The organism is Tunturiibacter gelidiferens (assembly GCF_014201335.1).
GTDB classification, from domain to species: Bacteria; Acidobacteriota; Terriglobia; order Terriglobales; family Acidobacteriaceae; genus Edaphobacter; species Edaphobacter lichenicola_E.
On the sequence record NZ_JACHEB010000007.1, the window covers coordinates 237,028 to 294,698 of the forward strand.

Consider the following 57,671-nt stretch of genomic DNA (forward strand, 5'->3'; position numbering starts at 1 on the left):
ACGGTGCTCACTCATGCGGCTTCATCGTATGAGTGAGCACCGTGTAGCAGCACGCGTCCGCTCCACCCCACAGCCAACCTGCGTGCTAAACTCCTCCCGTGCACCGGTAACAATCCACTCCAGGAGCATCCAAATGAACCCTCGGAGACCCTCCCGCCACCTCACCCTTTGCACGGCATCCCTCTTCCTCATCGGTGTCTCAGCTTTGCCCGGCCAGCTCGCCGACATCCCCATCAAACCGGGACTGTGGAATACGCAGATCGTCGCAAAGATGGGCCTCAATGATAATGACAACGAGCCCATCGTGAGCCAGGCCTGCTTCACCGCCGGAACCACCATCAGCGGTTATCTCGCCGCCATGACCAAATCCGCGCCTGAAGTCCAGTGCACCATGTCCAACAAGGTCCAGACCGCCAACCACATCGCGTTCGACACCACCTGCACCAGCGCCCACGCCACCTCAAAGACTCACTCCGACTTCCAGCTCGCCGACGCTGAACACTTCACCGGCTCCAGCCACTCCACCATTGTCGGCAGCTCCCACGACCATCCCATCAACATGGAGATGAGCAAAACCTTCACCGCAAAGTTTCTCTCCTCAAACTGCGGCGACGTCAAACCCCTCACCGACCAGTCCCCCCAAAAATAAATCCAACAGCGCGGTCGCGGACTCTCAATATCGAAGGCGCGCTTTCACGTCTTTGTGAAAGACCAGAGGTAAACTACTGCACGTGTCTGCAGCACATCAGATATCAGCCCAAGGGGGAGATTCATATGCACATATTGAGAAATGTCTTAGATCAGGCTCAGAAAAACGGAGTAGCCGTCGGTCACTTCAACGTCTCTGATCTGGTTCTGTTGAAGGCGGTCTTCGCAGCTGCGAAAAAACTGAACGTTCCCGTCATCGTCGGAGCTTCAGAAGGCGAACGCGAGTTTTTAGGAACCCGTCAGCTTGGCGCTCTCGTGCGTAGCATCCGCGAGGAGTCCGATTTCCCGATCTTCCTCAACGCAGATCACACCCACTCCCTGCCCAAAGCCATCGAGGCGGCCAAAGCCGGCTTTGACTCCATCGTCTTTGACCTCTCCGCTCTGCCGTTCGAAGAAAATGTCCGCCAAACCAAAGAAGCCGTCGAAGCCCTCAAAGCGATCAACCCCGCCATCCTCATCGAAGGCGAGATCGGCGACATCGGCACCGGCTCCGAGATACATGACAAAGCCCCCGACCTCACACGCGGCCTGACCTCTCCCGAACAGGCGAAACAATATGTCGACGCCACCGGAATCGACATCCTCGCCCCCGCCGTAGGCAACATGCACGGCATGCTCAAGAGCATGGTCCACGGCGAAGCAACCAAGCACCTCGACATCCCAAGAATCGCCGAGATCAAAAAGGCCGTCAAAACCTTCATCACCCTCCACGGCGGATCGGCAACCAACGACGCAGACTTCCACAAGGCAATCGCCGCCGGCATCAACATCATCCACATCAACACCGAGCTTCGCGTCGCTTGGCGACGTGGCCTCGAAGAAGGCCTCGCCAAAAACCCAGACGAAGTCGTCCCCTACAAAATCCTGCCATCCGCAGTGGAGTCAGTGAAGCAGGTAGTCCTCTCTCGTTTGAGCCTGTTCAACAACAAGCCTCCAGCCTGACGAGCTGTTGTACGGCAGGCGACCTTCCATTGCATCGGGTGCCCCATATCTCGACTCTGAGATGTGGGCATTCGTGCGACAGCACGAACCGCCTTCGCTCCCTGGCAGACAACTCCCACCAGCCCAAAACGGAAATCCCGAAAAATAAATCCCAAAAACCTGGCGCATTTTTCACCACCGAAAAAGTGACTGTCAAAACACCACGTTTACCACGCATTCCACCACGTTCTCACCACCAAAAAACCACATCCAAACATGCCTTTTTCGCAAAATACCCAGCAAAAACACCAGAATCTCCAGCCAGAAAAAATAATGCGCCCCACATATTTCGAACCGTCGACGAAAACACAAAACGTCTATTCCGCCTCGCCTCCGGTCTCAGTCCATTCCACAGACTCCGTCCACGGATACGCCCGCATCTCCGCCGCCACCGCATTCAAAACATTGGCATCGTGCGTAGGCGATTCCAGAATCACCTGGATAATAGAGTGGTCCGTATCTTCCACCCTCTCCGCATGCGTCTTTTGCAATACAAGGGAACGTTCAGCAATCGCGCGAGTCAACTCATACTCCGCCTCCGTCTGATGTTCCACATCGCAGACAAGCCTCAATCGGTAAAGCGCATGCGTCTCCACCACCGACAGAGAACGTCGATCGATAAACCGCGACAGCGGGCGTAGCACCGAATTGATCGCAACCAGCAAAGCCGCAACAAAAGCAGCCTCAAAGACCTTGCCCGCGCCAGCATAGGCCCCAACAGCGGCGGAGCACCACAGTGTGGCGGCTGTGTTCAATCCGCGCACATTTCCACCATCTTTCATAATCGCGCCCGCGCCAAGAAATCCCACACCGGACACCACATACGCGATAACCTGCGTCGTTCCTGGCGAAATCGTCAAACCCAGATCGACGAAAGCCGCGGCCCCAAAACACACCAATGTGTTGGTGCGCAATCCCGCCGCGCGCTGTCTCCACTGGCGCTCGGCACCCACACAAGCGCCAAGCGTCAACGCCGACAGGAGCCGCCCAAAAGTCGTTTGCCCCAGGGCACTCACCGCAGTGTGCCAGGAAAAATGATTTGCTATCACGCAGGCAATCTTACGTCACACACTCACCTCAGGCATCCCATCCACGGTCGCCAGGCGGCCGTCTGCGCTGGTGCAATCCCAAGGTCTCTTCTTGGGACATCCGCCGAATTTGAGCATAAAGTGTTGAAGACAAACAACCCGCAGCGAAAGAAACGGGTCTGACACCTAAGACCCCCGGATGTGAGCCGCAAGTATTGATCGGACACCATTCCGCTTGTCTGTCAGACAACTCGCCACGGGCCCAATTCAAAAACAATAAGGAGAAATATAAATGTTCATCATTTGGTGGATCATCGTAGGCCTCATCGCTGGCTTCCTCACAGGCAAGCTCATGAAGGGCAGCGGTTACGGCGCAATCGGAGACATCGTCATCGGCATCATTGGAGCCATCGTCGGCGGCTTCATCATGCAGAAACTCGGCTATGCCGGTTCCGGTGGCCTCATCTACACCGTCATCGTAGCCATTGTCGGAGCTGTCCTCCTTACCCTGCTCCTACGCCTGGTTACCGGCAACAGAGCTCGAAACCTCTAACTCCAGTCGCCCTGGCTGGCGAAGACCTCTGGCATTCCACCGCCCCCACATCTCGACATCGGAGATGTGGGCCTCTGCGCTTGAAAGCCCAAACCGTTCTCTCTCCCCCAAAGGATGTATCGCCCAAACCCGGACGCAGTATGAAGCTAATCCCATGAGCTTCTATAAAGGCATGCTCCTGGCAATCACCTTCCTCACCACGTATTCGTACGCACAAGACTGCCTGAGCAATCTGCCCCAGTCTGTAAGGTCGGCCGTCGAGCAGGACCACTGGACGATCGTGCAACCGCAGGATCTCTCAGGCAACGATCCTCAGATCTTCAGGGTCAATCACCCAGGCGAATGCCCGGGAGTAACTGCTGGAAACTTCTACCCCAAAGGAAAGTCGTCGTATCTGGTGGCGACGATCCAGCGGGACGATCAGAAAAATCCGACTGAGAAACTCACACTCGTTTTCTTCAAAAAAAATCTTCCCGTCACCGCGGTCGTTGTCCCTCCCACCCAGGTCGCAGATCCCTTCGTCGTCTGGAAACTCCGGCCCGGCCACTACCAGGACCTATACGGCACTAAAGCCACGATCTCCCGAGAGTCCTTCGTTTACGAAAAACTCGTAGGCCCTGCAAAGCAGTTCTACTACGATGGCACCCACCTGAAATCCTTTGTGATCTCAAGATAGAAGTCGTCCATGCTTCCGAAGATTGTCAATGGACATGAGGCACGTCGTCATTCATCGAGAAGACGTCCTTAAAGTCGCTCTCATAAGGGAAGACATGGATCATCCAGGTAAACATATAGGGGTGAAAGATGCCGCCCTCTGCCTCACAGGCCTGTTTCGTATTGATGGAGCCGAACATGCCGAACTTCGGATGGGCGGCTTGGTAGTCCTTAACTCGGTCTGCAGGGGCCTCGCAGAAGTTGGTATGCTCATGCCACCGCGCGACACTGAGCGGGATGCGCTCGTTCAGGTCCTCTGCGCTCGCGTTTGGCCGAGCCGTATACATCACACCTTCTAGTTTGTACTGCTGATACGGAGTTCGACGGTAAAGCAGCGACGTCGGTTTGCTTGGGTCGAAATGGAAGTCAGCATCCCGTGCGTTGGCCTCTTTGTTGAAGTGATATTGGGGCTGCTCGAGTTTCGGATTCGCAATCACATATCCGTCAGCCAAAGCGTTGCGATAGTCTTTGTAGCGCTCCATGGTCGCCTTAGCTTCTGCCACAACTTCCTTAGCCTTCGCTTCATCGCCCGGCTCCTTCGGCCACACTGGCGTGATGGTCATGTGACCGGCCATGGCAGCCATACTCGGTCCCATATTTTTCATATCAGCCATATCGTTCATGTTGCCCTTGCCGGCACTCATGTTCATTCCGGCCATGCTGTCCTTTGGCTGGTCCTGTTGCCAGGCGTATCCCGGCAATGCAGTCAGAAACACAGCTTCGAAAACCAACCCCGCTAAGATCATGCAACGAATGTGAACCATCTCCGCCTCCGTCGTGGCTACCGAAAGCAGCCCCGGCTCCATTGATTCACCATTCAATCGCGGGTACCAGAGCCACCTTGGCAACGTTTGACATAGCCACTGCAACATAAAAGCCGTTCCTACTCCACGGTTATCAAAAACCTATTCGAAAAGTCTCACAAGGTCCGCAAAGAGGCGACGAGTTTGTGCGCGAACAGGTCTCGAAGGTCAGTATCGATCCTCTCGCGGCGCAGTCCCGCCAGCACCCACTGGTCAGGGAGGCAAACGATATTACCTCAGCCTGCGTTTCATCTAAATTCAAAGAAAGGATTTGCCTGCGACTTTAGCCATTGAGCAATGGGCGGAAAAATTGGCGACGAACGGCTTATTCCTTATAGACCAGTCGTGGCCCACTAACCTGCTGTACTTTCAGGTCCACATCTACCTCAACGCGGTCGGCGATCTTAACAAACGGGATCCCACTCGTCATGCCATAATCCTTGCGATCGAACGCCATAACACCGTTGATAACGCCCGCACCAGTGCCCTTACCCGTAACCGTCAGTTTCAACGTCTCAGGTCGGGAGACACCCCGTATGGAAAAATTCCCCATAATGTCAAAAGTATCCGGGCTGGTCTGCACAACCTTCGTTGATCGAAATTCGATCGTCGGATCCTCCTCGACGTTGAAAAAATCCTTACTCTTCAGCTTGCCGTCCTTTACCCCACTTCCAGTATCAACGGTGGCCGCCGCAATCTTGATATCCAAAACCCCTGTCGTTACATCCGAAGAGGTGAATTTCAGAGAGGCGTCCCACTTATCGAATTTACCGACGAGAGCGACCGAGGCCTTAACGTAAAACTTGATCGCGCTGTCCTCGGGAGTCGTTTTAAAGACAGGAACCTGTGCGAGGCTAGGCAACGGCAACAAAACAGTTGCCAGAAGGCTGAGAATAGTTAGTCGCATGGTGCTTGAGTTTCAACTTTCCCCGCTTCCCTGTCAACAGAAGATGTAGCTCTGCGAGCTACTATTTCTTCGTGCCTGAGACCGAATTTCGCGATATGCAGCCGAGCTTAGGCAACTAGCCCTTCCGTTTGGCGGCTTTGAGCGGTCCAGCCTTCACAATCTTTCCACCCTCCTGAACGACATAGAGCTGGTTGACTTCAAGATCTGTCAGTACATCCACCTGCCCGCTAAGCCAACGGATCTCCACGCTATCCACTTTCTTGGCCTGGTCCAGCCCGAAGTGCATACGCATATCGTTTTGCGAAAAATAGCTGCCCCCGCTCCGTAGTTCATCAAGCTGTCTTGAAGGCTTCTGGGCACCAGGCGTCGTTGCGGCCGTCACAATCACCCGGCTTCCAATGCCCGAACGATTGGACTTTACTCCTACCAGTTTGATCTTGATCCAGTTTCGATTCAGGGTCGAGTCGCAACGTAAAAGCTGAGGCGCTGCATTTATGCAGTTGACCACGATATCCAAATCTCCGTCGTTATCGTAGTCGCCAAAAGCACAGCCCCTGGCAGGTACATCCTCTAGAATTCCAGGGCCACCTTTATTCGTGACATCCTGAAAACGGCCGTTGCGCAAATTTCGATAAAGATACTTATGTTCCGCGTACTTTAGATCGGCCTTCGATTTGTCGACCTCGGGATAAACGTGGCCATTCGACATCAGAATATCGAGCCACCCATCGTTATCCATGTCGAAGAAGCCAACCCCCCATCCGAGCAGCCGCGTATTTTCGCCTAAACCGCTTGGATAGGTATGGTCTTCGAACGTCGCATCTCCCATGTTGGTGTACAGCGAATCCGTGTCACCTGCAAAATTCGTCTTCACAATGTCGAGATTACCGCTGTGGCTATAATCTCCAATCGAAACGCCCATCCCTGCTTGCGGTTTGGCCTCGGCCGACAGCGCCGCTCCAGCCTCGATTGCGATATCGCGAAAGGTCCCGTCCTTCTGGTTCAGATAGAGCGTGGCTGGCGCCGAATCGTTTGCGACATAGATATCCGGCCAACCATCATTGTCCAGATCTGAAGCGGCAACGCTAAGTCCATAGGTTCCCACAGCAGTCCACATTCCGGACTTCTCGCTGACGTCGCTGAATGTCCCATCGCCATTGTTACGATAAAGAATGTTTCGGCCGCCAGGTAGCCCCGGAGGGCCGCACGCCACGAGCATTCCCTTATAAGTACACGGTCCATCCTCCGGCAAGGGCGCGGTCTTCAAGTCGAAATCGACATAGTTGGCAACGAACAGATCAAGATGCCCATCACGGTTGTAGTCGACAAACGTGCATCCTGTATTCCAGCGCACCTTCGGTCCAGGCTGAATAAGACCTGCCTGTTGTGTCACGTCGGTAAAGGTTCCGTTGCCGTTATTGCGATAGAGGGCGTTCTGCCCGTAGTACGTCACAAACAAATCATCATTGCCGTCGTTGTTATAGTCGCCAACGCAGCATGCTTGCCCCCAGCCCGTCTTATGCTCCAAGCCGGACCCGATAGTTACATCAGTGAATGTTCCATCTCGATTATTTTTGAACAGGTGGCACCGTGGCTCCTGTCCCGAGGGAAAACCCTCCAATCGCCAGCCGTTGACGAAGAACAGATCAAGCCAGCCGTCATTGTCGTAGTCATAAAACGCCAAGCCACAACCGGTAGTCTCCAACAGATACTTATTCTTTGCTTCCCCGCCATAGATTGTCTTCGCCGTAAGGCCTGCTTCCTTCGCGACGTCAAGAAAACTCAACCCCAGCGGCGTGTCCTCTAATGGAGACTTTTCCCCAGGTGGCGGAGGGGCTGGCTTTGCGTCGTAGCTGCGTTCCTGCGGGCCTATGCCCTTGACTGGTGGCGGAGTCTGCTGCAACGGCGAAGCCAGCGCCAGAATATCCGCGAACGGAAGCACCAGTGCGGTGCGACTCAGGGATCGAATGAATTTGCGGCGATTCAAGTCAGTGAATTTTCTTTTCAAATTCCTCAAGCCCCAACACCGAAAGTATGTAGCAGTTTGATGGTTCGGACAACTCTCATCGAAGCGTGCTTCATTGATTGCCTTGTCTACTGTGCGCTGAATTATAGCGAACCCTCAGAGACACTGTACACGGGCGGCTTTCGCTACATCTGGCGTTTGCTCCGTGTCCGACTCACGCAGAATTAGGGATTGCCAGCCGTCTTCAAAGCCTGAGCCTCCTGGCGCTCCGCTGCTGCCTCTGCGGTTTTGCCCTGCTTCTCCAGTGCTGCCGCAAGCCCAAGATGCGCTTCCACATACTTCGGGTCATAACTCAACGCATCATGAAATTGCGTACTGGCCCCTTCCACATCGCCACTGCGCAGCGCAGAGTTCCCGGCGTTGGTAGCGACCTCGGCACGCTGACGGTTCATATTGCCCCGCATAAGCTCCGCTGCTTTCTTCCGTTCTGCAGCTGCCTCACCAGGTTGATTCTGTTTGGTCAAGACCGCCGCAAGCGTCAGATGCGGGTCAGGTTGGCGAGGGAGTTGGCGGATAGCCTCACGCAGCGCCATCGTAGCGTCAGGCAGCTTATTTAACTTGTCGTAGACACTTCCTAGCGCCGCCCATCCATCTCCGTTCTCAGGACGAAGCTTGAGCGAGATATTCATCTCACGCGCCGCATCCTCATACCGTCCCGACTGCATATAGAGGACGCCGAGGAGATAAGGGGCCTCGGCTGCCGACGGATCAAGCCTCTGCGCCGTCTCTAACTCTGGTATCGCGCCCGCCGCATCATCCTGCATCTTGAGCGCAAGGCCGAGGTCATAATGCAACTGTGGCGCATCAGGCGCCAGCTTCAGTGCCTGATGCAATTCCGCCACCGCGTCGCTAAACTGGCTCAACTGCACATAAGCGGCTGCAAGATTCTGATGCGCCGTCACGCTCTCCGGGGCAATGGAAATGGCGCGTTGCAGAACTGGAACCGCGTCCTTGGCCTGTTGCACCTGGCCGAGCGCCATTCCAAGATTCGTCATAGCTTCAGCGTTGCTCGGTTCGGCGGCTACTACTTTCTTAAACAATGCAATCGATTCCTGTACTCTATTGGATCGCTGCAAAGCGAGTGCAAGTTGGTACGATGCCGAAATCGAATTTGGCTCCTGCTGCAACACATGTTCGAAAATCGGAATCGCCTGCTCGTCCTTTCCATCCGCCACAAGAGCTTTCCCAAGTTCCAATCCGATCGTCACATTCTGTGGAGCGAGTCGCGATGCCTCCATCATTTCCGGCATCGCGTCCCCTTCGCCTCGGGCCCGCATCGCCAAACCAAGATGTAGATGTGCAGCTACTAAATCCGGATTCAAGTGAATCGCCGCCGCAAATTCCTCTTGCGCGTGATTCCAGACTTTCTGCTGCGCATAGAGCGATCCCATCTCATCATGCAACTCTGCATTCTGAGGATCTATCGCGAGCGCGACTTTCATCTTCGTTATCGCCGGGCCGATCTGTCCATTCGCCGCAAGTGAGCGTGCGTATCCCGCCAATACATAGGAAGGAAGTGCATGCTTCTGTAAACGTGAGTCCGCTTCCACCTTGGAAAATAAAGAAATAGCCTTCTCGGACGCACCAATCTGTCCATACGCCAACGCGAGGTTCATCTGCGCGGTGCTGTCAGTACTCTTAATCGCGAGCGCTCGTTCAAGCTCCCGAATACCTTCTTTCACATCGCCACGATTCACCAGGACTGCACCAAGTGCGCTGTGCCCTTGTTCAGCCTGCGGAGCCAATTGGACGACCTGCTCAAAGTCTGTCTGTGCCGCGCTTAGATCCTTCTGAGCCAACGCAGCTTGCCCAGCACGATACGCCGCATCTGCCTTTCTCAGTGCAGCCGAAGGTTCTTGCGAGAAACCAAGGTTGGAGAGAGCAATCAAACCAACCAATATCGCCTTCAAGGCAGAGAGCCCGTTTTGTTGAAGTTTATCCATGGACTTGCCGCGAACTCGATTCTGTCTTTCCCTAAAGAAGATCATTACCAACACAACTAGATCTAACGGCATCGAGAATCGGTTTCGACAATCAAAGACGTGCCAGGTTCGCCCGCGCCGCTGCATGTTGAGGATCCAGCATCAGAGCGTGCTCGAAGTCTTTGCGGGCCAACCCAGCTTCTCCGTTACGAGCGTGCAATACACCTAGATTATTCCAATCATCTGCATTCTTTGGCTCCAGACTAATAGCTGCGTTCTGTTCATTAATTGCGTCACGCAGTTGTCCCATCTGAGAATAGAGCTGGGCAAGCTGCCGGTGCGGCACCGCTTCTTTAGGCCGCAGAGTCTGAACCGATTTGAACTGATCTAGCGCGTCGGCAAGTTTTCCGGACTGAGCATAGATGTTCCCAAGCAACTGATGCGCGTCAGCGTCGTCCCGCAGTTTCAGAGCGCGCTCTAATAACACCGCCGCGCCGGGCAACTCGTTGTTATCCGCTTCAATGCCGGCCAGGTTGTACAGCGCATCGAAGTTCGGGGCAATAGCGATCGCCGATTCAAACTCCTGCCGCGCCTCTGCGGTGCGGCCAACTGTAACGAGCACTCCCCCCAGCTCATTATGTGAAACAGCATCATTTGGATTCTCCACCAACAGGCGACGATATTCCTGTTCGGCTGCCACGTAGTTGTCATGTTTAGCTTCAAGATGCGCGAGGTCGAAGCGTGCATCGGCACTCTGGGGGTCGATAGTCAACGCCCTCTCGTACTCGCCCTGTGCCTGCTGCCAGTCTCCGATGCCGTCGAGTGCCGTTCCAAGAGCAATCAGACTTCGGACATCTGTCGGTGCCGCTGTCAGAATGCGGCGATAGAGATCGACGGCAGGCCTATAGTCGCCTGAAATCATGTCTGCAGAAGCAAGATTGTAAAGTGCAGTATGATCCTTGGGGTCTTTCCGCAGATTGTTCTGCATCCATGCCTGCTCGAGAAGGACCCTCGGATCTTCCTCAGTATGCGGCAGAGGTCGCGGCAGAACCTGAAGCCACAGGTGGCCCATCTCGTCGACAGAGCGGTTCCCGGCCTTCACTCGCAAAGGTGGACTGTTTGGGTTGCGAACATTGCCCTTGGAATTATCGTAGGTGTAACGCATGTGCAGGACCGTGTTTTTCGGCAGAAACGTCGGCGATTGAAAACGGTAGACTGACTGCCGATCGATATCCCAATCTCGTATAAGAACCAGCCATTTCTTTTCTCCATCGGGCAGTATGGCGTAGCCCTCCAATCTCTTTCCAAGATAATGAGCATGCGGATAGACTCCCAGAACATCGACGTCGACGGGGAGTTTAAGCTCATCTTCGATAACAAACGCCGCGTCTCCAGCAGGAATATCAATGGCGCCGTCATGTTCCAACTGCAAAAGCATAGGATGTGCCGTAGCAGGCTTGTCCGCAAAATAGAGACCCACGGTAGCTTGCAATGTCTCTACCTTGCCAGTGGGCTTCAGATGCATATTCAGAATCAAGTCATTGCCCGGATCGATCCGCCAGGGCATACCGCTCAGCTCGATAAGAGCCGGAGAGTCGGGCTTCCAAAAGAGAAAATGACTGTCAGGGTCGAAAGTGTCGCCAGAATCGACAGTGAGCTCCATACCAGGAACTCCTTGCATCCAGTCGTCGGGATGTTGACGACGCAATGAGGCAGTACGATCGATCAGCATATTCGCGTGGTGCACCACTTGTGCGGCTCCTGGCCTGATCTCCATAGCGCGAACGTACTTGGTCTCCGTAATCGGCACAGGCAGAATGAAGTTGCGAAAAAGATCAGTTCCGGACGCGGGAACCTGCATCGGCGAAGTCACTTTCAAAACGAGGTCGGGCATCCCGAGCTGCCATTCTCCCGAAAAGACCGGTGCTTTCGGCGCCTCTCGGGAATCACCTTCAGGCATGCCACTCTCGACCCACTCCTTGAGCAAAGCGATATCTTCTGCGGAGAGTCGACGGCTATCGGCAAAATTACCAAAACCCGGTTCGGGTAGCCAGGGAGGCATGTAGCGGCTTTGGGTCACGGTCTTAATCTGTATTCCCCATCGTTTCGCATCGGCATAGGAAAGCAGATTAAACGGGCCAGAGCCGCCAGGATGATGGCAGCTACTGCATTGCTTATACAAGATGGGCGCGATCTGCCGGCTGAAAGTAACCGGAGCCGTGGCAGCCTGAACGCGGACATGGAATGGCTTCGCCCAAAACGCGAGAAATACACCGGCGCATAAGAGTATCGCGGAAACGTGTTTCGCGCCCGATGATGTCATGGATGTCCTATGATTCCGCAGCCCACAGCGGGCCCGTTTGGCTGCTGCACTACGTGACCTTCAAGAACGTCGGAGATCGCTCTCTCCAGATCATGTTGAGTCGCCTTGGGCCGTTCCTGTCCAAGACGGACATAGCGATCATCGATGCGCCCGTGATACACAGAACGAAAAGTATCACCGCCGCGCGGCTCCGGAACAAGAACTGCAGACTCAGGTGTGACCTTGGCGCGAGCAAGAGTAACGAGTTGATGATCCGGATCGAGCAGCACGTGTTTTTCAGAGCCGTAAACTGCTTCATGTTGCTTCACAGCATCGGCAGTCGTTCCATAATTTGGGTAAACGAACCACAGCACTACACCCCGAGCTGCAAATTCCTCTTCAATGTGTCGCATCTCCGGTACATAACGATTGGAGATCGGACAATCGGACGCGGCAAAAAAAAGAACAACTGCGGAAGCACCGGACGGAGCAAGGCTCCGGACAGGTTCTCCGTTCAGGTAGTATCCATAGGTCGCCTGCGTTTTCTGTGCCTGACACATCCCCCCATAAAGGAACGCAGAAACCAACACACAGATCGTAAACAAAGGGCGCCGCATCGTTCTCCGAGTAAACAGCATTCTCGCTGCTCCAGGCAAGCACTTTGCTCAAAACATCTGCCGAAGCAAAAATCTAGTCTCTAAACGTCAATAACTATCTCGCGCACCTGCAAATGGAGCGTAGGACTCCAGACCGTCCTTAACGATCCTTCTCTTTACCGTCTCGTTAGACACTCCTCTAGCCAACGCTACATCGTTCGCCTGCGTAGATACCCGACGAGAGAAACTGTCGAAGCGTAGGATCGTCGGGGTCAAATCGAGCCAGCCCAGTAAGAATCTCTAGAGCTCTCTTTTTGTTGCCAACCCTACACTCGATGAACGCCAGGTTTAGCCCTGCCGTTATCTGGCTCGGATCAGCCTCTACCGCTCGCCGCAGCAGATCGACCGCATCGGCAGTGTGTCCCGATACCGCATCCAGAACCGCGAGGTTTCCCAACGCCGTAGCATCATACGGATCTTCTTTCAACGAATCGGCATACTCTTTACGAGCATCGCTTTTATCACCAGACATCTGCTCGATAAATCCAAGCTTCGTATGAAGCTCGACGTCACTTGCACCGCTTTTTTCCGCTCTTAGCAGAAGACGCAACGCCTTTTCGGCATCCTTTTGATTTCCATTCTCTGCTAACTGCGCGTACGCCAATCCCATCTCTCTATCTCCAGCCGATACCTTACCAACCGGCACCAGATCGTCCTCCTCTGCAGCATCCAGAAACCGTACGGCCGAAGACGTTGAGTGCGGTCGCCGTTGAATATTGTGGTCCGTAGCCTGTTCATGGGAAATGTCAGCAGCCTCACGCGTAGGCATGTGGCAGACCGCGCAGTCTTTTTGCTCGGGATGGTGTGCTGTCGCCATCTTCGCGCCCGTATGACACGTTAAGCACCTGTTGCGAAAGTACTCAACTCGCTCTTCTGAACCTGGCAAGCTATGCGGATCGTGGCATGTCGTGCAGGTCAACTTATCACCGCTGGCGAGCTTACATGCGCTACGCAGAAGCGCCTCATACTGACTACTCGCACGACCGCCGCCTGTCTTTGCGCTCGTCTTCACGGAGTAAACGACGTAGTCCGCAAGATCGTCCCCCACCCGGAACTCTGCCAGTGATCTCCCCGCACGATATACAGCCACATTGCCTTCAAGATGGCACTGGAGACAAACGCTGTCCCTCGCCGGGACGGCCAATTTAGCCGGATTCACAATCGGCCCACGCCCCTGCGCCTCCAGATGCTTCGAAGCATCACCATGGCAGGCAACACATCCGATTCCCCCCTGCAGGAACGGTGGCCCCGCGTAGCGGTTACGAGCTTCGGGCAACGCCATCTGCACCTCCGAAGCATGGCAATGGAGACAGTTGGAATCGACAGGCAGCGCCGCAGGCATGGTCTTCGTTGCTCCATAGTTTGGAGCCATGTCCCACAATTGCTTCTTCCCATAAAAATTGATGGGAATCTCAAACCACTGCCCTTCTTCCTCATAAAGGTAAGTACGGCCACGATGTCCGGAGCCTATAAAGTACCGCAGCTCTTTCTCGCCGTCCAGAACAGACCGCTCATTCGATGCCTCCGGCGCATCGTCGCGGTCATACGACATCCAGGCCCGGCCATCCCGAGAAAAAACCTTATAGCGAATTCCAGAAGCAGCGTGAAAGAAGCTTCCTTGCAACAGCCCTTCCATAGCTGTTCCGCTAGCTCGCGCCATCGGAGTACGCTCGTACTTTTCGTAGATCTCTTTGTGGCAGCTCGCGCAAACCTCATCTGGATTTGCTCGCAGCGCAGCCACTTCGCCTTGTTCGCGAGTATGACCAAAGGCGCGAACTCGAGACTTCGGCACCCAATAAAAAACCGTCAACAAAACAAGAGAAAATATCGCGACCACGCGTCCGACAATCCACATCGATCCACGAGAATCTACTCGTGCCTGAAAAGACTGCACGCTCCAAAGAGAGGACTCACACAGCGATAAAACTCGCCTTGGCATCTTCCGCGACAAGTATGCCCCCTCGGCTTCAATGAAGCGTTTCGAGTTTAGGTTCGCTCGCAGCTTGGATCTTATGGGAGATCTCAGTCTCTCGACTGGCATCGTCTCCTCTGCCCAGCGACCGGTACGCTTGTCCCAACAAACTATGAGTTATGTAGTTGCTCGAGTCCATCTTTTCAGCCCGTTCCAGATACATCAACGCGCTTGCAGGATCTTGCCGCTTCAGCAGAACTTTTCCCAGCAGAATATATGGTCCCGTCGAATTCGGTTCCAGAAGCAAGGCACGTTGTAAGGATTGCTGCGCCTTCGTATATTCTCCGGCTCGGCTATAAGCATCCCCCAGCCTGTCGTAGATACTGCCATCGAGCGGATTGCGCACTCGTTCCTTCTCAAACTCCGCAACAGCTACATCCAAATGTTCACCCGCGAGGGCGACTTCGCCAAGCAGAGAGTGCGCAAGCGGCAACTGCGGGTCCAACTCCAGCGCCTTCGTAGCGAACTGCTGAGCCACTGGCAGATAATCACGGCGCAGCAGCATTCGAGCAGCCAGAAGATAAGCCGGCGCCGAATCGCCCGGAAATCCGTACTGCGTCGCAAACGCTCCCCGCGCCTTGTCGTATTGGTTGGTATCGAGATAACAAAGAGCGAGCACATAGTTTGGATCGATCTTCGTCTGCGAAGTCCAGCTCGAAGCGGATTCGAGCAAAGGAATCGCATCCGCCGGCCGGCCCATTCGAAATAACGTCAGCCCCCGCAACTGAGTCGATTCCTGGTCGTGAGGATCCTGGTTAAGAGCACTCGCCAACGCAACATCCGCATCTGTAAAGTCATTCTCGGAGTACAGCGCGAGACCTCGCAACCGATTGACTCCTGCAGCCACAGGCTGTTTCGCAGCCAAAGCATCCAATTGCTTCAGAGCATCGTCAGAACGCCCGCGATCAATCATCGCTCGCAACTGTGTAAGATTCGACGCGACGTCGGTAGACACAGCTCCCGGCACGGAAACCATCCCATTAGGCGTCGGCGCTGTAGGTACAGTTGTTGAGGATTGCGCAAGTCCAAGTGGCAGGGAGAGCACCGCCGGAAAGAACAGACAGCGAAGTAAGGCTACTTTGAGCGGACTGCACATAGAAGATCTGGACCGAGTGTAACTCAAATAAAAGAGAGGAGCCGTAGCTCCCCTCTCTCGAAAAACGTCCTGCCTAGAACGTTATTCTAGCTGTGAACGCAAGTTGACGCGGACTCGACTGTCCAACAGTTCCTATACCATTGCCACCGATACCATTCGTGATGGAAGCGTTGCCGTCGATAGGAACACTGTTAGAGTTGCCATTCGGTGTCCCTGAGCTGATGTAGTTGAATACGTTGAAGGCATCCATTCGGAATAGCGCGGAGACGCTCTCCTTGATGGGGAAGGTCTTCTGTACCGCTAGGTCCGTGTTGAAGAAGTGCGGTCCATAGTTGCTGTTGCGACCAGTGTTGCCAATCTGATCGAGAGCGGGGCAGGTAAAGCCACCAGAACCAGCTCCCGTTCCTGGGCAAAGCTGAGGAAGGGCGGTGAAATACGGCCTCGAGTGACTGACTGGGTTGAATTTACCTTGCTTCGGATGGAAGGCGCCCGGGTTTCCGTTCGGATAGCACGGCGCTGCAGTCGGGTGGCCGCTGTTATCGCCGATTCCACTCCCACCAACTGATGTAGTGCAATTCGACATTGAGAGGCTATAGGGCAGGCCGCCCGAGACGTTGAGTACAGGACTCAGCTGCCATCCACCTACAATCTCATCTACCCATCGCGATGCATTGGGCAGCAACAACTTGTTGCGGCCTACCGGCAGCTCGTAAGCGCCAAATACCACCAACTGTTGTTCGCGAATCGAATCGTCACGGCCATAAGCAGCCGCCTTCACCCATGTCGCATAACTGTTGTTGTAGTTGAACCCACGCTGCCAGGCGTAATTCGCTGTAAACGATAACCCATGGGATAGCTGCTTGGCGACCGTAACCTGAAGTGCATTGAAGTGAGTATTCTGATTGTCCCCGTAGTATCCAATCGGTTGATTCCAGCCGCAAGCCCCTGGGGGTAGACTTTCACCCGTAGGCTGCAAATAATTTGGATCCTGACAAGCCGGCAGCACTCCGGCATAATAACGTTCCAAAAACTTCTGTGCCGCTGTAGCCCCGGTTGCTGGGTTTATTGCATTCGCGGCCGTGCAGCCCGCACCTACAGGGAAACAAGTGCCGCCAGCCGGATCGTAATGGAGAGGAGTTCCCGTGATGCTCTGAGCTCCGGGGAGGAAGATTCCTGCTTCGTTCGGATTGGTATTATTGCCATCACCTGCGCTGAGCGTATTAGTGCCCTTGTTACCAACATAGGCCATCGTCAGAGATAAGGTTGGAGTAATCGACTGCTGCACGCTCATGTTCCAGGCGTCCAACGTGGGGAGCTTCAGCGGATTTGGACGTGCCTTTGTGCTTACTTGCGATCCGGGATTGGGCAAAAGACCATCAGATGGAACAGAGACGGTCTGGTTCGGTGCTGGCCCCGTAGCGAGATTGAAAGGCTGGGCATAGCTCGAGGCCTGCGAACCTCCTCCCTGGATCGACTGGTTCGCGAGAACAGGAAGGTTCTGCGTAACTACGTGACCAAAGATCGAGCCGAATACGCCAAGGTCAAAGCTCCGACCGTAACCTGCACGCACCACAGTTTTGTCTGTAGCCTGGTAGGCCAGGCCAACGCGCGGATTCCACGTATTCTTTCCCGCCTGCCAACCCATATTTGTTGGAACTCCACCTACCCCGGCAACGTGCAAATAGCCTGTGGAGAGATCCATGAGAGCGCCGTTGCCGTCTCCATTGACCACTTCTGGAAAGTACAGTTCATAACGTATGCCCAGATTGAGGGTAAGCTTGGGCGTTGTGCGCCAGGTGTCCTGCGCGTAGAAGAACGTGCGCTTCTGGAACTCCTTCGCATTAGTCGAAGTGCTGACGTAGCGATTGAATTGGTTCACGTCTCCGAGGACGAAAGAAGCAAGTCCAAGTCCCGGAGAAGACGGCGTGGGATCTCCCTTATCCGGCGTAAATGCAGTTGCAATTCCATTGAAGTTGAATAATCCAGTGCGATCCACGTCACTCGGGACGCGGAGATTGCGAGCATAACGCAGATCCACTCCGAACTTCACTGCGTGATTGCGTATTGTCTTCGTCCAGTTGTTTACAATCTGGTACTGATCTTCCTTTTCAATCAGAGGGCAATTGCAACGATTGATATTGAGTCCCGCGCCCCACTCCGTCTGCCCATTATTAGGCATATTGATTTGAAAGCCTGGCAAGCCGCTGGTAATCGGATCGCCGGTATTCAGTCCACCAAAGCCAAGATCCGTAGCTGCAGTCGTCCCAGCATCAAACTTCTGATCGTTGATGTTGTAGCGGTAGTAGCCAAGCCGAAAATCTGTAACGAGTGACGAATTTATGGCGATGTCCATACCAGCAGCTGTGCTGTCGTTTGCGCCAGACGAATTTCCGCCATAGCCACCCAAGCCAAAACCAGGACCGCCCGCCGCGCCGAGCAGCAAATTTCCTGTCAAAGTGTCCGTAAATCGGCTGAACCGAACAAACGCATGCGCCTTTTGTGTGATCTGTCCATCCAGCCGAACATCCCATTGATCGCTATTGAAGATACCCGTGCCACCCTGCGTGTAGGTGTCAAGCAACCCGCTGGCACCTATTTTGTTAGGAGCGTATTGAGAAATTGCCTTGATGTAATTCAATGCCGGGCCTGACAAGTCACCTTGCGGAATGACGCCACCCGCATATTGAGTAGATACGCCGTTGACATTGTGATAAATAGGGAAATTCAACCCCAGAGCTGGCTGATTGTATTCGCTAAAATTGCAACCATTCCCGCTGAGACACGTAGAGGTGATCTGCGCCGTCGGAACGATGGTGGAGGAAGTGATTCCAACTTTTTGACGTGCCCCCTGATAGTCGCCAAAAAAGAAAAACTTGTCTTTAAGAATTGGGCCGCCGATCGAACCCCCAAATAGATTCTTGAGGCCGGCCGGAATGTGGCTTCCTAACTGCCCCGGCGTGTCAGGGAAGTTCGTGTAGGGATCTTTCGCAAGATTTGCGTTGCCAGTGCGATAGTCAAACGCCGAACCATGGAACTTATTCGAACCAGACTTCGTCTGCGCAGTCACAACCGACGAGACCGCCTTACCAAACTCAGCATCGAAGTTCTGCGTCGTGATCTTGGTCTCTGAAAGAGAATCCAGATTCGGATTGACGACGATGATGCCCAGAATTGGATCCTGATTATCGGTACCATCCAGCATGAAAGCTACGCCACCGAACGCCTGTCCATCGACTTGAATCTGGGCGCTGCCCTGTGGGTTCTCATCAGGAGCATGGCTCCATCCCAGCAGTTGCGCGCCGGGCAATAGAAGTTGAAGGTTAGTGAAGTTGCGGCCACCCACCGGCAGATCACCAATATCTTTAGTGGTAAAAATCGTCGACACATCAGCACGGTCCGTCTTTAACTGCGGAACCGAATCCGCATCGACTTCAACAGTCTGATCTGATCCACCCACCGTCATCGAAGCGACAACTTTGGTCGACGTATCAGCAAAGAGCTGAATGCCCTTTTGCGAAAAGCCCTTGAAACCCTGTGCGGCTACGGTAACGTCGTAAAGGTCTGGGATGAGATGTTCAACCGTGAATTCGCCGCTCGCGTTTGAAGTTGTCGTAACAGACGTTCCCTTCCCCTCATCGGTGACGGTAACAGTCGCTCCAGGAACCGCGGCACCTGTTGTGTCAACGACCGATCCGAAGATCGAACCATAGACTGCCTGGCCATACGCAACTGGCGAAGACATCAATACACACACAGCGAATAGCAAACCCACCGTTACGCGCGTCACAAATCTCATAACAAAACCTCCAAAAAGGTGCTGCATTCGCTAGCTGTTGGCAATCATTTTGTCAGCGCTGCCGAACTCCGCCGATAGTCAAACGCTTTCTACGTGCCTAACCGGGCCCTTAGTCCTCATCCGCGTTCGAACGCGACGGAATCACACTTTTTGAGTCGCCCGAAAATAACCGAGAGGTCCACCACATGTCAACAATTTGCTTGGTAGATTTTTGCAAGTTATTGACAATCCGATCAAACATACAAGAATCGGGACAAGAAAAGCACAATTGGTCCTACCATTCTACGAACGACGCTGTAATCCAATCAAGTTCGATCCCCCGCCAAGCTAATGAGCGAATAACCATTTACGCCTACAGAGACGACAGCCGGGAACACCGCCGGATGCAACCAAATATCAACCAAAAGGTTGACCACCGCCTCCATTGACGAGTAAAGTTCCGGCTCATCCAGGGAATCTTTGTCTATACATTAACAACAGATCCTTGGACGATTTCCTCGGGATGGATTTTATGAAGAGTAGCCAGACCGTTCGCCCAGAGGCTAAGCCGGGACCGAGCAACCCAGAGATTCGCTCAGCGAAAGAGAATAAGAAAAAGGCGGCTGATACGCCGAAATATCGACTGGTCTACGAGGACCTCCATTCAGCCATAAAAACTGGCACTCTCCGCAAGGGAGATCGTCTTCCGAGCGAAGCCGAACTCGGACGACGCTATAACACCTCGCGCATTACCATCGCGAAAGCCGTGCGGGATCTTCAACTGCAAGGCCTCGTCTCACGCCATCCCGGCTCAGGCACCCACGTTCTCTCACCTATTGCCTCCACTGATCACGTCTTCGGTCTACTGATTCCCGATCTCGGTAGAACCGAGATCTTTGAACCCATCTGCAACGGCATGATGCGATCTCCTCTCTCCAAGCCACACTCTCTCCTGTGGGGACACTCCATGGGCGAGTTAGCCCAACAGCAGAAGGAGGCAGAGCAACTCTGCCACAAGTACATCGCGCAAAAAGTCTCGGGTGTGTTCTTCGCACCGCTGGAATTCACGCCGGAAAAAGATATCGTAAACCGGCGAATCGCATCCGCGTTCGATCGCGCAGGCATCCCGGTCGTGCTTCTCGACCGCTGCTACGCGCCGTATCCGCTTCGTTCAAAGTATGACCTCGTCGGTATCGACAATCGCAGTGCGGGTTTCCTCATTACGCAGCACCTCATCCTTCATGGAGCCAAACGCATTGCCTTTGTCGCCAGGCGTCTCTCTGCCTCAACCGTTCACGGACGAATCGCCGGCTATCGCGAAGCTCTCTTGGCTCGCGGCCTCACCCAGCAACAAGACCTTGTATGCATCGGCGATCCAGAGGATCATCACTTCCTGCAGACCGTGCTCCGAGACAGCCGTCCTGACGCAATCGTCTGTGCCAACGACATCACCGCAGCTCGGATCATGCAGGGACTCACCACTCACGGAATACGTGTTCCGCAAGATATTCGGATAGTTGGAATCGATGACGTGAAATACGCTAGCCTCCTGCCGGTTCCTCTCACCACCCAGCATCAAAACTGCGGCGACATTGGTGCTATGGCTCTCGTGACAATGCTCCAGCGACTGGAGAAACCCGATCTCCCCACACGCGACATCCTCCTGCAGACAAAGACCGTCCTTCGCAGTTCATGCGGAACCCATCCATCATCGGCCCACAAACTCACTTAAATTCCCACGCAATCAAACCTGTTCCCGCCCTGTTAGGTCGTAACCTAAATGCTATGACCATCAGTCCCAACCCGCATGCCAAATGCTATAGTGTTGCGAACTCCGGAGGGCGCGACTTGACCAACAACAGAAGCCATCGCAAAGCATCATCTCTTACCCGGTTGCGTCACCTCGCCACCCTCGCGGTACTCGCCGCCACTGTTTCATGGAACTCAGGAGGCATGGCACGTTGTCAGGAGCAACAGGCGACGACCGCCGCTTCCCATCATGACGATGGCCCATGGTGGAAACACGCAGTCATCTACGAAATCTATCCCCGCAGCTTTCAGGACTCCAACGGCGACGGCATCGGCGATCTCAACGGCATCGCCCATCGACTCGACTATCTCAAGAGCCTCGGCGTCGACGCCATCTGGATCGCGCCCATGTACCCATCACCTCAAGTCGACTTCGGCTACGACATCTCCGATTACCAGTCCGTCGACCCAAAGTACGGCACTGTTGCCGATATGGATCACCTCATCGCCGAGGGCAAACAGCGAAACATTCGCGTCATCCTGGACATGGTCCTCAATCACACCTCGGACAAGCATCAGTGGTTCATCGAGTCGGCCAGCTCCCGCACCAATCCCAAGCATGACTGGTACGTCTGGAACGACGGCGTCCCCGCCAACGGCCCGAACGTTACCGCCTATCAAAAGCGCTTCGAACACGAAGGCCGCGTACCACCCAACAACTGGGAATCCGGCTTCGGCGGCTCTGCATGGGAATGGGTTCCCGCCGTCCACCAGTTCTACTACCACAAGTTTTACAAGCAGCAGCCCGACCTCAACTGGAGCAATCCTGCCGTCGAAAAAGCCTGCTTCGACGCGATGCGTTTCTGGCTCGACCGTGGCGTAGCCGGCTTCCGTCTCGACGCCATCCCCACCCTCTTTGAAGACCCCCAACTCCGCGACGAACCCGAAGTCGGCGGCATCAACGCCCAGGGTGATCCCAACCTCAAAGACATCTACACCAGCAACCTGCCCCAGGTTCACGATGTCATCCGTCGCATGCGCGCCATGATAGAAACATATCCCGGCGAGCGCGTCCTTATTGGCGAAACCTATCTCCCCAACACAGCTTCGCTCAATGACTGGTACGGCGGCGCCAAACACGACGAATTGCAACTCCCCATGGACATGCTCGTCGGATTCCACGGCGATCACGACAAGCTCGACGCCCCGCGTTTCCGCAAGCTCATCAACGAAGCCGAGACCCAGATCAATGGCTCTCAGCCGCTCTTCGTCTTCGACAATCACGACAACGTCCGCTCATGGGAGCGCTACGGAGACGGCGTTCACAACCAGGAGATCGCCCGCATCCTCGCTACCATTCTCTTCACCAGCCGCGCTACCGCTCTCATGTGGGAAGGCGAAGAACTCGGCATGGTCACCTCCACGCCTACACGACGCGAAGATGTGAAGGACCCCATCGGCATCACTGGCTGGCCAAAAGAAAAAGGCCGTGACGGCGAGCGCACCCCCATGCAATGGGACAGCTCGAAAGATGCAGGCTTCAGCGACGCTGCCAAAACATGGCTCCCTGTCGCGTCGGACTACAAGACTGTCAACGTCAAAACCGAGGAAGCCGATCCCAACTCGCTCCTGAACTGGCATAAAAAGCTAATCGCAATGCGTATGACCGACCCCACGCTGCGCGACGGCGAGCAAGTCATGATCGACGAGAGCAACCCCTCCGTTCTCTCCTACGTCCGCGAAGGAGTCGACGGCCACCCTGCAGTCGTCGTGGCGATGAACTTCACCGCGCAACCGCAAACAGTCTCACTCGACGCCAAACAGGCGAACGTCACGGGCACCGCAGTGATCACGCTTCTTACCGACGCGCCTTCTCTTCAAGGAACGACCAGTCTGCAAAACATAACCCTACCGCCGTACGCTTCATGGGTCGGCTCCATCAAATAGCAACAGTTACGACAGAAGGAGACGCTCGTGAACGAAAAGCGGTTTCTCACGTCCTCTATTACGAACCATCTCCTCTGCACAGTCCTCGCGCTCGGTAGTCTCATACCGGGCGCGTGGGCGCAGACTGCAACTCAAGTCCCACCTGCAGTCGATCAAAAAAACACCGCCTCCGACCCATGGTGGAAACACGGCGTCATCTACGAGATCTACCCGCGCAGCTTCCAGGACACAGACGGCGACGGCATCGGCGACATCAAAGGCATCACCTCGCGCCTCGACTACATCAAGCAACTCGGCATCGACGCCATCTGGATCAGCCCCATGTACCCCTCGCCCCAGATCGACTTCGGTTACGACATCGCAGACTACACAGCCATCGATCCCCAATACGGCACCATGGCAGACTTCGAACACCTGACCGCGGAGGCGAAAAGTCGCAACATCCGCGTCATCATGGACTACGTGCCCAACCACACCTCCGACCAGAGTGCATGGTTCAAAGAATCACGCTCCTCCCGCGACAATCCCAAACGAGACTGGTACATCTGGCACGACCCCAAGGGCTTCACCGCCGACGGTAAACCCATCCCTCCAAACAACTGGCAGAGTTGGTTCGGTCACTCCGCATGGGAGTGGGACGCCTCAACGAAGCAGTACTACTACCATCACTTCTACGTTCAGCAACCAGATCTCAACTGGCGCAACCCTGAAGTCGTCAAGGCCATGATGGACGTCCTCCGCTTCTGGATGAACAAAGGTGTCAACGGCTTCCGCGTCGACGCCGTCTCGCGTCTCTTCGAAGACCCCAACCTCCACGACGACCCCATTCAACCCGGCCTCAACGCATTCGGCGACCCCAACATCCAGCACAAGTACACCGACAACCTCCCTGAAGTTCACGACATGCTGCGCGAGATGCGCAAAGTCATCGACGAATATCCCGGCAACCCAGTTCTCATCAGCGAAGCCGATGAGCCCAACATCTTCGAGCTCTCCAAGATGTACGGCAAGAACAACGACGAGGTCCAACTACCGATGGACTTCCAGGTAGCCGACGTCAACGAGCTCAACGCGCCTAAATTTCGTCAGCTTCTCGACGAGGTCGAAAACAATCCCGCCCACGGTCAGCCTTACTTTTTCTTCGGCAACCACGATCAGGACCGCATCTGGGATCGCTACAGCATCGGAGTCAACGATCCCGCGATGAAGGCGCGCATCGCCCGCATGATGGCGGCTCTGCTCCTCACCTCGCGCGCCACGCCGCAGATGTACTACGGCGACGAGATCGGCATGATCACCTCCACCCCCACTCGAATTGAAGACGTTCGCGATCCAGAAGGCATCACCGGCTGGCCAAAGCAAAAAGGCCGCGACGGCGAACGCACCCCCATGCAGTGGGACACGTCGAAGAACGCAGGCTTCAGCACCTCCAACACCACATGGCTTCCCGTCGCGTCCGACTACAAGACCGTCAACGTCGCCGTCGAAACTCCCGACCACGAATCGATGCTCAACTGGTACAAGCGCCTCATCGAGCTACGCCGCATCAACCCCGCCCTCTACGAAGGCAACATGCAGATGCTCAACCCAAACGAAAATGTCGTCTCCTACCTGCGCAAGGGACCCGCCGGTCAACCTTCTGTACTCGTAGCCCTCAACTTCTCCGACAAACCCCAGACCCTCAAGTACGACTTCACCGCACTAGGCCTGTCTAAAGGCGCAACCAAAACGTTAGAGACCGACGATCCATCCCTGAACCACGCGCCTCTAACCAAATCGATCACCCTGGCCCCATACGCCACTTGGATCGCCGAGGCGCAATAACGAAGCTCTCCCAACATCAAAAAATGAAACCCGGAATTGGAACCAAAAATCTTGTCAAGTCCCGCATCGACCTAACTCAAACTCACGCAAGCACTTACGCGTGGCGTATGAGTTCCTCACAGATCGGTATACTTTAAACAAGCAAACAAAGTCCCCGGCCATAAACCGGGGATTCGTTATTTGCAGCCGTAAGTCCTTTGACTGCACGAATTTGGACGCAAGTCCTTTGCAATGACTAATTTGCGAGTGGCCACATCCCATAAACTACTCAATATAAGGAACTTACACGCGGCATATAGGGGGGGAGGGGGTAGCAAGGGTGAAGTACCGCTACCAGCGAAGTGTAACTGTCTGGCCCTGATAGCCAACCCCGGAAGGGAATTTAACGACCAGCTTCTCAACACCCGCCGAGATTCCAGATGGAGCAGCCTCGGTCGTCCCGCCATCAACATGAAGATTGAGTTTAGCCGCGTTCCTCCGCACCTGAAGCTCAACAACAGAACCCGCCTCAGCCTCCAACTCCAGCTTCAAAGAGTGGGCATCTGCAGACTCGCTCAACACCTTCATCTGCGCGGTCCGCGCTCCCGGCAACGGTAGGCCGTGTGGCACCGCGACCTCCACCGGCGGCAACGCAAAAGCAATCGACGCACCATCGGACGCGACCTTCGTACCCTTTACCGCACTGGCTAACCGAACCGCCGGCCCGGACGTATTCGAAACCTTCACCACCATGCTCGCCCCCTGACGCTGATACGTCAGCGAACACACAGACTCGCCCACATGAATCCGTTCAACCGAGGCGTTGTCCCAATCCGCAGGAAGATGTGGATCAAGATCAATCGAATGCGAGAGCCCATCCGCCTCGATACCAAACAATCCCTTCAGCGCAGGAGTGATCACCATCGCCGAAGACCACAGCTGATGACTCGTACTCCGACCAAAAGGCTGGAAGAATGCTCCCGACAACAGCTCCGTCACGGCACCCAGATCCTGGGCCGTAGTCAAATCCGCATTCTGCATCAAGTGCTCATACCCGGCCAGCGGACGTCCCGCACGATACTCCGCCACCGCCTCCCATCCTGTAAACAGAGGCCACACCGACCCCTGGTGATAACTGATCGGATCGTAGATGGGCTCATTCTCAGCCACATCACGCAGCCCCCAATCGGTAGAAAAATCATGCGAAGCCCATCGCCGAAAGCTCGCTTGCGGATGAGCCAATCCCTCGCCGCCATTCCACCACGCAATCGCCGGATAGACGGTGGCTGTGCGATCAAGAGTCCCATCAACGTTTCGGCTGAACGCATAGTCCTGCCGCGCAGAATCGTAATACTCAGCCTCAATCTTCTTCGACAAGTCCAAAGCACGCGCCGTCGCGGTATCCGCCGCCGCTTTGTCACCCAGCAATCCAGCAAGCTTCGACATCGCAAATGAAGCCTGCTGATCGAGCAGCGCAAGATAGATCTCCTGATGAGGCATTCCTGACGGCCAGCTCTCCACCCAACCCGTCCCCTGCGAATTGTCATAAATGCCATCGCCATCAGTGTCATGGGTCGTCTCAAAGCGCCACGCTCTTTCAACGGCCTCCCGATGCTGCCGAAGAAAATCAACATCGCCGCTCGTCCGCACGTAGTCCAGCATCGTAGTCAAAAACAACGGCGTCGAATCCGCAGCAGCATACGCATATGAAAAATCTTTCCAGTCAAAATACGCCGCGGTCTGCGGATATTCGTGCATGATTTTGCCATCATCACGCTGCCTCTTCATCAGGAACTCAAGCTCTGCACGAGTCAGCCCGAAGTCGCCAAACCCATTCACCGCGTAGAGCGTATACAAACTGTCGCGACCAAAATACCAACCAAATCCTGGCCGCGCGGAATCCCCAGATGAGTAATATCCAGCCACCAACCCAATCTCCCCGCTCGGTTGCGCCTTTGCCCTCAGTTGCTCAATCGACACCTCTCCCCACGCGAAGTCGTCGTTCAATCCCGCATCCGGAGTGCGAATCCCGGTCACACTTTCCCGCATCTGCCGATATCGCTCTGCATGCTTCTCGTATATCTGCGGCAACTCGCTGTTCAACCGTTCGAGCTTCCCTTGTAGCGTAGTGTTGGACGCAGTCTCGACTGTGTTTCCCATCGCCATCAACAGAGGAAAGTAGCGATTCGTATCTCGCTTAGGGTCAAAATGCAATTTCAGTTCCAGCGGATAAAACCGTGGCTTCTCCTGATACGGAGCCAATATTCCCGGTTGAGAATTCGGTATCGCGACAGCCCCCACAAGATCGGGGAAATCCGTATGGAGCAGATAGAATCCAGAGCTTCCCTGCCTCACCCACTCCGCTGATGGAAGCCCCTGACTTCGCTGAGGCCACATCGGCCTCATCTCGGGCGTAAAGCTGAAAGTCAAATCCATCGGTCGCGTCGAATCAATCTGAAACAACACCACCGCACCTGTACCATCCTCCGCATCATCTGGGGCAAACATAATCTGCCTCACGGTAAACGCGATATGCGAATACGTAATCATCGTATGGTCAGGAAACACCTCGATCTCCGCCGCATCTGCATTTAGATCGATCGGCACCGAATACCCCTCCACATCGGCCCGAATCGCGAAGTGACTAAGCAGCTTTACAGGCAAGACCCATGCCTCAAACGTGCCCTCCTGTTGCCCGGGCATCGCACCGCGCGTCCCGGCAAGAGTGAAAGGCTTACCCATCTCAACATGACGTCGAATCGCCAGGCTGCCTTCTCCGATTGGAAAAGCATCGACCGGCCGCAACATCACTGTCTGGGCGACCGCTACTCCGCCAAGCATTACGACTACAGAAAAAGCAGCCTTCATAAAGCCTCCATCTTCAAAAGATCACCAGTCTACATGTTGCTGTGTTCTCTCCGAACCAAGTACGATGCCACTGATAAGAGGCCGCTCATGCTCCGTAAACCGTTGCGCTCCATCCTTTTGTTTACCCTCGCGATTCTCTCTACATACAGAGCAACGCCCATCATCAGCCGATTCCAGAGCAATTCAGCCACCGCCAATGAACCGAGAGCTTTGACTGCGTCAGAAGCGGCGAAGTTCCTTCCCGCGACAGTCTTTTTCCGCGGTCAGAGCGCGCCCATTCAAGCACGAAACTCGAGCGGAGTGCAGTTCAACAAAGACACATTGCTTCTTGCCACCCTCGTGGACACCGCAGGCTACTCAAGTTCGGTGCAGGAAAAATATCAAGCGTATCTGATCACTGAAGCATCCCTCGACATCGAAGGACATCGGCTTCCACCGGGCGCATATGGCTGCGGCTTCGTGGCCGGCAATACCTTCGTCGTCATGGATATCGGAGGCCACGATCTTTTCTCCGTCCATTCAACCAGGGACGCCAGCATCCACCGGCCCACTCCTCTCCAAGTCCTTCCCGCGCCCGACGGCACCGGATACCGACTCTACGTAGGTCGCGACTATATCGACTTCGCCCAGACCCTTGAAACGACTAACACCACTTCCCTTCATCCATGATTACAATCGGCTGAGATGCAACTCTTCCAGACAAGTTCGCTTCTGCTTTTCAGCGTACTCGCGATCAGCCCACTGGTTCGGGCACAGACTACCTCAATACGGGCAGCTCCTGCACCAACCGCGACATCCGACAGAGTGAAGGAAGCCGAGGAAGCGTTCCGTGCTGGATCCGCAGCTTATCTTCAAAATGATCTACTCTCCGCGCACATTCAGTTTGCAAAAGTGGTCAAACTAGCCCCTGAAGTTGCCGCTGGGCATAGCGCATTCGGAACCGTCCTGCTCGCAGAAGGAGATCTTGCTTACGCCGCAGATCAACTCGAAATGGCGCACAAACTCGCACCACAGAATTCAGACGCCACGCTCAACCTGGCAATCACCTACTCTCAACTCCACCAATATCAGAAATCAGTGCAGATGTTTCAGCTCCTCGATGGAACGAGAAGCGATGCGACGCAGACGCTCACGCCGCAAGCTTCCATAGCCTACGCCGCCGCGCTCGCCGCCACCGGAGAGCCTGCCGCAGCGCAAAAGCAATTGGAGGCGGCTCTGGTCGGCACACCTGATAACGCAGGTTTGCACGATAGCTTGGGCACCATTCTTGCACAACAACAGAACTACAGTGTCGCCACCGTCCACTTTCAGCGCGCGATCTCGTTAGACCCCTCGCTCGCATCCGCGCATTATCACCTCGGCTCAGTCTTTCTGAATCAAGGCAATCCTGCATCTGCCGTTAGAGAACTCACGAAAGCGAACGAGCTCGCCAAAGAAAATGTCGAGTATGTATTGCAGCTTGGCCGCGCCCTTCGCGCAAACGGTCAGGAAGAGGCCGCCCTAGCAGTGTTGCGACATGCATTGGCGGTCGATCCTTCATCGACGGACATCCAATACGAACTCGCCCTTACCCTGCAAGCCAACGACAATCCCCGTGAAGCCCTACTTCTCTTCAAGAAGGTGGTGTCGGGGCGCCCTCAGGATTCGGCCGCACTCACGAATCTCGGACTCGCGCTCGTACAGACGGGCGACGCAAAGGGTGCGATCGCCATCTACCTTCGCGCCGTCGCGCTGAACGCGCAGGATGCAATCCTGCTTCAAGACCTCGGCGTCGCTTATCTTCAGCAAAGCGATCTCGACCACGCCATAGAGCAGTTCCGTGCAGGCCTTCTGGTCGAACCCGGCAACTCACACCTCCACTACGATCTTGGACTAGCGCTAAAGCTAAAAGACAATCCGACCGCAGCAGTGCCAGAGTTCCAACGCGCAGAAGAACTCGATCCAAACCTACCCGATCCGCCCTACACACTCGGCGTTCTCTATCTCCAACTCGGGCGCTTCGCAGAGTCCCAGGTCGAACTCGAAAAGGCTACCACCCTGCGCCCGGATAACGGCGACGCCTGGGCCATTCTCGGCAATGTTTATAAGAACAACAACGATCCACAAAAGGCCACCGCCGCGCTACGACGTGCCATCGACCTGTTACCTAACCAGCCCAGCCCGCATATCAGCCTTGCCGCAGTCCTCAGCCAACAGGGAGATTCAGAAGGCGCGATAGCCGAACGGAAAACAGCCGCAACCCTCAGCCGCGTCGCCGTCAGCCGCCAGCGTGCCAACTTCGCGCTCGATAGCGGCAAAGCCCTTCTAAAACAAGGTCAGATCGCAGAAGCAATCGCCCAGTTGCAAACTGCAGTAGACGCTGACCCAAACTATAGCGAAGCTCACTCTGCCTTAGCCGATGCTCTGGATAGGCAAGGGAGAAGCGCCGATGCTGCCCTTGAACGACAAAAAGCTAAGAAGCTCATCGCAAATACTTCCTCACCGGCCAACTCCCCTTCCGCTCATCCATAGAGGCAGCACTCTCTTTCACTCCAACAGAGTTCTATCCCCCCTTCAGCCGCTTACAACACTCTTTCAACCCTATCCAATTTTGTGATTACAATTACCACGTCGAACAGAGAGCCTCGAAACGCCGGTTCCCGGGTCCATAACCCTTAGGAGTGTCCTTTTGAATTGGTCCCGCCGTAACTTTCTCACTTCGCTCTCTACCACTGCACTGGTTCTTTCGCTCGACGACGTTCTGGCCCTGGCAGCGCCGCAAAATCCTCAACCAATCCAACAGCCGGGATCGCGCCCTACCTACGACGCCGTACCTCGCCCTGCGCCAAAAGGGCTCTCCTCCCCCGTCGCCGAGACCCCGCTCGGCATAAGCTTCACCGACGTGGCACGTCAATCGGGATTGAACGGAAAAACAATCTACGGAGGTGAGCACAAAAATCGATACCTCCTCGAAACCACAGGCTGCGGCGTAGCCTTCTACGACTACGATCACGATGACTGGATCGATATCTTCCTGGTCAACGGCACTCGACTCGACGGTTTCCCGAAGGGCCAGGAGCCCATCTCGCGACTCTTCAAGAACAATCGCGACGGCACCTTCACCGACGTCACCGTCAAAGCCGGAGTCGGCCGCACCGGATGGGGCCAGGGCTGTTGCGTCGGCGACTACAACAACGACGGTTGGGACGATCTCTTCGTCAGCTACTACGGCCAAAATGTCCTCTATCGCAACAACGGAAACGGAACCTTCACCGACGTCACAGAGAAGGCGGGTCTGCTCCAAGCGAAGACGCGTTGGAACTCCGGCTGCGCCTTTATCGACTACGACCGCGACGGCCATCTCGACCTCTTTGTCGCCAACTACATCGACTTCGACATCAAAACCGCACCTCTCCCCGAAGCCGCCGGCTGCGCTTACAAAGGAATCCAGGTAGCCTGTGGTCCTCCCGGTCTTCAGGGCGGCAAAAATATCCTCTATCGCAACAATGGAAATGGAACTTTCGCCGACGTCTCGCAAAAAGCGGGCATGTGGGACACCATCGGAACCTATGGCCTCTCGGTAGCTGTCTCAGACATCGACGGCGACGGATGGCCCGATATCTATGTCGCCAACGATTCCACTGCCGCCACCTTCTACCAAAACCAGAAAGACGGCACCTTCAAAGATGTAGCGATCGAAGCCGGTATCGCCTACTCCCCTGACGGCAAGCCACAAGCCGGCATGGGCGTCTCCATTGGAGATTTCAATCGCGACGGCCGCTTCGACATCGTCAAAACTAACTTCGCCGGTGATACCGATTCCCTCTACGTCAACCTCGGCGACGGAAACTTCGATGACCATACTTACATGTCTGGACTCGGCGTAAACACCCGCTATCTTGGCTGGGGCGTCGGCTTCTTCGACATGGACAACGACGGCTGGCCCGACATCTTCATCTGTAACGGCCACGTCTACCCCGAAGTCGACGGAACCGCCATCGACGCACCTTACGCTGAACACAAATATCTGTACCGCAATCTGCGCAACGGGCAATTCGAAGAAGTGACCGCGCAAGGAGGCCCCGGCATCACAACTCCGGCCGCCGGCCGTGGTTGCGCCTTCGGAGACTATGACAACGACGGGGTATTGGACGTCGTCGTCAATTGCATCAACAGCGTCCCTCAACTGCTTCACTGCGAATCAACCACCGGTCGAAACTGGATCAAGATTCGCACGGTCGGCACAAAGTCCAATCGCTCCGGCATCGGCGCAAAGGTCAGCGTCACGACAGCATTGCCAGGCGCAACCAAACCCTTCATCCAGATCGACGAAGTCCGCAGCGGCGGCAGCTACTACTCTCAGAACGACCTCCGTATCCACTTCGGTCTCGACGACTCCACAAAAGCAGATTCGGTCGAAATCAAGTGGCCATCCGGAACGACAGACACGCTCACCGACCTCGCAGCAAACCATCTTTACGTCATTCAGGAAGGTGGAAAGATTCTGAAAACTGTCGCTATGGGCACGTCATCGCAATCGAAAACACCGACCACTCCGGCCCCGGTCTCAAAACCATGAAGTTTCAATCGCTCTTTCGAATGCCCGTCATCGCTACGTTTGTGATGACCGCCTTCGGCCAGCAGCCCTACCCACCAACCACCGATCATCCTCCTCCAGCCTGGTTCGTCGACGTCGCACTCAAAGCAGGCATCACCGTTCGCGACGTCAACGGTAGCGTCGAAGCCAAGCGTTACATCATCGAAGCCACCGGCTCCGGCGTCGCTATTCTCGACTACGACCGCGACGGCTGGCCCGACATCTTTCTCGTCAATGGCACCAACATCCCTGGCACAACTCCCGCACCCAGCCAGGCCAAACCCACCAACCACCTCTTCCGTAATAATCACGATGGCACCTTCACAGACGTCACCGCGAAGGCAGGCCTCGTCTCAACCGGGTGGGGTCAAGGTGCCTGTGTCGGAGACTACGACAACGACGGGTTCGACGACATCTACGTCACCGGCTACGGCAAAAATCGCCTCTTCCACAACCAGGGCAACGGAACCTTCAAAGAAGTAGCTGAGCAGTCAGGCGTTGCCGGAACCGGCAAAGAGTGGGGGACGGGCTGCGCCTTCGTCGACTATGACCGCGACGGCAAACTCGACCTCGCCGTCGCTAACTACGTACACTTCGACCTCGCCCACACGCCCACTCCAGGACAGACATCAGGCTGTATCTGGAAGGGCGTACCTGTCATGTGTGGCCCCCGCGGCCTCGAGAGCGCACCGAACATCCTCTATCACAACCTCGGCGGAGGAAAGTTTGAAGACGTCAGCAAGCCCAGCGGCTTTGAACACACCAACGGCCATTACTGCTTCTCCATTACTACCCTCGACTATGACGACGACGGATGGCCCGATCTCTATGTCGCCTGCGACTCCACGCCCGCGATCCTCTACAGAAACAATCACGACGGGACCTTCAAAGACACTGCCGCAGACGCCGACGTAGCCTTCAACGAAGACGGCCGTGAACAGGCGGGCATGGGCTCCACCGCGGCCGACTACGACGGCGACGGTAGACTCGACCTCTTCAAAACAAACTTCTCCGACGACACCTCCACCCTCTATCGCAACAATGGTGACGGCACCTACACAGACATGACCTTCGACGCTGGACTCGGCATCAACGCCGATGCTCTCGGCTGGGGCGCCATGTTCGCCGATGTCGATAACGACGGATGGCCCGACCTTCTCGTTGTAAACGGCCACGTCTACCCGGAAGTCGACTCCGCCAAATTGGGTTCCTCCTACCGCGAACCTCGCTTCCTCTATAGCAATCTAGGCAATGGAAAATTCCGCGACATCAGCAAGATCTCCGGCCCCGGATTAGCCGATCCCCGCTCAAGCCGAGGCCTCGCCATCGCCGATCTCTTCAACGACGGTCGTCTCGAAGCCGTCATCAACAACCTCAGCGATCGACCGATGCTCCTGGTCAACCTCGCCAAGAATCTGAACCACTGGCTCGGACTGCACCTCATCGGCACCTCCTCAAACCGCGATGCCATCGGCGCGCGCGCGACCCTCAAATCTGCGAACCGTCTCTGGGTCGACGAAGTCCGAAGCGGCTCCAGCTACAACTCTTCCAACGATCTTCGACTCCACTTCGGCCTCGGCCTCGAAACCCACCTCACAAGCATCCAGATCCGCTGGCCCAGCGGTCAAACGGAACTCTTCGACCCTCCCACACAGATCGATCGGATCATAAAACTCACCGAAGGAAAAGGTCGTCCCCAGCCAGCGTCGAACTAAGCCGAGCTATCTCTAACAACAAACTCGCAATCACATGAGAAGCTCGTATGGTAAACATGATGCTGAATCCATCAGAGAACCAGGAATGCGTGCAGGACTTAACTACCCTGCAACCTGAAATCGGAGCCACAAGGACACATTCGTGACCGTTCATCATCGCCATCGTTATACTGCGCATCACCTAGCCTTTGTCATCCAGGCAATCCTCTTTGTAAGTACAGGAATATCGATAGGCCAATCGACTACCCCAAACTCCCACACCGCAGACACACAATCTGACAAGCCCCAGGAAGGCGGGCAGGCGCCTGCAACGGGAGGAGCCAACACTGGCGGCGCACATCCCGCAGTGCTCGACGCAGAGAAGCGGCCCATTACCGCCGGCGGCTTCGTAAAGAGTGGCCCCATCATCTTCCAGGACATCGCCGCAAAAGCCGGCTTAACCTCTTGGACCCACACAATGGGAACTCCGGAGAAAAATTTCATCATCGAGACAAACGGATCTGGCGTCGGACTCATCGACTATGACAACGATGGCTGGCTGGACATCTATCTCGTCAACGGTTCCACCTACGATGCCATGAGCGGCAAAGCAACACCGCCCCATGCCGCACTATTCCACAACAATCACGATGGCACTTTCACTGACGTTGCGGCGAACGCGCACGTCACCAATGACCGCTGGGGAATTGGCGTTGCCATCGCTGACTACGACAACGACGGCTGGCCCGATATCTACGTCAGCAACTTCGGCAAGAACCGCCTCTATCACAATAACCATGACGGAACCTTCACCGACGTCGCAGAGAAAGCCGGGGTCACTCTCGGCAACTGGTCCACCGGAGCCACCTGGGGAGACTACGACGGCGATGGCCGGCTAGATCTCTTCGTCCCCGGCTATGTTCACTACGACATCGCAAACCAACCCGGCTCCGGCGGCAAAGATGTCTCTTATAGCTTTTGCCAGTTTCGCGGCGAGAAAGTCATGTGCGGCCCCCGTGGTCTCAAGGGCGAACCAGATCACCTCTTCCACAACAACGGTGACGGCACCTTCACCGACGTAAGCGAAAAAGCCGGAGTCTCCGACAAGAATGGCTACTACGGTTTCGCCTCCGTCTTCGTCGACGTCAACAACGACGGCAAACCAGACCTTCTCGTCGCCAACGATTCCACCCCAAACTACCTCTACCTCAATAAAGGCGACGGCACCTTCGAGGACGCCAGCTACGCCTCCGGATACGCTCTCAACGAGAATGGCCGCGAAACAGCATCCATGGGCATCGCAATCGGCGACTACCGAAACAACGGCCTGCTCGACATCTACAACACAACCTTCTCAGACGACTACAACCCGCTCTATCGTAACGACGGAGACGGCAACTTCACCGATATCAGCTACCAGATGGGAATCGCGGAACCCACAATTCCGTTCCTCGGGTGGGGCGCAGCTTTTTTGGACTTCGACAATGACGGATGGAAGGACCTCATCGTCGCGAATGGTCACGTCTATCCCCAAGTCGACCACACAACCTGGGGAACCACCTGGGCACAACGCCCGCTCCTATTCCGCAACATCGATGGCAAAAAATTCGATCTCGAACCCGCCGTCGAAGGTACCGCGCTCGCAGCTCTCTATGTTGGTCGCGGCATGGCCGTCGGAGATCTCTTTAACGACGGCAAATTGGACGTTGTCATCAACTCACTCGACCACCCCCCGGGCCTGCTCCGTAACGTCTCCGCAGATAACCACCATTGGATCGAGCTAAAACTCGTAGGCGGACCCAAAAGCCCTCGCGATGCCATCGGTTCCACGGTCTACCTTACTGCGGGAGGCAAAAAACAACGTGGAGATGTAATCTCCGGAGGCAGCTTCGCCTCCACTCACGACCCTCGCATTCATTTCGGCCTTGGTGACGCCGCCATAATCGATTCAGTCGAAGTTCACTGGCCCAGCGGGGCAAAAGAGAAATTCGCAATCACCAAGGTCGACCAGATCGTTAATCTGACCGAAGGTAAGGGCGCAAAAATCTAACCGCCAAACCCTATCTCCTCTCTTCAAACTTTTGATTGAGATTTCTTCCCACCCGCAGAACAATAGCGCACCCACTTCGCGCATCATTACAATCACCTCTCCTATGAAAATGCCATACAGACGGATCGGTCGCATCATGCTCTGTACGGCCCTTTGCGCAGCCACCACCTCATTTTTCATCTCCTTGAAGGCGGACGGGACCCACGCCTCCGACGCCTTCACCACCCCAGCTCAACGCCAGATCTACACGGAGACAGTCAAAGAACATTACAACTTTAGATTCGGTGCCGATCTGCCTTTCCTGCCATCCAACGCCACCACCGACACGGGCCAATTCATCAATCCCAAATCCTTCCCTACTGCCAAATACTGTAGCCACTGCCATCAGGAAGCACATGACGAATGGCGCCAGTCCGCTCACGCCAACTCCTTTCGCGCTCCGTGGTACATCAGGAACACCGGCCTGCTGACGGCTGAAAAAGGCATCGAATACACCCGTCACTGCGAAGGCTGCCACAATCCTATCGCACTCGTCTCAGGAGCGCTCACCAAGGGATCGCCGGTCAATCGTAAGTTCGACGACGATGGCATCACCTGCTCCGTCTGCCACTCCATCCAGAAGGTCGATGCCCGTGGCACCGGTAGCTATGTGCTGGCGCAGCCAGCTGTTCTCCTTGATGAGAACGACCAACCCATCTATGGCGATGTCTCTGACAAAGAGATCCTTGCCCACCTCGATCGCCACTCCAAAGCAGTGATGAAGGACTTCTACCGCACCAGCAACTTCTGTGCGGCCTGCCATAAAGCCGCTCTCCCCAAGCAGCTGAATGACTACAAATGGCAACGGGCCATCTTCCTCTCCGACGAGTGGCAGCTCTCCTCTTTCGCCAAACAGTCACCCCTTCCCTTCTACGTCAAAGACCAGGTTTCCACCTGTCAGACCTGTCACATGACGCGCGAAGATCTCACCACCTCTGACTCTGGAGCAAAGGAAGGAAAACTCGCCTCTCACCGATGGCTCGGCGCCAACACAGTTATCCCGAAGTTCTACAACTACGACACTCAGATGGAGAAGACCGTAGCGTTCCTCAAGGCCGGCGTCTTCAACGTAGACATCTTCGGCCTTGAGAAGAATCAAGAAAAGATCATCGCCCCAGTCGGCAACGATAACTTCACCGTCGCCCCAGGCGATCTTCTGACGACTACGATCATCATTCAGAACAAAGGCATCGCTCACAGCCACGTGCCCGAGCAGCGCGACATGTACGAGAGTTGGGTCGAGTTTGAAGCCAAAGACGCCGCCGGCCACACCCTCATGCACTCCGGCACAATTCAACCCAACGGCGACCTTGATCCTCGAGCACACAGCTTCACCAATCGCCTGGTTAACACCAGAGGAACGATCAACGATCTCCACCAGGTCTGGAATAATCGCGTCGTCGCCTACAACAACACGATCGCCTCCGGCCGCTCCCAGGTCGTCCGCTACCAATTCAAAGTGCCCGCGGACGCAACTGGACCCATCACCGTCACAGCGAAGGTCAACTACCGCCGCTTCGATCAGCATTTCATGGACTTCGGAATGGGCAAGCACTACGAGATGCCAGTTGTTACGATGTCCGAACGCACACGCACCTTCACCATCGGCGACAATCCTCCCGCGGTCGACCCACAGGACAACAAAATCTGGATGCGCTGGAACAACTACGGCATCGCAATGCTGGATGCCCAGCAATACGCCGAGAGCGTCCGGGCATTCCAGCAGGTCGCCCAACTCCGACCCGACTACGCAGACGCCTTCACCAACATCGCCATCGCTAACTTCCAGTGGGAGCGCTACGAAGCCTCTCGTGCCAGCCTCGACAAGGCGCTCGCGCTCAGCCCACACAACTCCCGCGCGCTGTATTACCTCGCGTTAGTCGAACGGAACCAGGGCCAGGTCGACAACGCCATCACAGATCTCCGCGAAGTCATCACAAAATTCCCAAACTCGCGCGACGCTCATCGAGAGCTCGGCTTTTCTCTTTATCAGCAGCATAAGTATGACGAAGCCCGCACAGAATATGAGACTCTACAATCGATCGACCCCGACGACCTGGCCGCACACTATATCCTCTCCATCGTCTACCGCCGCCTCGGCATGAAAGATAAAGCGGCCCACGAAGCAGCGATGTTTGCTGATCAAAAAGACGACCCCACCGCAAGCACGTACGCACTTGAGTATCTGCGCAAACACAACGAAGTCGCATCGGAGACCGTCCCCTGGCACACACACACCGATTTTGCTCCCGAACCCACCGACCACACCGTAACATCTGCTCAATGAAATTGCTCGGCTCAGCATTAGTTATTGCTTTGGCATCTGTGTCTTGTCTGCCCGTATTCGGGGAGTCCGCAAAGCAGCACGGAGCAACCGTGTTCGTGAACAACGGCTGCCAGCACTGCCACACCATCCGCGGTCAGGGCGGCGAAAAAGGCCCCGATCTCTCTGGAGTAGGCCGCACCCTGAACAAAACTCAGATCCGCACTCAGATCACACAGGGTGGTCGCCAGATGCCATCCTTCGGCGAGATTCTGAAGGTATCCGAAGTCGACGACCTCGTCGCCTACCTGCACTCCTGCCGCGACAAGAAGTCGAAATAACGATACGCATTCTCAGATCAGGAAGACGTATTATCCGAATGGAAGCGAATCCGAGCATCATGCTTGCGCGCACATCGAACCTCCGCATGAATTTGCTTTCGCGTCTCCATCTCGCCATGGGCTCCTCGCTCCTCTGGACGCTATGCGGAATCGCGTCGCTATCTCCCCCTGCTCAGTCCCAGGACCCAAATAGCTTTGTCCATCAGTCCTGGTCCACTGAAAACGGCCTCCCCCAAAACAGCGTCCATCAAATCTTTCAGTCCACCGACGGTTACATTTGGATTGCAACCGAAGGTGGCATAGCTCGTTTCAATGGCGTCGACTTCAAAACCTTCACCCATGAAACCACTCCCGAAATCACTGGCGATGACATCTGCTGCTTCACTCAAAGTCGCAACGGCCCCCTCTGGATCGCGACATCCGACGGCCTCCTCCGATACTCGGCAGGAACATTTCGCCGCTACTCCATCGCGGACGGTTTAACTACCAACCGCGTCACCAACCTCGCCGTAGCAGACAACGGTGCACTCTTGCTCCTCACCACCGAGGGCATCGTCAGCCTTAGTGGGAGCCGCTTCTCGACCATCTCCCTTCCCTTCTCCTCCATCCCTTCGGCGATAGCCACAGCACCCGATGGCAGCGTTTTGATCGCATCGAACTCCGGAATCTTTCAATATCTCCATGGCCGGATTCTCCCTCTGCCACTCAGCCCCGCCTCTACGCCGAAGGATATTCAGGGCATCGGCTTTCTCCCCGATCACAGTCTCTGGTTGCGCACGGGTACCAGTCTCAGGGTGCTGCAAAACGGCCATAGCCGAACTCTAACAACTGGCCACGACCTCCCAGCCTCGCGCATCCAGTCTGTTCTTGCTGGCTCACAGGGAGAGCTTTGGATAGGCACCGATAGAGGACTATTCGCCCTCGACAAAATCGGCAGCCACCCACAAGCCGTTGCAGCCCTTGGCTCCAACAGCATCCTCTCTCTCACGCAAGACAAAGAGGGAAATCTCTGGGTTGGAACAGAAACCAGCGGCCTCCAAATCCTGAGACCCGAAAACTTTCGCACCATTCCTGGCCTGTCCGATCACCTGATCACTGCCATCACACAGGCATCCGACGGCGCCATGTGGGTCGGCACCGACGGCGACGGACTCGACAGATGGCAAGCAGGAAATATTCGACACATGTCCACTCACTCGGGCCTCCTCAGCGAAACCATTCTCGCTTTGGCCCCAGGGGCAGACGGCAGTATGTGGATCGGCACGCCGGACGGCCTCAACCACATCGAAGGATCGAAGGTCCGAACCTACACCTCCGCCGACGGCCTACCCGATGATCTGATTCGCTCTCTCCTCAGTGACGAAGATGGTTCACTGTGGATTGGCACTCGTCACGGCCTCGCGCATTTGCAGAACGATCAATTCGTTACACTGACCCACTCCGACGGCCTCCGAAGTGAACTCGTCGGTGCTCTTCTTAGGCCTCATATCTCCAACTCTCACGACCTGTGGATCGGTACGCTCGACGGTCTCGCACGTCTCCGCGACGGCTATATTAAAACCTTCACAAAAAGAGACGGCCTCTCCGGCGACACGATCACCGCTCTCATCGAAGATCCTAAAGGCACGCTCTGGATCGGAACAAAAGGAGCTGGCCTCAGCGCCCTAACAACCAGAGGCTTCATCTCCCTTCACCGAAACGACCTGCCTCAGACCATCGACTCCATCCTCCATGATGATCGCGGCAATCTTTGGCTGGGCTCCAGTCGAGGCATCATCCGCGTCTCAGCTGTGGCGCTTATCAAGTGTGGTTCACTTTCAACGTGCGATCCTCACCCAGTCTCGTATGGTCGTGCCGACGGAATGCCAACCGAAGAAGCCGTCGGTGTAGGTCATCCCGCCGCTTGGCGAACTACTGAAGGACTTCTCTGGTTCGCCACTCGCAAAGGCGTCGCAGTTACCGATCCCGCACATCTTACAGAAAACCTGGTGCCGCCCCCGGTCGTCATCGAACGCTTTACGGTGGATGGAGTCGACATGCCCCTAACATCCACCGAACAACCTATCACGCCCCGCCACACCAGCTTTGCATTCGAATACGCTGGCCTCAGTTACGTGGCGCCCGCCAAAGTCCGCTATCGTTACCTTCTCGAAGGCTTCGACCAGAATTGGACCGAAGCCGGCTCGCGCCCCGTCGCTTACTACACCAATCTTCCTCCCCGCAACTATCGCTTTCGCGTGCAGGCAGCGAACAACGACGGCATATGGAATGAAACCGGAGCGCAGATCGCCTTCCATGTGCAGCCTCCCTTCTATCGCAGACTCTGGTTTCTCCCGTTTGTCGTTGGTCTCGCCGCCGTCTTTGCGCTCCTGCTATACCGTCTCCGCGTCCGGAGCCTTCAGGCGCAGTTCCAGGCAGTTCTTGCTGAGCGAAACCGCGTGGCCCGCGAAATTCACGACACTCTCGCTCAAAGCTTTGTCGGCGTCTCTGTGCAACTAGAACTCACCTCCCAGCTTCTCGCCCTCTCTCAAACTGACGCAGCAACCAGACAGATCGGCCAGACCCGCGCGTACGTCCGCGAAGGACTCGCCGAAGCTCGCCGAAGCATCTGGAATCTCCGCGCCATTACTGCGCAGAACAGCTTGCCCACACGCCTCACCCACTTGGCTGACCAGTGGAGCCAAAAGAAACTCAGCACTCGGCTCAACATTACCGGCACGTATCGCCCTCTCGCCCAGCCCTTTGAAGATGAGGTCTTCCGCATCGCCCAGGAGTCATTGGCAAATGCCGCCCGCCACGCAAACGCGACCCAGGTCTCCGCCGACCTTCTCTACGGCGCAACACGATTGGTACTTACCGTCACCGATAATGGCAGCGGATTTCAACTCACCGAAGGGCTTTCGGCAAACGGGCACTTCGGTATTCAGGGCATGCGCGAACGTGCAGTTCAAATTCGTGGTCAACTAACGATTGAAAGCTCTCCGGGAAACGGCACCACTGTCACGCTCGAAGCGCCCATCACAGAAGGAAAAGAGGCAGCAATCAATGCCTGAACGAATTCGTATCCTCGTAGTGGATGATCATCACGTCGTTCGTCAGGGTCTAGTTGCGCTACTCAACATTGTCCCGGACATAGAAGTAGTGGGCGAAGCCAGCGACGGCCTTCAGGCAATCGATCTCCACAAAACCTTACAACCGGACATTACCCTGATGGACCTACAGCTCCCGAACCTCGGCGGTGTCGATGCCATCCTGAAGATTCGCGCCGACTATCCCGCAGCAAGATTCATTGTCCTTACCACCTTCGACGGGGACGAAGACATCTTTCGCTCCCTCCAGGCCGGCGCAAAAGCCTATCTGCTCAAAGGAATGACCGTCGACGAACTCGTCTCGACCATTCAGGCAGTTCACAGCGGAAGAACCCTCATCTCACCGGCCATAGCAGAAAAGCTTGCCGAGAGAATGAGCACTCAAGCGCTCACCAACCGCGAACTCAAGGTCCTGGAACGCATCGTGGCTGGCCGCGCAAATAAGGAGATCGCCTCCGACCTGCAAATCAGCGAAGCCACAGTCAAATCCCATATCAATAGCCTGCTCGGAAAACTTGGCGTCAGCGATCGCACTCACGCTGCTACCGTCGCCCTCCAACGAGGTATCGTACATCTCAAATGAGACCCTGCCCAATGAAGCCATCTCTCATCGCCCTGCTTCTGATCCTTGTGCCACCGTCCTTTGCCGCCGCTCAATCAAAGCCTTCCTGGCGCGCAGCGACTCCAACAGAGTTGCAGATGGCTCTACCAGCCCGCGCTCCAGTCGAAAAAGAACGCATCGAAACAGAGATGCGCACCGCCTCCGGCATCATCAACTCTCATGGAAAGATTATTGCAGGTGTTGTTCTCATCACCGCCGGCTACTCCGCCGACGGGAAATACTCCCACTACCTCTTGGTTCAAGCTCCCATCACCTTCGGAGATATTTCGCTTGCTTCAGGAAATTACGTAATCGGGTGGCAGCGCGGGGACGACAATCTCATCGTCAAGTTCTACGATGCCGCAACCGGACAAGAACACGGTACCGTCACAGCTCATCATCTGTCGACCGGCTCACGCGTCGAATCCTTTCGCATATGGCCTCCCGCGAGCAACCCGATCCTTCAGATTGGGCGCTTCGCCGTTCCCTACACCTTGGAAAAGCAAGCAACGCCATAACTACTCGTCGAAATCGGTCGATGAAATCATGCCTTGTTAGCACTTCTCGAGCACTGTACTTTAGACCACATGAGAATAGTCCGCATGCTGATCATCATAGCGACCCTGCTTACGACCAGCGTCCTCCCTGCGCAGAGTACGGCCACATGGGAGATCGGCCCTTTCACCCGCCCTGCCAACGGCAATCCCGTCATTACTCCTAATCCGCAATCGACCTTCATCGATCCTGTCCTCAACGCTCCTGTTCACTGGGAGATTCTTCACACCTTCAATCCCGCAGCGATTGTTCGCAACGGCAAGGTCTACATCCTCTACCGGGCCGAGGATAACTCCGGGACCATGCAGATTGGTGAACACACCTCACGCCTCGGTTTAGCGGAAAGTAACGACGGCATCCACTTCACACGGCGCGCCGAACCCGTCTTCTATCCGTCAAAAGATACTCAACAGTCTCGCGAATGGCCGGGTGGCGTGGAAGATCCGCGCATCGTCGAAACCAGCGACGGCGCCTACGTCCTCACATACACTCAGTGGAACCGCAGTACTTACTCCGTAGGAATCGCGACCTCATCCGATCTAATACATTGGATTAAGCACGGTCCTGCATTTGCAAGCGCATCGAACGGCAAGTACGCCCAACTCAAATACAAGTCGGCTGGTATCGTGACGCGCCTACAAAACGGACGCCTCGTAGCCGCCAAAATCAACGGCAAATTCTGGATGTACTGGGGTGAAGGCGCCATCCATCTCGCTACCTCGAGCGACCTGATCCACTGGAATCCGCTGGAGAGCGCGCAGGGCGATCCCATCGAAATACTTCGCCCACGTCCTCAACACTTTGACAGCACGTTTCCGGAAACCGGCCCTCCGCCAGTCCTGACCACCGCCGGAATCGTTGTGCTCTACAACGGAAAAAATGCAGTGACAGGCGGAGATCCGGATCTAGGCCCCAACGCATATGCAGCCGGCGAGGCTCTATTCGACATTAAGGATCCCGCCCGTCTCCTCGAACAGACGGAGAATCCTGTCCTGAAACCGATCATGCCTTATGAGAAGACCGGACAATACGCCGCAGGTACTACCTTCGCCGAAGGTCTCGTCTACTTTCACAGCCAGTGGTTTCTTTACTACGGATGCGCTGACTCTCTCGTAGCTGTGGCCACAGCGCCAAATAATAGTCCCATAGCTTTCGACGATTTCGCCCTCACTAACTCTAGAAGCCGTCCCACCCACAAGTCAGACTAGTGAAAATGAACAGCAATTCCCGTGCTGGCCCCGTACGGTCGCAGCGTGCCGAACGGAAAATTAAGCCACCATTGATATTCAAAATCAACAAGCCGTACGCTATACCGACTTCTGCCCAATGCCAGATCAACACCGCCGCCAGGAGCCAGCACAAAGTAGTTGCCGTCCGCGTAGTCGTATGGAAAATAAAAGTGCCCGTCTCCAATAAGAACCTTTCCATATGCTGTCAACCAGCGCTTGCGATATGGAAATTTTCCCCCAATGAGATAGGTCGACTGATGAGTGCCCACCTCTTCGTTAATGGTAAGAAATCGAACCTCAGCCTCGTAACTAATGCGCTCTGAGCGAGAGTAATCGACAAAGCCAGACCCGCCTCCAAGATCGCGCTTGCCATAATCCGCCGCAAAGAACGAGTAGGTCCCCCCGACGAGCCATCGGGGTCCCGGCCCCGTCGCAGTTGGCAGCGCCTGGCCATTCACGAGAGATGTTGCCGCAGCACAAAACAGCACAACAACAAGCGCCCTCGACAATCTCCAAAGAGGCTGTGAGCCATCAAACCATTTGATCACTGGGTCACCGTCAAAGTCATCGGAGCAGACTGAGTCGCCGCCGTCTTAGCGCCGATAGCAGTCACATTGAAGGTATAGCTGCCTGCCGGTGTACCATGCACATCGAGTCCACCGCAGCCCGACATTGCCATCGCTCCCGTAAAGAGCAACGCCAGCAGAAGACCGCTGAGCAGCTTATGGCCACGTCGCGAACGTAGAAGCGTCAACCCGACAATGAGCCCACCTGGCAGGAAACAAAGCGCGATACCGCTGGAAGAGGGTCCATCAGCTTTCGCGATGCTCCCAGCCGTCAGGGGAGAGCCCGTATCAATCGTCAGGCTAATCGTCTGCTTGCCATTCGCATCGAGCGATACCTGATCAGAAGTGAACGTGCAGGTAGCCGCTCGCGGGAGGCCAACACAGCCAAGCGAAAGCAGATCCGTGAAATTCTCAATTGAGGTGAGTGTCAATTGAATTGTGCCATGCTGTGTGCTCTTCATCTGCATGTTTGGAGGATTCAAAGCGATCGTGAAGTTGGTCGCCGGAACCACCGTCAAAGAAACGGGACTCGATACAGACCCCAAATACTGCGAATCCCCTTGATAGGTCGCAATCGGACTGTAAGTTCCCAACCCCAGGCTGGTAGTCAGCGTAGCAATACCAGAAGCATTCAAAGTCGCGCTGCCAAGCGTAGTACTTCCAGAACTGAAGACGACCGTACCCGACGGGGGAACGGCCGCGTCACCTTGCAGCGTTGCAACCAGCGTAAACGGCCTATTCTCGATTGCGCTGCTGGAAGAGATCGTCAGTGTATTCTTCGAAGTGTGAAGTTGCACCACTTCCGTCAGTGCAGGCGAAGTGCCCGGGAAGTTTTGCGTGTCGCCGGCATAGCTTGCGGTAAGAGTATGCGACCCGAGAGTTAGAGTCGAAACCGTAAAAGTCGCGATCCCCGCACTATTAACACTCGACGTACCCAGAATCGTGGATCCATCAGACAAAGAGACGAGACCTGTAGGTAGGTTCGTACTGCTGCCCGTCACCGAAACGGTAAACGTGATCGGACTGCCAATTAGAGATGGGCCACTGCTCGTCCCGCTGATGGTTCCCAGACTATTAACCGCAGTAAGCGCGACCGTAGTACGCTGTTCGATATTTTGCAGGACTGGGTTGGACGTACTCGTAAGAGTGTTGCTGTCGCCCTGATAGATCGCGAGAAGAATATGCTGACCCGCAGTGAGCGAGGACGTCGTGAGAGTCGCAATGCCGTTGGCGCCCACCGAAGTCGTCCCAATCACCGTTGTCCCATCTTCGAAGATCACAGGACCGGTGGGAGCTGTCCCTTTGCCAGTCACCTGTGCAGTAAGAGTGAGAGAAGCGCCCGCCACCGACGGCGAACCCGATGTAGTCAGCACAGTCGTGGTGTTACTGTTCTGTACTGTCTGGATAAGCACCGGGCTACTGCTTGTCTGGCTGACGCTGTCGCCGCTGTAGGTCGCAACAATCGAGTGTTGCCCAGGACTCAACGCATTCGTCGTGAATGTCGAAGTACCCGACGCCCCCACAATGCTCGTTCCGAGAATAGCCGATCCATCATGGAACGCTACTGTACCCGTAACAGGAGATCCCCCGCTGCCCGACACCACGGTTGTGAACGTCACTGGAGTAGCCGACAAAGATGGATTGCTGCTCGAAACAAGAGTGCTGGCAGTGGGTTGCAGAATCGCTTGTTGCAGTGGCCCTGACACGCTTCCAGGATGACTCGTATCGCCGTTATAAGTTGCCATCAGCGTATGCGTCCCAATCGATAAGGTAGAAACAGTCAAAGTAGCCAGGCCGTTCGCGTCAATCCCTACCGTACCAATGCTGTTGGCACCGTCGCGGAGTATGACCGTACCGGTTGGTTGAGCCCCCGTTCCAGTCACCATCATCGCGAAAGTAACTGCGTCTCCAATAAGCGCAGGATTCTTATTCGAGTTGAGCGTGATCGCGCTCGTAGACTGCTGAATCGTCTCCACAACGCCAGGCGACGTGGCAGGACTGTTATTCGCATCGCCTGTGTACGTCGCAACAATCGTATGCTGTCCCACCGAAAGGGTTGATACCGGCAAATTAGCGCTTCCATTTGCAGCAATCGCCGATGTCCCAAGCACTGTCGTGCCGTCCGTGAACGTCACACTGCCGGTCGGAGCAACCGTCGTCCCACTAAGATTTGTCGTAAAGACAACCTGGAGCCCAGCTATCGAAGGGTTGCTGCTCGATACCAGCGTCAGGCTCGGTGCGCCTTTGCTCACCGTAATCGTCTGTGGAGGAGATGAAGACGCCGCATCATTCGTATCTCCCCCATAGCTTGCCGACAAAGTGTGTTGGCCGAGCGAAAGATTCGAAACGGAGAGAGTTGCCGAGCCGTTCGCGCTGAGGATCGCGGTCCCGATCGCCGACGCGCCGTCAAGAAATGTCACCTGTCCACCAGGTATACCGCCCGATCCCGTAACGGTGACAGTCAGGGTTTCGGTAGAATTTACCGTCGAATTCACCGCACTGACCGCCATCGAAGTCTGAGTCGTCGCCCGCTGCACTAACTCGCTTAGCGTTGAAGAAAGGGCCGCATTATTGTTCGCGTCTCCACCATAAGACGCTGTGATCAAGTGCGTGCCCAAAGCCAGACTTGTAGTATTGAAGACGGCAACGCCCGCCGCATTGAGCGTAATCGCGGCCAGCGTTGAAGAGCCGTCATGGAACGTAACAACCCCGGTCGGCGCTGGCTCCGAGCCTCCAACCGCCGCCGTAAACGTCACATTTGCACCGGCGCTCACAGGATCCTGACTCGATGCAAGCGCAATACCCGTTACCGGAGAAACGATGTGTGTCAACCCGGCTGAGGTGCTGCCAGAATCATTCGTATCGCCGAGATAAACAGCAGTGATGATGTGTTGTCCTACTATCAACGTCGACGTGCTGAGCACCGCCGTTCCATTCGCCGCCAAGGAAGGACTGCCGATCACCGTCGATCCATCCATGAACTGAACAGTCCCGCCCAATGCGCCCGAGCTTCCTGTCACAGTCGCAGTAAACGTCACAGGAGCGCCTACCGGGGTCGTCGATGCGCTCGCCGTCAGGACAGTTGTCGTCGTCGCCTTGATGACAACCTGCGTAATCGCCGGCGACACACTGGTTGCGTTATAAGCATCTCCCGAATAAGCAGCCGTCAACGAGTGAGATCCCACCGTAAGAGACGACAACGATAGTGTTCCGAGACCAGCAGCGTTGATCGGGCTCGTACCAACTGCAGCAGCGCCATCGTAAAAGGTCACCGAGCCAGTCGGAGCTGAGCCATTTCCAGTAACAGTCGCACTCAATGTAATCGGCAACCCTGCAGTCGACGGGCTTCCCGAAGTCGAAATCACAACTCCCGTAGTCGCCTGCTGAACCGTCAGCGTTAACGCAGGAGTCGTTCCGAGATTATTGTTGTCTCCCAGATACACGGCCGTAATCGAATGCGTGCCCGTCGAGAAAGAAGGCACCGTAAAGCTCGCTATACCCTGCGCATTCAGCGCAGCCGTGCCGAGCACTGTCGTGCCGTCCATAAAGGTCACGATGCCTGTAGGAACGCCTCCATTGCTAGTAATCGAAACCGTCAGCGTGTCGCTCTTTCCGGCGACCGACGGATTGGCAGAAGCAATCAGTGTGCCCGATGTCACCGCCTGCTGTACCTTCTGCGTGATCGTCGGCGATATGCTTCCGGCATAGATCGAAGACCCACCGTAGATTGCGTAAATCGAATGGGATCCAACTCCCAGCGAACTCAGGGTAATGGTCACCGTACCGCCGCTCACCGTCGCCGCACCAAGAGTCGTAGCGCCATCCATAAAAGTTACGGTCCCGGTGATCGGACTCGATGGCACCGACGAACCTGGCGTAATGGTGGCCGTCAGCTGAATGCTCGACCCCGCAGGCGCATTCGCCGAGTTCGACGTAACACTCGTAGTCGTCGTGATCTGTTCAATAGTCTCCTGCATCGCCGCAGAACTGCTGGCGCCATTATTCGCATCGCCCCCATACACGACGTGAATCGGATGCCCTCCAACCGACAAAGTTGAAAGAGTAAGAGTAGCCGAACCATGAATGTCCAGGGTCACAGTCCCCAGAATCGCAGTCCCCTCCTCAAACTGAACTGTGCCCGTCGGTGTCACCGAGCCACCGCTGGTAACGCTCGCTGTAAAGGTGACGGGTGTTCCGAAAGGAACATCTGGGTTGCTCGTAATCAATGTAGTCGCCGTCGAGGAAGCAGCAACGACCTGAGTAAGCGGCGACGACGTGCTAGCGATCGAATTGGCGTCTCCGCTGTAGCTCGCCGTGATGTGATGGGTTCCAACGATCAGCGATGTCGTGCTGAAATTAGCCGCTCCGGACGCATTCAGAGTGACCGTCCCGAGGCGGGTTCCACTATCGAGAAAAGTAACGGTTCCTGTAGGAATCCCCGACGTCCCAACAACGAGCGCAGAAAAAGTCACATTGGCCAGTGACGAAGAAGGATTGAGATTCGACGTTATTGTAGTGCTGGTCCCATCTTTTACGATCTGAGTCACAGGCGAAGACGTGGCCGGCGCAGTATTGTTATCTCCGGCATAACTCGCCGTAATGATGTGAGTTCCGCTCGCGAGGGACAGCGTCGGAAACACCGCCACACCGGCGCTGTTCAGAGTGGCAGTCCCAATCGTCGTCGATCCATCAAGAAAAGTAACAGTGCCTGTCGGTGTCGCGCCCGTGCTCGTCACTGCAACAGTAAACGTCACAAGCGCGCCGGTAGCAGACGGAGAGCCGCTGGTGTTCAGCGTAATTGTCGACGGATCAAGCGTCAAAACCTGGCCGCTTAGCGTAACCGTCTGCGGACTGTTTGGCGAGTCCGACAGGACAGTAATCGTTCCCTTCACCGGGTTGCCGATCACCGTCGGCGCAAACTGTGCACCAATAATGCAGTTGAAAGCCGAAGCCATCGGCGAAGTGGTCGAGCAGGTTGTAGCAACCGGGTCTAGTTGTGTATTGACGCCAGGATTGAGATCCGAGATGTTCAGCGCAGCGTTACCATCATTTTCAAGCTCTTCATCTTCAGTGCTCGAAACACGCTGTACTCGAATCGCTGGAAAATTCAACACCGCATTGATACTTTGGACCAGGCGTATCCGGTTGTGGAATACGTCGCTGACGTAGAGATTTCCTGTTCCATCAAGCGCCATCCCGTACGGTCCATACATACCCGCTGCATTCGCGGGTCCACCATCGCCGCTGAACGACTCCAGTGTGCTACCGACAACCGTGTCGATCTCCCCGGTCACGGCATTCACCTTCCGAACCCGGTTGTTCCCCGCATCAGAGATATAGATATTTCCAGCGGCGTCGATCGTGGTCCCCGCTGGGCTGTCCAGTACAGCACCACTTGCTGGTCCGCCATCGCCGGAGAACCCCGAGGTTCCATTTCCCGCAATCGTCGTAATGGTTCCGTCGAGGGCGACCTTGCGAACGCTGTGATTGTTCTGGTCAGCAATATAAATCTGGCCATCCGGACCCACCGTCACGCCCCACGGTCCATTCAGGCTCGCACTCGTCGCCTGCCCTCCATCCCCTGCATAATTTGCAATGTGGTTGCCCGCGAACCCAGAGATGATCCCAGTCGAAAGATTGACGCGCCGCAAAACATTATTTCCGCTGTCCGCGATATAGAGAAAGCCATTCACCGGATCGATCGCAACCGAATCGGGTGTATTGAGATGAGCCTGGATCGCGCTTCCCCCATCCCCCGAATACCCCTGCGATCCCAGCACGCCCGCCACTGTCGTTATGATTCCCGTCGCCGCCGTGACCATGCGAATCGCGTGATTGTTGCTATCGGCGAAGTACAGGTTCCCCGCTCCATCGAGCGCAACCGAGGTCGGCAGGCTAAGCGAAGCCATCGTAGCCAAGCCGCCGTCACCCGTGTTACCTGCGTCGCCGTTGCCCGCCACCGTCGACATCAGCTGCGACCCGCCATCCACACGTCGAATGCGATTGTTGCTCGAATCGGCAATGAATATATCTCCAGCCGGATCCACCGCCACTCCGAACGGAAGAAAGATCGGCGAAGCTGTAGCGGCTTGCCCATCTCCCCGGTAGATCCACGATTCATCTCCGGCAACCGTCTTGATGATGCCCGGCACAAACAGGGCAAGCGGTCCGCTACCCGTCGCCACGAGCCATGTATTGCCCAATGGCAGCCCCGTCGGATCGAACAGAGCCACCGCTCCTATATGTTGACCGGGGTACTTCGGACTGAACGTCACCGGAAAGCTGCAGGTCTGGCCCACAACAAGCGTGCTCCCGGTCAAGCAGGTACCAGTCCCAGAAATCGCAAAATCAAGATTCGCAACTCCACCTGTAAGCGCACTAGCCTTTCCCAACTGACCATTTTTCGTCACGACAACAGAAACCGTTTGAGCCGCCGAGGTATTCCCTATAACTGTCACCCCAGGCAAGGTCACCGGCGCCGGGTAGCTGCGTGTCGCCGCTCCGCACAACACCAGAAGAGCTAGCAGAATGCACACTCGCGACTGAAGCCGTCCCCTTAGAGAACGCAGACCCACATTGTCCTGATCGGTTGAGGACACCAGAGACAAACGCAGACAGAAAAGCTTTACATCAAATCGAACAGGAGCGAGCATGGGTTCACCTCTGGAGCTCAACAGCAGATGGAGGTTGCGACGTAGCTCCAAAGTGGGGAGGAAGCGCCAGAGATCGCAAGGTAACAGGATGTTGCCCTTTGGTAATCATGACTTTAGGCAACCGTCCCGGAATGGAAAATTACCCGTAAGTTGCATGAGATCTGTGGCAAACGCTCGCGCTCAGTCATCAGCGGTTCATCTCTTCTTGCTCGAGATGGAACAGCATTCGAGCTCCGGCCGAACTCACCAAGCAACAGCTCATCGGCTGTTCGGGAAACTCCCTATACTGCAAATCGGCTGCGCTCAGTGTGCTACCAGTCCGCGTAGCAGCAGATCCTCAACTCAAAAATCCCATGTACGGGTTCGAGCCGAAGTTTGAGAAATTCGGAAACACCTGTTTGACTTGACCATCCGAGAGTCCGAGCCAGCGCGCAAGCGTGCCAGCATATTGTTCAACAGAAGTTGTAGGGATCAACCGGCCTGCTCCCATATCATTTGCCTGGCTTGAGCCGATCACCGGATATTGACCGTACATATCCTGACCGTTCACGGCGCCCCCCGTAACAATGTGATGGCCCCCCCAGCCGTGATCGGTTCCATCCGAGTTTGCCGTCAGCGTCCTGCCAAAATCCGACGCGGTAAAAGTAGTCACCTGGCTATTCAGACCCGCGGTCGTCATGGCCGTATCAAAATATTCCAGTGCCTCACCCAGTTGCGTCAGCAGACGCGCATGTTGCGGCGCCTGATTGTCGTGTGTATCAAAGCCGCCCAGCTGAACAAAAAATATCTGCCGGCTCACCCCCAGACTGCTTCTCCCACCCATAATCCGCGCCACGGTTTGCAGTGAAACGGCGAGTGAATTATCCGTCAGTTTATTCAACACCGGATCCAGATATTGAGGCGGGTTCGCTACTCCTCCCGGTCCGGCCGGCAACATCGAACTCGCAAGGCTAGCCTGTGCCGCAATCGAGCGGCCGACAATCACCTCATACTCCTTCGCAAAGAGATTCGTCTCCTCGGCAGAAAGAATGGATGACAGCGCACTCGATCCAGCCTGTTGCCCAAACAGCGGGCTCGCCAAACCGGAGATCGGTATCGGGCCTGCCGAAGTTACATTGAGTTGAAACGACGTCTGCCCAGACAGAAACAAAGCAATCCCCGAAGTCGAAATACAAGTAAACGCAGCATTCGAATTCATCGTTGCGATCACATCCGCCATCGCGCCGCCCCATCCTTCGTGAACCGCGCTCCCCCCATTCGCAGCAATCGCCTGCCACGCCGCAGTCTGGTCAAAATGCGAATACAACGAGGCCGGCAACGGAACCGAATTAGCTTGAATCTGCGCCTTGGTTGTAGGAGCGATCAGAGTTCCCGTATTTGTAACAATCGCGGCACGCCCGGCATTGAAAAGATTCTGCACCCCTGTCAAATACGGATTCAATGCAAACGTACGCCCACTCTGCGGCGTCTTCAAAACGATTGGCAGAAGATCACTCTGGCTGTAAGCAAGCCCGGGCGCTCCCGACCGCGCCGTCGTAAACGCGCTGAACGACTCCGCATCCGTCGCAATCACCGTTCCATGCCCGTCATTACCACCAGCCAGAAAGATACAGACCAGCGCGCGATAGTCCGTCGGACTCCCCTGCTGAGCCATCGCAGCAACCGAGTTCAGCTCAAGAAGAAATGGACTCACAGAGAAACCAGCCATCGATGCCATCGACGCTGTTCGAAGAAACTGCCGCCGCGATAGTTCGTGTTTATTCATCACGCTCTCCGTCTAGAACTGTGCACTGAAAGATGGCGACGCCATCGTCAGTAAAATCGCCATCTTCACGCGGTTGGCCAGTGCAGCATTGATCGCATCCTGATCTCCCGTCGGTATCGCAATCGAATTGACGGCAGAAAGAATCTGGCTGCGAAGCGTCCCGTCCATCTCTCCCGCCATCAACAGCAGGTTGATGCGATCGAGCAGCAGATCCGGCGTGCCTGCCAAACCAATCTCCGTCGCGTAGTTCGAAAAAACGTCAGGCCCCGTAGTCGCACCCGCTCCAATTGCACTCTGCATGTAATTCAGGTATCCAACAACCGTCGACACATCGGTCATCCCCATCTCGGGCGCCAGCAACCCAGCCTTCGCAATGCTCGTCCCCGGAGGAACATACCCCGGTGCAAACCAGTTGAAGACGCTCGGCGAACGAAGCGACATCTCGCCCAATCCATAGATCGGGTCTTCCGTGCTCCCCAGATAGTAAGCACCATTCCGCGACTGCGCCGTAAATGCCCGCGCCCACTCAACATAGCGAATCAGCGCCTCACGTACCTCCCCATACTGAGGATTGCTGCTCGCCGCCGCGGCATTGCGCGCTTCATCATCTAACAGAATCGCCGTCAGAACGGCCTTCATATCTCCGCGAACTCCGGCCCCGTTATCCTGAAACACCGCCGACACTCGCCCCACATACGCCGGACTCGGATTACTCGTCACCAGATGCTGAATCAGCCGCTTGCAAACAAACGGCGGCAGATTCGGATGATTGAACAGCGTATCCAGTGCGATCTTCAAATCGCCCACCGGATCAGGATTCGACTGAGTCGGAATCGTAACCCCAAGAAAATCCTTTTCCTCAGTCGAGTGATGATTTGCGAAGCTCTGCATCGGCAGAATATCTTCGCCAAAACCAGTCCCGACATAGGCGCAACAGTTAGACCACGCCGTATTGCTCTGGTCGCCCGGTATATTCCAGCTGAATCCCGTAAAGACCTTGGCCAAACCCATCACATCCAGATTCGAATACGTAGGAATCGGCTGCTCTGTCGAACCGAGCTTCTGCGTGCCATCCGGATTGAGCTGATAGAGCCCAATCGTAAACAACTGCATCACTTCACGCGCATAGTTTTCATCAGGATCGCGCGTAGCATCTCCCTTGTCATTGCCCATCACCGACAGGTACTGCCCCATCATCGGATTCAACGTCACATCTTCCAGAAGCTGCCGGAAGTTGCCGAACGCATCTGCTCCCAGCACGTCATAGTAGTTCGCCATGCCGCGCGGCATCTCGGCCAGCGCAAAGTCCTGACTCGAAACCACCATCTGTTCCGTCAGCGCATACTTCACACGCTGCCTCAGTTGATCGCTTCCCGCTATTGCCTGCTGCCAGAAGCTCCCCTCAAGATAAGCATCGTCCCCATCGTTTTGCACAAACAGAGTCGCGTTGCACTTCACATCACCTACCTTGCACGGCGGATTATTCAGCACCAACGCCTGCTCGACAACAGGTTCATGCAGTGTCGCAGGAATATTGAACTGCTCATTCATCCACGCCGAATAGCCAACCTTCGATAGATGATGGATGTCACCATCCGTCGCCCCAAAGGTCGCCTGCGCCAGAAAGCGCGACGCATCCTCTGGCGAAACCAGTGGTACCGGCGGCGTCCCATTCACCTGCGCAATAAGATCAGTCGAAGTCGCCGGCCCAGGGCTTGGATTCAAAACCTGAAGATCAAGATCACCCGGATCGCTCGGGCTGACAGTTGCAGTCAACTGCCCGCCGTTATTGAACGTAGTAGGCACCGGCGCATCATTCATCAACACCTGCGCCCCGTTGATAAAGTTGCTGCCGCTAACAACAACCGTCGACGGTCCGACATCAAAAGCCATCGGCGTCGCAGAATTCAGAATCGGAATCGGGTTATACACCGATATGTTTTGACTGATCGACACAGTCGGATCATCCACACTGACAGCGGTCAACTGCACAACATTGTTCGGCGTCGGAACAACCGCAGGAGCCGTGTACGTCACACTGCCACCCGCGTTCGCAACAATCGTCCCTATCTGCGCGTTGCCGCCCGTTGTTCCATTCACCGTCCAGGTAACGCCGGGATTGTTCGTCCCCGTCACCGTCAGGCCAATCTTCACGCTGTTCGTAACCCGAACAGTTGTGCCGCTGTTCGTCTGCAGAGCAAGCACAACCTTCCCCCGCCCAACAACCTCCGAGACAACAGCCGAATTTGCCGAACCCGGATCGGGATTGTTAACCAATAACGAATAGGTCCCAGGATTAGACGCCGAGATCGACGCAGCCAATTCGGTATTCGAAACAAACGTCGTCGGAACCGCCACTCCGTTCCAGAAAATTTGCGCACCATAGATAAACTGCGACCCGCTGATGGTGATCGTAGAGGTCCCCTCAGAGAACGTGGAAGGCGTCACCGAATTAATAATCGGAATCGGATTCAACACGCTGATCTTCACCATCCCGGGCGTATCCTCCGGAAACGCATTCGCAAGACTGGTGATCGTCACCGAATTATCAGGCGTCGGAACAACAGCTGGCGCCGTATACAAGCCTTTGCTATCCACCGTCCCAAGCTGCGCATTCCCACCCTTGACGCCGTTTACCCAGTACGTCAGAGGCGACCCCGTAACGCCAGTCTCGGTCCCCAACTGCAGCGTCAGGCTAACTCTCACCGTACTGCCAATCGCCCAGATCGACGACGGAAAACCCTTGTCGTAACCCGACCCGCATCCGCTCATAAAGGTGCAGAAGCCCAACGTCAATGCAATCTTCAGAGAAAGAAGGCACTTCAATCTATGCTTCATGAGCGACTCCGCGTTCGTACAAAGTGAGGCATGTCTTCCGCAACTTCAAAGAGTCAGAGGATCAGCAACGAATTCGTCTCCAGCTTATCTGCGATTTGTTACGAAACTAGTTACCTTTTGGCACCCACAGCTGCCACAAAAGTTGTACCGAGACAAAAGGCTGCAGTCGCAACCATCCACGATGAAACCCCACACGCCAACAGAAAAAACAGGCGAGCCTCACCCACTCATTCGTCGTCGAAGTTTCCCAGCATTGCTCCGAAGTCGGCGAGCCCTGCGAAGACCCTAAGCCTTCCCGCGCATCTTCGCCGCCCACCACCGCGACCCGACCAGAAGAAATCGCCAGTCCTTCAGAAACTCCGGAGGCTTTCCTTCAATCGCGTGTCCCACAAACTGCAGTAGCCACCCAAAGCAAAACAACCCCACCCCTATCCACAACAAGCGATGCCACACGATCGTCGCCAGCAGCAGCGGCAGTGACACAATAATGATCGGTATCCCAAACGTATGCGTCAGCCTGTTCAGCGGATGCTGATGGCTCTCCGAGTACTCCGCAATCCAACTCTCCCAACTCCGTCCGCCAAGCATGGCGACACCATATACTTCCTCCTTCACAGCCCGCAACCAAAATCATCCCGCACCGCCCATACTGCCTTTCTCCCACCTCTGCCATCCAATCAACAACATCCTCTTCGCAAGCCTTTCAAGCGAAGCAAAAGGATGCAGGAGTCGTCACCAGCATGGCCAAGGAGTGGATCGCGAATCTCGCCCAGGACATCAAGCAAAAATCCCACGAAGCAGCAGAACTGTACGGTCGCTCACAACACCAGGCCGGCATCATCACCACTCAGGGCAAGCCTTTCTTCGCCGCATTCGTTTCCTGTCTCGAAGAAGACGTGGCCGAGATTAAGCGTCAGCTCCAGGGCGACGTCACCGCCTCGGAAACCATCATCCAGACCACCGGTCTAAGCGAGGTCAAACTCACCCGGAGCCGCTTCCCCTGGTTCGACGCCCGCATCACCCATCACGACCCCACCATCACTCTCGATTACGCCAAAGGTCTCGGCATAGCCGGCGATCCATCAATCGATCGCAAGTCCCGCAACTTCGCCTTTCAGGTCACCGACGACGACGCCCTCTACCTCCAGGATGCTTTCGACGACAACCCGAAGCGCTTCCATCAACCTGAAGATCTTGCCCGCCACATTCTCCAGATACTCTTCGAGCTCTAGCCTCGCGAATTGAAATCCTGCGCCTTCACTCCCACTGCGCCTTATGTCGCTCCACCCACCAGCAGGCCGAATTCCCCTGCTGCGGAAAGATCGACCGGCTGCACGTTACCGGCACCGTACCCATGTAGTCATACTCCATTTTGCTGCCCTTCAGCGGAGTGGCCAGAAACTGATTAACCTGCACCGTCCCAAATGCCGTCCCATGCGACACGCGTGCCCGCAGCACCGCCCAATCCCCCACCCACAACACCCCGGCCGCAACAGCCAGCGCCACCAGCAACCGAACCAGCCGCCCAATCCAGAGTTCCATCAGCCAAAGTATTGCACAAAGGTAATAAGCATTGCGGCCTACGAGCCGATAACTCTGTTC

The 57,671-nt window shown here is 55.5% G+C and carries 36 protein-coding genes and 1 pseudogene; 19 read left to right on the forward strand and 18 right to left on the reverse strand.

All coding sequences use genetic code 11. From position 1 onward, the window contains the following. Positions 1 to 133: 133 nt before the first annotated feature. Complete coding sequence (locus HDF14_RS15825) at positions 134 to 649, forward strand: DUF3617 domain-containing protein (RefSeq protein WP_183978456.1); 516 nt, start codon at positions 134 to 136, stop codon at positions 647 to 649. Between the two features lie 125 nt (positions 650 to 774). Beyond that, the gene (locus tag HDF14_RS15830; protein ID WP_183978457.1) at positions 775 to 1,650 is read left to right on the forward strand and encodes a class II fructose-bisphosphate aldolase; all 876 of its coding nucleotides are present in this window, start codon (positions 775 to 777) and stop codon (positions 1,648 to 1,650) included. Positions 1,651 to 2,006: 356 nt separating this feature from the next. Here HDF14_RS15830 and HDF14_RS15835 read toward each other — a convergent pair whose 3' ends face one another. Further along, a complete protein-coding gene (locus tag HDF14_RS15835; RefSeq protein WP_221304715.1) occupies positions 2,007 to 2,738 on the reverse strand; it encodes an MgtC/SapB family protein in 732 nt (243 codons plus the stop codon). 271 nt (positions 2,739 to 3,009) lie between these two features. Between HDF14_RS15835 and HDF14_RS15840 the strand changes: the two genes are divergently transcribed. Continuing rightward, positions 3,010 to 3,270, forward strand: coding sequence for a GlsB/YeaQ/YmgE family stress response membrane protein (locus HDF14_RS15840; RefSeq protein WP_183978459.1), 261 nt, complete (start codon positions 3,010 to 3,012; stop codon positions 3,268 to 3,270). Positions 3,271 to 3,424: 154 nt separating this feature from the next. Beyond that, the gene (locus HDF14_RS15845; protein ID WP_183978461.1) at positions 3,425 to 3,946 is read left to right on the forward strand and encodes a hypothetical protein; all 522 of its coding nucleotides are present in this window, start codon (positions 3,425 to 3,427) and stop codon (positions 3,944 to 3,946) included. A 25-nt stretch (positions 3,947 to 3,971) separates the two neighbouring features. Here HDF14_RS15845 and HDF14_RS15850 read toward each other — a convergent pair whose 3' ends face one another. The 10 genes and pseudogenes from HDF14_RS15850 to HDF14_RS27605 all read right to left on the reverse strand — a co-directional run. Next, a complete protein-coding gene (locus HDF14_RS15850; RefSeq protein ID WP_183978463.1) occupies positions 3,972 to 4,748 on the reverse strand; it encodes a hypothetical protein in 777 nt (258 codons plus the stop codon). Positions 4,749 to 5,112: 364 nt separating this feature from the next. After that, positions 5,113 to 5,694, reverse strand: a complete 582-nt coding sequence (locus tag HDF14_RS15855; protein WP_183978465.1) for a YceI family protein — start codon at positions 5,692 to 5,694, stop codon at positions 5,113 to 5,115. 115 nt (positions 5,695 to 5,809) lie between these two features. Further along, complete coding sequence (locus HDF14_RS15860) at positions 5,810 to 7,681, reverse strand: CRTAC1 family protein (protein WP_260698310.1); 1,872 nt, start codon at positions 7,679 to 7,681, stop codon at positions 5,810 to 5,812. A 203-nt stretch (positions 7,682 to 7,884) separates the two neighbouring features. Beyond that, on the reverse strand, positions 7,885 to 9,663 hold the full coding sequence (locus HDF14_RS15865) for a tetratricopeptide repeat protein (RefSeq protein ID WP_183978467.1): 1,779 nt from the start codon (positions 9,661 to 9,663) through the stop codon (positions 7,885 to 7,887). Between the two features lie 91 nt (positions 9,664 to 9,754). Then, complete coding sequence (locus tag HDF14_RS15870; RefSeq protein WP_183978469.1) at positions 9,755 to 11,965, reverse strand: tetratricopeptide repeat protein; 2,211 nt, start codon at positions 11,963 to 11,965, stop codon at positions 9,755 to 9,757. Next, complete coding sequence (locus HDF14_RS15875; protein ID WP_183978471.1) at positions 11,962 to 12,582, reverse strand: redoxin domain-containing protein; 621 nt, start codon at positions 12,580 to 12,582, stop codon at positions 11,962 to 11,964. Before HDF14_RS15875 ends, HDF14_RS15870 begins: the two co-directional genes overlap by 4 nt. 157 nt (positions 12,583 to 12,739) lie before the next feature. Beyond that, positions 12,740 to 14,455 carry a tetratricopeptide repeat protein gene (locus tag HDF14_RS15880; RefSeq protein WP_183978473.1) on the reverse strand — a complete coding sequence of 572 codons (1,716 nt, stop codon included), beginning with the start codon at positions 14,453 to 14,455 and terminating at the stop codon, positions 12,740 to 12,742. Positions 14,456 to 14,567: 112 nt separating this feature from the next. After that, positions 14,568 to 15,668 (reverse strand): tetratricopeptide repeat protein, encoded by a 1,101-nt coding sequence (locus HDF14_RS15885; protein WP_183978475.1) that lies wholly within the window; start codon positions 15,666 to 15,668, stop codon positions 14,568 to 14,570. Between the two features lie 73 nt (positions 15,669 to 15,741). Continuing rightward, positions 15,742 to 18,396: a TonB-dependent receptor gene (locus tag HDF14_RS15890; RefSeq protein WP_406707232.1), complete on the reverse strand. Its 2,655-nt coding sequence runs from the start codon at positions 18,394 to 18,396 to the stop codon at positions 15,742 to 15,744. Between the two features lie 744 nt (positions 18,397 to 19,140). Then, positions 19,141 to 19,491: pseudogene (locus tag HDF14_RS27605) on the reverse strand (carboxypeptidase-like regulatory domain-containing protein); the annotation flags it as partial. Positions 19,492 to 19,975: 484 nt separating this feature from the next. Between HDF14_RS27605 and HDF14_RS15895 the strand changes: the two are divergent. The 3 genes from HDF14_RS15895 (at position 19,976) to HDF14_RS27225 (ending at position 24,963) form a co-directional block, all read left to right on the forward strand. Beyond that, the gene (locus HDF14_RS15895) at positions 19,976 to 21,175 is read left to right on the forward strand and encodes a GntR family transcriptional regulator (RefSeq protein WP_183978479.1); all 1,200 of its coding nucleotides are present in this window, start codon (positions 19,976 to 19,978) and stop codon (positions 21,173 to 21,175) included. A 221-nt stretch (positions 21,176 to 21,396) separates the two neighbouring features. Further along, positions 21,397 to 23,139: a glycoside hydrolase family 13 protein gene (locus tag HDF14_RS15900; RefSeq protein WP_183978667.1), complete on the forward strand. Its 1,743-nt coding sequence runs from the start codon at positions 21,397 to 21,399 to the stop codon at positions 23,137 to 23,139. A 27-nt stretch (positions 23,140 to 23,166) separates the two neighbouring features. Next, complete coding sequence (locus HDF14_RS27225) at positions 23,167 to 24,963, forward strand: alpha-amylase family glycosyl hydrolase (protein ID WP_313899601.1); 1,797 nt, start codon at positions 23,167 to 23,169, stop codon at positions 24,961 to 24,963. Positions 24,964 to 25,293: 330 nt separating this feature from the next. Here HDF14_RS27225 and HDF14_RS15910 read toward each other — a convergent pair whose 3' ends face one another. Next, the gene (locus HDF14_RS15910; protein ID WP_183978481.1) at positions 25,294 to 27,810 is read right to left on the reverse strand and encodes an amylo-alpha-1,6-glucosidase; all 2,517 of its coding nucleotides are present in this window, start codon (positions 27,808 to 27,810) and stop codon (positions 25,294 to 25,296) included. A gap of 87 nt (positions 27,811 to 27,897) precedes the next feature. On the opposite strand from HDF14_RS15910, the gene HDF14_RS15915 reads away from it, so the two are divergent. The 11 genes from HDF14_RS15915 (at position 27,898) to HDF14_RS15965 (ending at position 44,226) form a co-directional block, all read left to right on the forward strand. Beyond that, on the forward strand, positions 27,898 to 28,479 hold the full coding sequence (locus tag HDF14_RS15915) for a hypothetical protein (protein ID WP_183978483.1): 582 nt from the start codon (positions 27,898 to 27,900) through the stop codon (positions 28,477 to 28,479). A gap of 135 nt (positions 28,480 to 28,614) precedes the next feature. Beyond that, complete coding sequence (locus HDF14_RS15920) at positions 28,615 to 30,321, forward strand: tetratricopeptide repeat protein (RefSeq protein WP_183978485.1); 1,707 nt, start codon at positions 28,615 to 28,617, stop codon at positions 30,319 to 30,321. Between the two features lie 157 nt (positions 30,322 to 30,478). After that, a complete protein-coding gene (locus HDF14_RS15925) occupies positions 30,479 to 32,368 on the forward strand; it encodes a CRTAC1 family protein (protein WP_260698312.1) in 1,890 nt (629 codons plus the stop codon). Beyond that, complete coding sequence (locus tag HDF14_RS15930) at positions 32,365 to 34,101, forward strand: CRTAC1 family protein (protein ID WP_183978487.1); 1,737 nt, start codon at positions 32,365 to 32,367, stop codon at positions 34,099 to 34,101. The genes HDF14_RS15925 and HDF14_RS15930 overlap by 4 nt, the downstream gene beginning before the upstream one ends. A 142-nt stretch (positions 34,102 to 34,243) precedes the next feature. Next, on the forward strand, positions 34,244 to 36,130 hold the full coding sequence (locus tag HDF14_RS15935) for a CRTAC1 family protein (protein ID WP_406707229.1): 1,887 nt from the start codon (positions 34,244 to 34,246) through the stop codon (positions 36,128 to 36,130). 136 nt (positions 36,131 to 36,266) lie between these two features. After that, entirely contained in the window at positions 36,267 to 38,456 is a 2,190-nt protein-coding gene (locus tag HDF14_RS15940) for a tetratricopeptide repeat protein (RefSeq protein ID WP_183978489.1), read from the forward strand. Beyond that, positions 38,453 to 38,773 carry a c-type cytochrome gene (locus tag HDF14_RS15945; RefSeq protein ID WP_260698313.1) on the forward strand — a complete coding sequence of 107 codons (321 nt, stop codon included), beginning with the start codon at positions 38,453 to 38,455 and terminating at the stop codon, positions 38,771 to 38,773. Before HDF14_RS15940 ends, HDF14_RS15945 begins: the two co-directional genes overlap by 4 nt. Positions 38,774 to 38,811: 38 nt before the next feature. Beyond that, positions 38,812 to 41,826, forward strand: coding sequence for a sensor histidine kinase (locus HDF14_RS15950; protein ID WP_183978493.1), 3,015 nt, complete (start codon positions 38,812 to 38,814; stop codon positions 41,824 to 41,826). Next, a complete protein-coding gene (locus tag HDF14_RS15955; protein WP_183978495.1) occupies positions 41,819 to 42,445 on the forward strand; it encodes a response regulator in 627 nt (208 codons plus the stop codon). Before HDF14_RS15950 ends, HDF14_RS15955 begins: the two co-directional genes overlap by 8 nt. An 11-nt stretch (positions 42,446 to 42,456) precedes the next feature. Then, positions 42,457 to 42,981 carry a hypothetical protein gene (locus tag HDF14_RS15960; protein ID WP_183978497.1) on the forward strand — a complete coding sequence of 175 codons (525 nt, stop codon included), beginning with the start codon at positions 42,457 to 42,459 and terminating at the stop codon, positions 42,979 to 42,981. An 84-nt stretch (positions 42,982 to 43,065) separates the two neighbouring features. Continuing rightward, positions 43,066 to 44,226, forward strand: a complete 1,161-nt coding sequence (locus tag HDF14_RS15965; protein ID WP_260698314.1) for a glycoside hydrolase family 130 protein — start codon at positions 43,066 to 43,068, stop codon at positions 44,224 to 44,226. On the opposite strand, the gene HDF14_RS15970 is transcribed toward HDF14_RS15965, so the two are convergent. The 5 genes from HDF14_RS15970 to HDF14_RS15990 all read right to left on the reverse strand — a co-directional run bounded on the left by HDF14_RS15970 (position 44,223) and on the right by HDF14_RS15990 (position 56,684). Next, the gene (locus HDF14_RS15970; RefSeq protein ID WP_183978501.1) at positions 44,223 to 44,756 is read right to left on the reverse strand and encodes a hypothetical protein; all 534 of its coding nucleotides are present in this window, start codon (positions 44,754 to 44,756) and stop codon (positions 44,223 to 44,225) included. The genes HDF14_RS15965 and HDF14_RS15970 overlap by 4 nt on opposite strands. 35 nt (positions 44,757 to 44,791) lie before the next feature. Then, positions 44,792 to 51,466 carry an Ig-like domain repeat protein gene (locus tag HDF14_RS15975; protein ID WP_183978503.1) on the reverse strand — a complete coding sequence of 2,225 codons (6,675 nt, stop codon included), beginning with the start codon at positions 51,464 to 51,466 and terminating at the stop codon, positions 44,792 to 44,794. A gap of 337 nt (positions 51,467 to 51,803) precedes the next feature. Continuing rightward, a complete protein-coding gene (locus HDF14_RS15980) occupies positions 51,804 to 53,231 on the reverse strand; it encodes a DUF1501 domain-containing protein (protein WP_183978506.1) in 1,428 nt (475 codons plus the stop codon). A 12-nt stretch (positions 53,232 to 53,243) separates the two neighbouring features. Beyond that, complete coding sequence (locus HDF14_RS26075; protein WP_221304717.1) at positions 53,244 to 56,069, reverse strand: DUF1800 family protein; 2,826 nt, start codon at positions 56,067 to 56,069, stop codon at positions 53,244 to 53,246. A 285-nt stretch (positions 56,070 to 56,354) separates the two neighbouring features. Then, positions 56,355 to 56,684 carry an Mpo1-like protein gene (locus tag HDF14_RS15990; protein ID WP_221304718.1) on the reverse strand — a complete coding sequence of 110 codons (330 nt, stop codon included), beginning with the start codon at positions 56,682 to 56,684 and terminating at the stop codon, positions 56,355 to 56,357. A gap of 125 nt (positions 56,685 to 56,809) precedes the next feature. Between HDF14_RS15990 and HDF14_RS15995 the strand changes: the two genes are divergently transcribed. Further along, complete coding sequence (locus tag HDF14_RS15995; RefSeq protein WP_183978508.1) at positions 56,810 to 57,301, forward strand: hypothetical protein; 492 nt, start codon at positions 56,810 to 56,812, stop codon at positions 57,299 to 57,301. A 25-nt stretch (positions 57,302 to 57,326) separates the two neighbouring features. Here the strand turns inward: HDF14_RS15995 and HDF14_RS16000 are convergent, their stop codons facing one another. Continuing rightward, a complete protein-coding gene (locus tag HDF14_RS16000) occupies positions 57,327 to 57,611 on the reverse strand; it encodes a hypothetical protein (RefSeq protein WP_221304719.1) in 285 nt (94 codons plus the stop codon). Positions 57,612 to 57,671 lie beyond the last annotated feature (60 nt).

Bases quoted from the DNA above. Each gene is read 5' to 3' on its own strand.
- HDF14_RS15825 (WP_183978456.1), top strand. From the start codon at position 134: ATGAACCCTCGGAGACCCTCCCGCCACCTCACCCTTTGCACGGCATCC.
- HDF14_RS15830 (WP_183978457.1), top strand. From the start codon at position 775: ATGCACATATTGAGAAATGTCTTAGATCAGGCTCAGAAAAACGGAGTA.
- HDF14_RS15840 (WP_183978459.1), top strand. From the start codon at position 3,010: ATGTTCATCATTTGGTGGATCATCGTAGGCCTCATCGCTGGCTTCCTC.
- HDF14_RS15845 (WP_183978461.1), top strand. From the start codon at position 3,425: ATGAGCTTCTATAAAGGCATGCTCCTGGCAATCACCTTCCTCACCACG.
- HDF14_RS15850 (WP_183978463.1), bottom strand. From the start codon at position 4,748: ATGGTTCACATTCGTTGCATGATCTTAGCGGGGTTGGTTTTCGAAGCT.
- HDF14_RS15855 (WP_183978465.1), bottom strand. From the start codon at position 5,694: ATGCGACTAACTATTCTCAGCCTTCTGGCAACTGTTTTGTTGCCGTTG.
- HDF14_RS15865 (WP_183978467.1), bottom strand. From the start codon at position 9,663: ATGGATAAACTTCAACAAAACGGGCTCTCTGCCTTGAAGGCGATATTG.
- HDF14_RS15870 (WP_183978469.1), bottom strand. From the start codon at position 11,965: ATGACATCATCGGGCGCGAAACACGTTTCCGCGATACTCTTATGCGCC.
- HDF14_RS15875 (WP_183978471.1), bottom strand. From the start codon at position 12,582: ATGCTGTTTACTCGGAGAACGATGCGGCGCCCTTTGTTTACGATCTGT.
- HDF14_RS15880 (WP_183978473.1), bottom strand. From the start codon at position 14,455: ATGTGGATTGTCGGACGCGTGGTCGCGATATTTTCTCTTGTTTTGTTG.
- HDF14_RS15885 (WP_183978475.1), bottom strand. From the start codon at position 15,668: ATGTGCAGTCCGCTCAAAGTAGCCTTACTTCGCTGTCTGTTCTTTCCG.
- HDF14_RS15895 (WP_183978479.1), top strand. From the start codon at position 19,976: ATGAAGAGTAGCCAGACCGTTCGCCCAGAGGCTAAGCCGGGACCGAGC.
- HDF14_RS15900 (WP_183978667.1), top strand. From the start codon at position 21,397: ATGGCACGTTGTCAGGAGCAACAGGCGACGACCGCCGCTTCCCATCAT.
- HDF14_RS15910 (WP_183978481.1), bottom strand. From the start codon at position 27,810: ATGAAGGCTGCTTTTTCTGTAGTCGTAATGCTTGGCGGAGTAGCGGTC.
- HDF14_RS15915 (WP_183978483.1), top strand. From the start codon at position 27,898: ATGCTCCGTAAACCGTTGCGCTCCATCCTTTTGTTTACCCTCGCGATT.
- HDF14_RS15930 (WP_183978487.1), top strand. From the start codon at position 32,365: ATGAAGTTTCAATCGCTCTTTCGAATGCCCGTCATCGCTACGTTTGTG.
- HDF14_RS15940 (WP_183978489.1), top strand. From the start codon at position 36,267: ATGCTCTGTACGGCCCTTTGCGCAGCCACCACCTCATTTTTCATCTCC.
- HDF14_RS15945 (WP_260698313.1), top strand. From the start codon at position 38,453: ATGAAATTGCTCGGCTCAGCATTAGTTATTGCTTTGGCATCTGTGTCT.
- HDF14_RS15950 (WP_183978493.1), top strand. From the start codon at position 38,812: ATGGAAGCGAATCCGAGCATCATGCTTGCGCGCACATCGAACCTCCGC.
- HDF14_RS15955 (WP_183978495.1), top strand. From the start codon at position 41,819: ATGCCTGAACGAATTCGTATCCTCGTAGTGGATGATCATCACGTCGTT.
- HDF14_RS15960 (WP_183978497.1), top strand. From the start codon at position 42,457: ATGAAGCCATCTCTCATCGCCCTGCTTCTGATCCTTGTGCCACCGTCC.
- HDF14_RS15965 (WP_260698314.1), top strand. From the start codon at position 43,066: ATGCTGATCATCATAGCGACCCTGCTTACGACCAGCGTCCTCCCTGCG.
- HDF14_RS15975 (WP_183978503.1), bottom strand. From the start codon at position 51,466: ATGCTCGCTCCTGTTCGATTTGATGTAAAGCTTTTCTGTCTGCGTTTG.
- HDF14_RS15980 (WP_183978506.1), bottom strand. From the start codon at position 53,231: ATGAATAAACACGAACTATCGCGGCGGCAGTTTCTTCGAACAGCGTCG.
- HDF14_RS26075 (WP_221304717.1), bottom strand. From the start codon at position 56,069: ATGAAGCATAGATTGAAGTGCCTTCTTTCTCTGAAGATTGCATTGACG.
- HDF14_RS15995 (WP_183978508.1), top strand. From the start codon at position 56,810: ATGGCCAAGGAGTGGATCGCGAATCTCGCCCAGGACATCAAGCAAAAA.
- HDF14_RS16000 (WP_221304719.1), bottom strand. From the start codon at position 57,611: ATGGAACTCTGGATTGGGCGGCTGGTTCGGTTGCTGGTGGCGCTGGCT.